Here is a 56,838-nt window from a genome sequence, read left to right as displayed (position 1 = left end):
GCTGGCGCCCAGCTCGCGCACCACGTCAGCGGCTTCATTCATCAGCTTCATCGCCTCTGCACGCGCCACCGGATCGGGGTTGGTAAAAGCGCCGCGTGACCACTTACGCAGATAGATTTCTGGCGTGATGCCAATGGCCTGCAATCCCGCCTCCTTCAGCGCTTCTTTTACCTGGCTTAAGGTGACACCCGGCGAAAACGGATAGGGAATATCCACATAAGAGAGATCCCCTACCTTTTTCGCTTCCTGGATCTGTTCCAGCGTACTTAACGCCGGGCCGTAGCCATCAACCGCGTACCGGTCGATATAGTTGGCGAAATGCCACAATCCTGCGCCGAATTTGGGATAGTTATAAGCTGTCATCTGTTCTTCTCCATGCATATCGACATATAAAATGTGCACGCGGCTGCGTGAGTTAGAAAATTCTGGTTAACCGGCGGTCAGGCGCTGTGCCTCACTGCTGAGAGGCGCGATCGCCCTGCTCTTTACAGATCCTGAGCGCGTGGCGGACAATGCCTTCGGCGTCAATTTCATGACGGGCGCGCATCTCAATGCGATCGGCCGCAATGGCATAATCGCCATCTTTAATTCCAAGGCGCAGTAGCGGGATGGCACAACCGTTCTCCGCCAGAACTTCTGCAACCAGGCTGCCCACGCCGCCATTGATATTGTGCTCTTCGACGCTGATCACAGCCGGTGCACGCTGCAACAAACTGAGCAGCTGCTGCGTGTCGCATGGACGAATTGAGGGAACAGAAATCACGGCGGCGGAGATACCCTGTCCGGCCAGGGCGATTGCTGCGTCCACGATTTCATGGACGGTGGAACCCGTAGCGATCAGGGTGATATCGCTTCCCTCGCTCAGCAGATCGATAGCGCCCGGCACAAACTGATAGTGCTCGTCGTGTAGCTGCGGCAGCGCTTTGCCATCAAGACGGATATAAACCGGCCCCTGGTAATCAAGCGCATACTCAATGATCTGACGGCACTCCACCGGACAGGAAGGGGCGAAGATCTGAATGTTGCCAAAGCCGCGCATCACGGCCAGGTCGTCAATGCTGTGGTGCGTACTCGCCAGCGGGCCGTAGCTTGCCCCGGCATTCAGCCCAATAAGTTTGACGTTAGTGTTGTTGTAGCAGACATCGACTTTCACCTGCTCGTTGGCGCGCGAAACCAGAAACGGCGCGGCGTTACAGGTCACCGCTATCTTGCCGCCAATCGCCAGGCCAGCGGCGGTGCCGACCAGAACCTGCTCGGCAATCCCCACATTCACCAGCCGATTAGGAAACGCCTTAATAAACGGGGCGATTTTGGCGGTTGAAGTGGAGTCTGCTACCACAGGCACCACGTCGAGGCCACGCTCTACTGCGGCTATCAGCGTATCCACCATTACCGTGGCCAGATGTTGTGCATTACTCATCTTTCAACTCCTCCAGTGCCAGCATAATTTCTTCGCCTTTGGGCACGCGGTGGTGCCATTCAGCTTTGCTCTGAATAAATGAGACGCCATACCCTTTTTCGGTGTTGGCGATAACCACGTTCGGCCTGCCGTTAGCAGGCAGGTTTTCCAGCGTACTGACCACAGAAGCCATGTCGTTACCGGCACATTCAGTGACGTTAAGGCCAAAAGCCTGCCACTTCTCCGCCAGCGGTTCAGTATTCATGATTTCGCTGGTTGCCCCGGCAAGCTGGAGTTTGTTGCGGTCATTAATAATTATCAGGTTGTCGAGGCCGTAATGTGCGGCAACCAGCGCGGCTTCCCAGTTACTGCCCTCAGCCAGCTCACCATCCCCGGTGACCACAAATACTTTGCGTGAGCTGCCCTCTTTTTTAGCGGCAATCGCAATCCCTACGGCTACTGGCAGACCGTGGCCCAACGCGCCCGTATTCAGTTCAACGCCAGGGGTTTTATGTTTAACCGGATGCCCCGGCAGATGAGAGTCTGCATGCTGATAAGTGGGTAACCAGCTTTCAGGAAAATAACCGGCCTCAGCCAGCACGCAGTAATAACCGCCAACGGCATGGCCTTTGGACTGGATATAGATATCCCGCGTGCTGTCTTCAGTTCGGTCCGGCGCGCAGTTAAGCAGCCGGAAATAGAGGGCCGTAACGATCTCTACTTGCGAGAGATCGGCGCCGGTATGCCCACCAGCGGGGCTGCCTGCATTAAGATGAATAATGCGCCGACGCACGGCCCGCGCTTTGCTGTTCAGTTGTTCTACAGAGAGATTGAACGGGTTCATCGTGCCACCTTTGAATTTTAATTTACCAATGAATATATATTCATGGCGGTTAAAAAAATGAGGGGGATCACCCCTCTCAGCCAGGCCGGCTGGCTTCCCCTTCCTCTATCAGCGCCTTCTGCGCGACCACGGCAGCTTTCTGCTGCATGCGGTTCTGCATCTGGTCGATAATGACGGCAATGATGATCACGATACCTTTGATCACCATCTGCCAGAACTCACTGACGCCCATCATAATGAGTCCGTCAGCCAGAAATCCGATCACAAAGGCACCAATCAGCGTGCCCAGGATGGTGCCCCTTCCGCCTGCCAGTGAAGTGCCGCCAAGCACCACCGCTGCAATGGCATTCATCTCAAATGAGGTGCCGTTCGCCGGGTGGCTCGCCACCAGCTGTGAGGAAACCACAATCCCGGCGATCGCCGCACACAAACCGGAGATGGCATAGACCATGATTTTGACCCGCTTCACCCTTACGCCAGAGAGTTCCGCCGCACGCTCGTTGTCGCCAATAGAGTAAACATGACGGCCAAACGGCAGACGTCTGGCGATATAGGCAATTACCAGTGCCAGCACAATCATCATCCAGATGGCGTAAGGCAGGCCAAGAAAATAGCCCGCGCCGATATCATCAAACCCGGTATTGCCTAACTGCGGATTACCCTGTAGCCCCGGAAACGTTTCACCTCCCGAAGTCAGCATCGCTGCACCGCGCAGAATATACATGGTGCCCAGCGTGCAGATGAATGGTGCCACGTTATAGCGTGTGATAATCCAGCCGTTTCCGGCCCCTATCAGCGCCCCCACCAGCAGAACCAGCGGCACAATCACCCAAACGCTTGGGAAGATCGCAATACCAAACATGGGCAGCACAATACCTTTGGTAATCAGCCAGCCGGCAATCATGCCGCACAGCCCCAGCGTGGCACCGATAGAGAGATCGATCCCGGCGGTGATAATCACAAAAGTGATGCCCAGCGCCAGGAAGGCGTTTATGGCGATGTGTTTAATCATGATCACCATACTGCCCAGCGCGAGAAAATCGGGCACGGTGACAGCAAAGAAGCCCACAATCAGGATCAGCGCAATAAAGGTGCGCATTTTTAACAGCAGCAGAATGAGGCTTTCCCGCGAATTAAAGGCTTTTACCGGCGGGATGCTCAGCGCGGCCGTGTGGCTGTTTTTCATGTCAGAACCCCTGAGCACTTGCTTTTACCAGCGCCGACTCTTCTGCCGCCGCACGAGGAATATCGGCGGTGAGCTTCCCGCCGGACATCACCAGAATGCGATCCGAGACCGCCATAATTTCTTTCAAATCGGAGGTGGAAAAGAGAATGGCAATGCCCTGTTCCGACAGACTGACCATCATGCGGAACACATCCGCTTTTGCCCCCACGTCGATCCCCCTGCTCGGTTCATCCAGCAGCAGCAGACGGGGATTGGTCAGCAGCGAGCGTCCAATTACCACCTTCTGTTGATTCCCGCCGCTAAGGGCATTAATAGTGACTTCCGGAGAAGATATTTTGATCGACAAGTTGCTGACGGTATCCTTTACGACCGCCTGTTCCTGCCGCCGGGAAATAGCAAACCGGTATTCAAGGCGCTGCCACAAACTGCCAATGGTCAGATTGCTGGCCACCGAGGAGACCGGGAAGATGCCGGTACGTTTGCGATCTTCCGGCACCAGGCTCATTCCCATCCGGATGCGCTCCGCAGGCTCCAGCCGCTGCGGCACCGGTTTGCTGTCAAGCCACAGCTTGCCGAGATAGTTACGCTGCGTGCCGAGCAAACACTCAAACAGCTCGGTACGCCCCGCTCCCATCAGGCCATATATGCCGACAATTTCCCCTGCGTGCACGGTAAAGGAGACGTCATCCACCACCGCAATGCCCGCCGGGCCAACGCAGGTGATTTTTTCCGCCTCCAGAACCGGTACGCCAAATTCCCTTCCCGGCGAGAGAAAACTGGTGACGGGTTCACTCCCCAGCATTTCACGCACAATCCAGGGTACGTCAATGTCGCTGACCTCTGCCTGTGCCTGAAAACGTCCATCCCGCAGGATCGTTATCACATCCCCGATGGCCATCAACTCCTCCAGCCGGTGGGAAATATAGATAATCGTCACCCCCTGGCGCGTCAGCTCGCGGATCACCCGGAACAGGATCTCCACTTCCGTTTTACTTAATGCTGAGGTGGGTTCATCGAGGATCAGAATATCGGTGTTTTCTGCCAGCGCTTTGGCAATCTCCACCAGCTGCTGTTGTCCTACCTTGAGATTAGCGACCTGCTCACGGGGCGAAATAGCCTGATCCAGACGCCGCATCAGCTCGGCGGTACGCGCCTCCTGTGTTTTTTCGTCAATCGGCTTCAGACCATGCTGAAGCTCACGCCCCAGAAAAATATTTTCTGCGACCGAGAGGTTTTCAAACAAGTTCAGCTCCTGATGCACCATACCAATACCGTGCCGTGCCGCCTCCCGGGTACTGTTAAGGGTTATCAATTCGCCGTTAAGCCGGATCTCTCCGCTGGTAGGTTGCTGCACGCCAGCAAGAATTTTCATCAGCGTGGATTTACCGGCGCCATTTTCACCAATAATCACATTCACCTTACCGCGCCAGACATCGTAGTCGATGTTGTCCAGCGCCAGCGTGCCGGGAAACAGCATCGATACGCCTCGGGTCTGCATAATAATCGGGTCGGTCTGCGTCATTATGGCTGCTCCTGTTTCAGGGAAACGGCGACCACGTCCTGCACCTTGTTGGTCTGTAACGTGACGGCAAGCAGCAGCTGCACCTGCTTGCCAACCCAACTCTCATCAACCGGCGGCAGCTGTTTTACCGCATGGCGGTTCAGCGCTCTGGTAAGCTGAGCGTACTGAACCTGGTTAGTGAACTCTTCAAACCGGAAGCCCGCGGCATCGCGTATCGCGTTGCTACGAATAACCGGGCCGACAGCCACAGGTACCGCTTCCCCGTTCAGGGTCACGGTCACAATGCGCTCCCGCTCGCTGGCCGCACTCACTGCCGTGACCGTTCCTGTAGCGCGAACGAACAGGCTGTCACTGGTGCCCGCTTTAACGGTACTGCTACGCACTTTCATATCGGCCCAGCTCAGGGCGTGGCTGTCGGCTTCGGCCAGCACTCTGCTCTGCCAGGTGGCTTCCGCTATCTGCTGCGCCGTCTGATCCCGATAGCCCTGCTTCACCGAAGGATCTTTGGGAATTATCGGTTGCCCGCTGGCATCAAGATCGACCACGGTACAGGCGCTTAACAGCAGCGTGGCGGCGAACAGCAGCCCGCAACGGGCACGTTTAGTCAGCATTGTGGGTTCCCCGACTTACGGTGCGAGATTGAACAATTTCAGTTTGCTGGCGTTGGATTCATCTATCAGCGTGCAGTCCATCAGCTGCTTCTCTTCCTTTTGCGCCTTACCGTGGGTCAGGTAGTAGTCTGCCTGCTCAATAGCCATCTGCGCCTGTGCCCAGCCTGGTTGCAGAACGGTGGCTTTGATATTGCCTTTGTTGATGATGGAGTCCCGCACGTAATCGCTGCCGTCAAAGCCAACCACAATCACATTCTTCTTACCGGCCGCTTTAAGCGCCGCTTCAGCGCCCAGCGCCATGGTGTCGTTACCGGAGATCACGCCGACAATATTGGGATTTTTTTGCAGAATGGTTTCCATGCGGCTGAAGGCTTCGGTCTGGCTCCAGTTAGCGCTTTGCTGCGCCACCATTTTCATATCGGTATAATCATCCAGCACATCGTGATAGCCCTGAGAGCGAACCCCGGCGTTGGTATCGGACTCTTTACCCAGCAGCTCGACATATTCACCTTTTCCGTTCAGCAGTTTGGCAAATTTCTCTGCTCCTAACTGCGCGCCCTGATAGTTGTTAGAAACAATCTGGGCCACGGCAATCCCCGGTTTGTTAATTTCACGGTCGATCAGAAAAGTGGGAATACCGGCATCTTTCGCCTTCTGCACCGGGCCGACGGTGGCATCTGCGCCTGCGTTATCCAGCACAATAACCTTTGCCTTGCGGGCAATAGCCGTTTCGATCAGCTGATTCTGCTTGTTAACGTCATCATCATGGGAGGCTACCAGCGTGGCGTAGCCAAGCGCTTTCGCTTTTTGCTCCGCGCCATCGGCTTCCGCTTTAAAGAAAGGGTTATCGTGTGAAGGGGTGATAATGACGATCAACCCTTTTTCGGCAGCCAGGGCAGCGGCAGAAAGGGTCATGGTGGATAAGAGTAAACCGGTGAGCAGGGTACGTTTCATTTATTATCTCCGTTATGAATATATATTCAATCGTGATTTATTATTCATTCAATATGGTTTACACTGGGTTTCCCTGCCAGATAAAGTGTGCAGAAAAGCGAACAGGATCACAGCTCGCTAAGGGATTTGATCAGAAATGGGCGTGGGGCGTCATTTTTATGACTTTCAGGAAAATCGACAGAGCAAAACCAGGAAGAAACGATGTCTAAACAGGATGAGCAGCGCCTGATGGTAAAAATTGCCACTCTTTATTACACCGAGGGAATGAAGCAGTCTGATATCGCTAAAACCCTGGGGTTATCCCAGTCCTTTGTTTCACGCATGCTGGTGCGCTGCCTGAACGAAGGCGTGGTGAAGATTAGCGTTATTCCGCCCGGCAATATTTTTCCCGCCATCGAAAAAAGTCTTGAGAAAAAATATGGCCTGAAACAGGCAATAGTGGTGGATGCCGCTGAAGAGGCGACACCGGCTCAGATCCGCTATGCGATAGGCTCTGCGGCCGCGCATTACATGGAAACGCGCATCCGCGCTAACGATCTTGTAGGCATCTCTTCCTGGAGCGATACCATTCGCGCCATGGTGGACGCCCTGCATCCGCAAAGCGTTAAGGCTCGTGGCGTGATCCAGCTGTTAGGCGGCGTCGGGGCTAACGGCAATGTGCAGGCCACCATTCTCACACAAACGCTGGCTGCCTATATGAGCTGTAAAGCCTGGCTGCTCCCCTCGCAAAGTATTGAGCGCTCGGTTGAAGAACGTCTGCGTCTTTCAACCAATGCCGAAGTTGCAGAAGTGGTCAGTAAATTTGGCGAGGTTGATGTTGCCATTGTAGGTATTGGTGAACTGGAGCCTTCGCAGCAGTTGAAAAGCTCCGGTAACTATTACGATGAGGAGATGCTCAGGACGCTGGCTTCACGCGGGGCTGTGGGCGATATCTGTCTGCACTATTACGACGCCAGCGGCAAACCAGTGCTCAGCGCCGATGAAGATCCGGTGATCGGTATGGAGCTGGCACAGGCCCGCGCCTGCCCCCAGGTGGTGGCGCTGGCTGGCGGCATCAGCAAGGCCAGCGCCATACGTGGCGCGCTGGTGGGGCACTATATCAACGTGCTGATTGTGGATTATCCTACTGCACGAAAGCTGCTGGAGGAGTAATTCTCTGCTGGTCAAAGGCCCGGCCGCCGTCCGGGTCTGTTTTTCCGCCCTCTTATTCCCCCTGCCTGTCTTTTCCCCTGTACCTTCAGCCCCGATTTCTGCCGCTGCCGTGACAAATCTTCAGAAAGCTACCAGGCTTTAACCACGAAACTTTACAAAACATCCAGGGACAGGCTCGGTTGCAGGAGGCAATTTTCAGTGTCGTGGAAAAGAGAAAGCCATAATGACAGATTACTGCACCCTTCTTTTTGATGGTGAGGCCCTGACCGGCAAAGCAGATCAGCCCCTTATCGATTTTCTGACCGCCCAGGGTAAGACGCTTCCCCATGTTTGTTACCACCCTTCGCTCCCTCCTTTGCAATCCTGTGATGTCTGCTGGGTAAAGCACAACGGCGAGCTGGTTCGGGGCTGTACGCTCCGCTCTGCTGAAGGCATGGAGATAACCAGTACCGGTACCTCAGCTAAGGCGGCCCAGCAGGAGGGAATGGACAGGATCCTTAACCGGCATGAGCTTTACTGTACGGTATGCGAACATAACACCGGTGACTGTACGCTGCACAACACCGTCGCCGATATGCATATTCCCATTCAATATTATCCTTACGAACGCAAGCCGTCGGATAAAGATCACAGCAACCCTTTTTATACTTACGATCCCGACCAGTGCATTTTGTGCGGGCGCTGCGTGGAGGCGTGCCAGAGCGTGCAGGTTAACGAGACGCTCTCTATTGATTACAACAGCGACCATCCGCGAGTGCTGTGGGACGGCGGAGAACAAATTGCCGGTTCAAGCTGCGTCAGCTGTGGGCATTGCGTCACCGTCTGTCCCTGTAACGCCCTGCTGGAGAAAACCATGCAGCCGGACGCAGGGCCGTTAACCGACATGCCGACAGATCTCAAAAGACCGATGATCGATTTCGTTAAATCCCTGGAAAACAGCATCGGGATGGAACCCATTACCGGCATTTCGGTGATGGATATGGCGATGCGCCAGCATGAGATCAAAAAAACCAAGACCGTTTGTACCTACTGCGGCGTGGGATGCAGCTTCGAAATGTGGACCAGAGACCGGCACATTCTTAAGGTGCAGCCGGTGGCAGACGCGCCCGCCAACGGCATTTCTACCTGTATTAAGGGAAAATTCGCCTGGGATTTTGTCAACAGCAAAGAGCGTCTGACCACCCCGTTAATCCGCGAAAATGGCCGCTTCCGTCCGGCCAGCTGGGAAGAGGCGCTGGCAACCGTCGCGCAAAAGCTCAGAGGTGTGGCTGCAAAGCATGGAGGTGACAGCATCGGCTTTATCGGATCCAGCAAAGCCAGTAATGAAGAAGCCTACCTGACGCAAAAAATAGCCCGCCTGATCTTTGGTACCAATAATGTCGATAACTCTTCCCGCTACTGCCAGAACCCGGCAACAGAAGGCCTGTTCCGTACGGTAGGTTACGGCGGCGATGCGGGCAGTATTGAGGATTTGCAGAAAGCCTCGCTGATCGTGATTGTGGGCAGCAATCTCTCAGAAAACCATCCGGTGATCGCCGCACGTATCAAGCATGCGCATAAGTATCAGGGGCAAAAATTACTGGTAGTGGATCCCCGTCGGCATGAGATGGCTGACCGGGCGGACTGCTATCTGCGCATCAAACCAGGCAGCGATCTCGCCTGGGCTTCCGCCATGTCACGCTACATGTTTGAGCACGGCTATGCTGATGAAGCGTTTCTGGCGGAGAAAGTTAACGACAGAGATAACTATCTTGCCTCGCTCAGCCCTTTCAGCCTCGAGTATGCCAGTGAGCTGACCGGACTGGGCGTGGAACAACTGGCGGCGGCAGGCGAGATGATTGGCCAGGCGGAGAGCGTCTGCATCCTGTGGGCAATGGGGATAACCCAGCACAGCCACGGTGCCGATACCAGTACCGCCCTCTCTAACCTGTTGCTGGTGACCGGGAATTATGGTCGTCCGGGCACGGGGGGTTACCCGATGCGTGGACACAACAACGTCCAGGGTGCCAGTGACTTCGGCTGCCTGAGCAACATTTATCCCGGTTATGAAAAAGTGACTGACCCGGCCATGCGTGAAAAATGGGCCAAAGCCTGGGGTGTGGACCCGGAGAAACTCTCCGCAGAGGCTGGAGCAGATAACTTCAAGATGGTGCAGGAGGCTCATGCCGGTAAACTGAAAGCGATGTATGTTATCGGGGAAGAGACCGCCTTCTCCGATGCTGACTCCTCCAACGTTCATCAGGCCTTCAGCGGGCTGGAATTTATGGTGGTGCAGGATATCTTTATGAGCCGTACGGCAGAGTTCGCTGACGTAGTGCTCCCCGGCTGCCCGAGCGTGGAAAAAGAGGGCACTTTTGTGAATACGGAACGGCGCATCCAGCGTTTTTATGAAGTGATGCCGCCGCTGGGGCAAAGCCTACCAGACTGGCAGATCCTGACCGATCTCGCTTCCCATCTGGGCCATCCCTGGTATTACACCCATCCTTCACAAATCATGGCTGAGGTGGCAGGCATTGCCGAGATGTTTGCCGGCGTGAGTTATGACCGTCTTAGCGGATGGCAGTCGCAGCAGTGGCCGGTCAACGCCGACGGCAGCGATACGCCGCAGCTCTATACGGATAAGTTTAAATTCCCTGACGGTAAAGCAAAACTTTACCCCCTTCAGTGGCAACCACCGGCAGAAAGCCCCGATGAGCAGTACGATCTGTTACTGAACAATGGCCGGATGCTGGAGCATTTCCAGTCCACCAATCAGAGTGGTCGTGGCGGCAGACTGCTCTCCCTCTCCCCTGAATGGTATGTGGAAGTCAGCCCGGAACTGGCAAAAGAGCGGGGATTGAGTGAAGGCGACTGGGTTTCCCTCACCTCCCGCAGAGGCTCGTTAGAGGTTCCGGTGCTGATCACCGATCGTGTACAGGGAAACGTGCTGTTTATCCCTATCCATCATGGTAAACCCGGTGTTAACGGCCTGACTGGCGAACATCACGATCCGGATGTGAATACCCCCGCCTATAAAGAGATAGCCATTTCACTGCGCAAGCTCGACCATTCGATGAACCGAAGCCCGCTTCCGCGTGAAAACTTCCGTTATGGCGATCGGACACCCCTTGTCCATCTCCCCATTGAAGAGAAATGGCAGCAGGAGGGTTACACCCTTCCCCCTGAACACACCGAACACCCGGAGAAGTTTTAATGGCTGAACGTATGAAGTATGAGGTTCCTCCAACCCGCACAGAACCTAATGCGAGAGAGTCACTCGATAAGCTGATTGAGAATCTGCATCAGCACGGTTTTTTACGCCTGGCCAACGATATTGTCTGCGCCAATACCGATATAGCAAAAGTGTTGGTAGAGGGGGTAAACAGACCCGGTTCTCTGACGGCGATTCAGAATATCTCGCTGCTGCTGATGGCTCTCTCACGCGTGCCGCCCGAACGCTTTAATCAGTTACTGATGGCCATCACCGATGCCGCCAATGCCCTGAGCCAGGAGTCCGGAAATGTTGAAAAACAGGGCGCGCCGGGGATAAAAGGGGTGATCAGGCTGTTGCGGGATGATGAGGTCTGGCAGGGTATTTCGCCGTTACTGAAAGGATTCCGTGCTTTTGCGGCCTCAATGGAAAAGCCGCCGGAGAAACCGATCACCCGTTACTCCGGTAAAAAAAGCCATGTCTGATGTCGCACTCTCGCTACTGCTCTCACGGTGGCAATTTGCCGTGACCATTGGCCTGCATATCATCCTGGCCTCTTTTGCACTCGGGCTGGCCTCTTTTCTGGCCTTTCTGGAGGCAGTCTGGCTTATTCGCAAGGAGAAACGCTATTTCGAGGCCTATACCTTCTGGTTAAAAGTCTTTGCTCTTACGATTGTGGTAGGCGCCGTGACCGGCGTGCTGATGGAGTTTCAGTTTGGTGCCAACTGGGGGCCGCTCTCCGCCAAAGCGGGGGCTGTTGTTGGCCCGCTGATGTTTTATGAAGTTCTGGTGGCCTTTTTTATGGAATCCGCACTGGCCGGGGTGATGATCTTCGGCCTGAACAAAATTGGCCCGAAGCTGCACTTCTGCGTCACGCTGCTGGTTGCGATCGGTGCGTTTATCAGTGCGTTCTGGATCCTGGCGGCCAACTCCTGGATGCAGACGCCCACCGGGTTCAGCATAGATGCGGCGGGCCATTTCCGGCCTGATAACTGGTGGAGCATTATCCGTTCCCCCTCGTTGCCCTGGCGTCTGACGCATATGGTTATCGCCGCCCTGCTGGCAACGGCTTTTATGGTGGGTGGCGTGGGGGCCTGGCGTCTGCTGAGAGGGTTAAACATCCCAGCGGCGAAACTCATGGTCTCCTCCTCCATGTGGCTGGCTGTTGTGTTGATGCCGGTACAGATTGTGGTGGGCGACCTGCACGGCGAAAACACCCTTAAATATCAGCCGCAAAAAGTGGCCGCGATGGAGGGAGGCTGGCAAAGCCCCCCGCCTGGCGTGGGCGAACCCCTGCGTCTGTTTGCCCTGCCGGATCAGCAGGAACAGCGTAACCACGCCGAGGTGGCGATACCTCAGATAGCCTCGCTCTATCTTAAGCACGACCTTTCCAGCCATATCAAAAGCCTTAGTGAATTTCCGCCCAGTGACATCCCGCCGGTCATACCGGTATTTTTCGGTTTCCGGTTGATGGTGGGGATGGGAATAATGATGCTGACTCTTAGCGGGACGGCGTTATATCTCCGGCTTCGTCGGCGTCTGTATGAGTCGAAAGCGCTGCTGAAATGGATGACCCTGATGGCGCCGGCCGGTTTTATAGCCATGCTGGCAGGCTGGGTGGTGACGGAAACCGGGCGTCAGCCCTGGACCGTCTGGGGACATCTGCGAACGGAAGAGAGTGTTTCTGCCCATCCCGCGAACTGGATTATTGCTTCAGGCGTGGCAATCCTGGTGGTTTATGCCATCGCCTTTTTCGCCGGGCTTTACTATTTTCTGCGCTATGTCTCCACCCATGGCAGTGAACAGCAGGTGAAAACCCATGTTTGATTCAGTGATGTTGGCCGCAGGCGTCCTCGCCTTTACGCTACTGATGTATGTGCTGCTGGACGGAACCGATTTAGGCGTAGGCATGCTGCTGGCCTTTTTTCCTGAAACGCAGGAGAGGCATAAGCTGATTGCCACTATTCTTCCGGTCTGGGATGCGAACGAAACCTGGCTGGTCTTGCTGGGAGGCGGCATGCTTGCCCTGTTCCCGGCCGCTTATGGTACGCTGCTGACCGGTTTCTATCCCTGGATAATTATCATGCTGCTGGCGCTGATTTTCCGGGCGGTGGGTATTGAGTACCGGCGGGATGCTTCTGTGAAGGTTAAGTTTCTGCTGGACAGGGTATGTATTACCGCCTCAGCCATCGTAGCTTTTATTCAGGGCTTGCTGGCTGGCAGCATAGTGGCCGGTAAACCGCTGGACTCCGTGCTGGCCGTTTTCTCTCCCTTCAGCGTGCTTTTTGGCGCAGCCACCATAGCGGGCTATCTTTTGCTGGGCTGTTGCTGGGTCCACTGGCGTACAGAGGGCCAGCCAGCCCGGCAAGCCTGCCGTTTAGCCGTTCCTTTTTTAGCGCTGACCGTTCTGCTGGTGATAGCGCTGTTGCTGCTGCAACAGCAACGGTTACCCACAATCATGGCGCTGCCTGGCGCCAGGCTGATGTTAGCTGCCGGTACGCTGTTTGCGCTTCTGGTCCCCCTGGCTCTGCGTAGTCAGGTGCGACTGCTGCCGCTGGTCGCAGCACTGCTGATGGTCACCAGTCTGATCGCGCTGACGCTGCGCACCGTCTATCCCTGGCTGATCCCCGACGTGCTCAGCCTACAGGATGCGGCTGCCCCGGAAGCCACCCGCGCCTTTGTGCTGGGCGGCACAGCCCTGGCGATCCCCATTACGTTAATCTATAACAGTTGGGCATTTTGGGTCTTGCGCGGAAAAGTCAGCTAGGTGCCCTTTCCGGCAGGCCGTTAAACCTGCCGGGAGTTCAGAACGTTAGCCGTTAATTACGCCACAGATGGCCCCAATATAGCGATCTGCCCTGCTCTAATAAACAATCCCAGGCGGATTCACAACTGAGCGGGTGACGGCTTCATCCTGCTCACCCCAGCGTTGAAGCACTTTTGCATACTCACCGCCGGTGATAACGCCATTCAGCGCCGTCTGTAACGCCTCTGCCAGCCCGTTGCCTTTTTTCGTGGTCACCGCAACCCAGGCGCGGAAAGGCCCCTGGCCCACCAGCCTTGTCTGCCCACGGGAAGCCACTTTCCAGGCGGCTATGGAGTGAGGGCCAAACAGGGCATCCGCCCGCCCGGAAAGCAGATACAAGGTAGCGGAAGCATCATCCATCAGATAAACCGGCTGCACAGGCGGCAATCCTTTTGCCCTGTTCTGCTGATCCCAGCTCAGCAGGATGCGCTCCTGATTGGTGCCGGAGGCGACAATAATGCGCTTTCCGGCAATCTCTGCCGGAGAGTTAATGGAGGTTACCGGGCTCTCTTTTTTTACAGAAAAGGCGTGGTTGTCGGCGCGGTAAGTCGCAAAATCGAACTTTTTTTTACGCTCTTCGGTGACGGCAATATTAAACATAGCGACATCGTAGCGGCCCGCGCTGATCCCTAAAGGCCACTCCTCCCAGGAGGCGGGCACCAGTTTGAGTTTCAGCCCCAGGCTATCGGCCAGCAGACGGGCAATATCGGGATCGCTGCCTGTCCGCGTCACGTTATCCGAACCCAGTAAAGCCAGCGGCGGTGAGTTAGTGGCAGAGGTGGCCACCGTCAGCGTCCCCGGTTCGATAAAATGAAAACCAGCGGGAATTTTCCTGACAGCTTCCGCATTGGCGGGAGCATGAATGGGCGTTTCATTGTCAGCAGCATTGAGCCTGGCAGCAGCCTGAACGCTCAGGCTGCCCGATAAAAGAAGAAGAGCCAGCGTGACGGATAAATTCCCCATCCCTTTGCTGACAGGCATTGTAACCAGAGTTAGCATGGCAGCCATATCAGAGCACCCTCGCCAGAAAGCGTCGTGTACGTTCATGGCGCGGTTGCGAAAGAACCTGATGTACACTCCCTTTTTCCACTATTTTCCCCTCATCCATAAACACAATATTGTCTGCCACCTCCCTGGCAAAACCAATTTCGTGAGTCACAATCACCAGCGTTGTACCGGAACGGGCAAGCTTTTTGATCACATCCAGCACTTCACTGACCAGTTCAGGATCAAGCGCCGAAGTGGGTTCATCAAACAGCATCACTCGCGGGTTAAGCATCAGCGCTCTGGCAATAGCGATGCGCTGCTGCTGGCCGCCGGAAAGATGGCGCGGCCAGGCATCTGCCTTGTGCCGCAGGCCAATGATCTCCAGAAGCTCGCCCGCTTTTGTGACGGCGTCACTTTTTGAGAGCTGACGATGCGCAACGGGCGCGGTTATCAGGTTATCCAGCACCGTCATATGGGGAAAGAGGTTGAAGTTCTGAAACACATAACCCACGTTGATGCGCTGGCGAAGAATAGCTTTCTCTTTCAGCTCATAAAGTTTGTCACCGCGCCGCTGATACCCAATGTAATCTCCGTCTATCTGGATCAACCCCTGATCCACCCGCTCCAGATGATTCAGCGTACGCAGCAGCGTCGATTTCCCCGAGCCAGAAGGCCCCAGGATCACTGTCACCGAACCGGGAGCCAGCTCCAGCGAAACGTTATCAAGCGCCTTATGTTTGCCAAAACTTTTGCTGACGCCGGTAATGCTGATAGCGCCGGTAGCGTGGGCATGGCGGTAATCAATGGCCTCTGACATGCGCGGTCTCCTCTGTTGAGATAAGTGGCGTGGCCGCTTTGCGCCACTGACGCCAGCGTGACGGCAATGGTTCACGGCTGACGCTGCGGGCCAGCCAGCGTTCAACGCTGTGCTGGATAGCTGAGAGTACGGTAGTAATAATCAGATACCAGGCCGCACCGACCATCAGCAGTGGGATCACTTCCTGATTGCGGTTGTATATCATCTGGATGGTGTAGAAGAGTTCAGGCATCGCCAGCACGTAAACCACCGAGGTGCCTTTGGCAAGACTGATAATTTCATTGAAGGCTGTCGGGACAATGGCCCGCAACGCCTGCGGAAGAATAATGCTGAACGTCCGGCGGCTGGCGGATAAGCCCAGCGCTGAAGCGGCCTCAAACTGTCCGTGGTCGACGCCCAGAATGCCGCCACGGATGATCTCCGCGCTGTAGGCCGCCTGGACCAGCGTCAGCCCAATGACCGCAGCCTGAAACTGACCCAGTACATTAATAGTCTGGAAATGGCCCCACGAAAGCGTGGTGAACGGCACGCCAACTGACAGGGTTTCATACAGATAGGAGAAGTTATAGAGGATGATCAGCACCACAATCAGCGGCAGCGACCTGAACAGCCAGATGTAGCCCCAGGCCAGGCTGCTGAGCAGCCAGGAGGAGGAGAGCCTGGCCAGCGCCAGCACGCCGCCCAGTAACAGGCTGAAAACAGCGCCCAGCAGGGTCAGCAGCAGCGTCTGCCCCAGTCCATGCAGGATGACCGGATCAAAAAACCAGCGTGCAAACACCCCCCATTCCCATCGCGGATTAAATGCAACGGACTGCACTACGCCTGCGAGGATAAACAGGGCGATCAGCGCGCCTGTCAGCCGCGCAGGATAACGTGCCGGAACAACCTCCAGCTGACCCGGCTCTTTCATACCCTCTCCTCCGCTGATTTTTCATTACTGAAAACGTTAATCACTTTGGTGAAGCGCAAGCGGCCATCGTGTGGCGGCTGGCCGTAACGCTCGAGATCGCCGCTGAGATCAAACAGCGGCAGATAACCGTGTCCCGCATAGAGCCGCACCGCTTCCGGCTGGCGAAAGCCGGTGGTCAGAAAAGCTTTGCGATAACCGGCCCGTCTGGCCCGCCTTTCCAGCTCGTTTAACACCACCAGTGCCAGCCCCTGACGGCGCAGATCGCTCCGTGTCCAGATGCGTTTCATCTCAGCAGTTTCACTGTCAAAAGGCTTATAAGCGCCCATGGCGATAATTTCATTGTCCTGTTCCAGCACCAGAAACAGCCCCTGAGGCGGCAGATACCACTCGGTCTGCTCCACTTCCTGCTTAGAGGAAAAATAGTCACCGTAGCGCTGGGCATACTCGCCAAACAATCCGCTCAGAATGGGTTGCAGTTCTGGCGCTTCTGGCGACACTTCACGAAACAGTTGTTGGCTCATAATGCCTCCTTAATCACCCAAACCTGGCGGATTGATCTCAGAGCGCTCAATACGTTCTACGCCCTCACCCCAGCGGTTCAGCACCTTCAGATAGTCACCATTGGCTATCACGCCATTCAGCGCGATGCTCACCGGCTCGGCCAGCCCGCTGCCTTTTTTCAGGGTAACCGCAATGTGCGCCGCTTTTGGCCAGCCACCATCCACGCTGCCCACCAGCCGCGTTTGCCCCTTCAAGGCGGCTTTCCATGCGCCAATAACGTTAGGCCCGAAATAAGCGTCGGCCCGGCCAGACTGCAACGCCAGCGTTTGCGCAGCATCATCTTTGGAATAGACAGGCGTGAACGGCTTCAGCCCTTTGCTCTGGTTTTCCTTATCCCACGCCAGAAGGATCGCTTCCTGATTAGTCCCGGAACCGACGATAATGCGTAATCCGGCAATATCCTCCGCTTTGCTCAGCGACTTAATGGGACTGCTGTTTTTCACATAGAAGCCGAGGGAATCTTTGCGGTAGGTGGCAAAATCAAATTTCTCTTTGCGATCTTTGGTCACCGTAATATTGGTGATCGCGGCATCATATTTGCCGGAGGCGACGCCCAGCGGCCAATCCTCCCAGGAGGTAGGCACCACGTTGAGCCTGAGTCCCAGACTCTCTGCCACCAGACGGGCGATATCCACCTCGCTGCCCAGCAGGGTTTTATTGTCATCCGCAAAGACCGTTAAGGGCGGGGAATTCTGCGCGGCCACGGCCACGGTGAATGAACCCGGCACGGCAAAGTGAAACCCCTGCGGCAGGCTGGCAACCGCCTGAGGATTTCTTGCGGTATTCACCGGCGTTTTGTTTGCTTCCAGGCTGACATGCTGACCGTTGTAGGCAACATCCGTCTCTGCGGCTGCCGTGCTTCCGCTCAGGGCGATCAGTAACAGGGCGACAACTGTTTTCTTATTCTGCATAGCGCGCTCTTACTCTTGAGTGAACTGGTTTACGGGCAGGTTAAGCCCAAGGTTTTCACGCAGTGTGCTGCCGGGGTAATCCCGCCGTGACAGACCACGCGCCTGCAAAACGGGAATAACAGTGTCAACAAAGCGTTCAAAAGTATCCGGAGTCCCGCCATTGATGATGAAGCCATCGGCAGCGTGAGTTTCAAACCAGAGTTGCAGCCCATCCGCGACCTCCTCTGCCGTGCCGTGGAACAGCGGGCGCGGCGTTGCGGCCTCCAGCGCCGCCTGGCGCAGAGTGTGCCCTTTCTCGCGGGCTTTCTGTTTGATCTCATCGGTGGTGCTGCGGAAGCTGTTTTGTCCGATAGCACCAAGTTCAGGGAAAGGATCGTCCAGCGGATACCGGGAAAAGTCGTGGTGATCGAAATAGCGCCCCAGATAGTTCAGCGCATCCTCAATGGAAACCAGCGCAGCAGTCGTCTGATACTGCTGCTCTACGTGGTCCGCATCATCACCCACTATCACGCTCACGCCCTGGAAGATGTGCAGATCTTCAGGCTTCCGGCCTGCCGCCGTCAGCTGCTGCTTAACGTCACGGTAAAAAGCCTGGGCTTCTTCGCGGGTTGGCTGATGGGTAAAAATGGCATCCGCATGCTGTGCAGCCAGTTTTTTACCGGGTTCAGATGCCCCGGCCTGAAAGATAATTGGCCTTCCCTGAGGCGTACGGGAGATGTTCAACGGCCCCTGAACCTGGAAGAAATCGCCGTGGTGATTTAACGTATGCAGCTTTTCGGGATCATAAAACTGGCCGCTTTGTTTATTGCGGATAAAGGCACCCTCTTCCCAGGAATCCCAAAGCCCTTTCACTACCTGCAAATATTCATCGGCAATGCGATAGCGTAATGCATGTTCGGGATGCTGCTGACGCGAGAAGTTCTTCGCCGATCCTTCCAGCGGTGAGGTCACCACGTTCCATCCGGCACGGCCACCGCTAAGGTGATCAAGGCTGGCAAATTGCCTGGCAACCGTGAAAGGTTCGCTGTAGGAGGTGGATACCGTGCCAACCAGCCCCAGATGCTCGGTAACGCCAGCCAGTGCCGATAACAACGTGAGCGGTTCAAAACGGTTTAAAAAATGGGGAATCGACTTTTCGTTGATATAAAGCCCGTCAGCGATAAACAGGAAGTCGAGCTTTCCCTGCTCGGCTTTGCGGGCAATGCGTTTGGCAAATTCAATGTTGATGCTGGCATCCGCCTGGGCAGCCGGATGGCGCCAGGCAGACATATTCCCCGAAGCCCCATGTAAAATGGTGCCCAGTCGAAGCTCTCTTTTGGTCATGATGTTCTCTCTTTGCAGGCGGTGAAAAGCCTGGCGGGATCGAATCGATCTGCGCCCGGATGGATCAGGAGGTAAGGGTTATGGAAGGTTCAACATCGCGCGTTGAGATGCTGAATAGCCTGAACGGCCAGCTCGGCAAAATAGCGGGCGGCTGGCGCAATGGACGCCTCGTCCGGATTAAAAGCAGCGTGGTGCAGACCGGCGGCGCTGCCGCTGCCGATGCTGACAAAGGCGCCCGGAACGGTCTGAAGATAAAAAGCAAAATCCTCACCGCCGAGATGCAGATCGGCTTTTTGCACCCGATAACCCGCCTGTTGCGCGACTTCACTACTGAAGTTTGCCCAGTGCTCATCATTGACCAGCACCGGCGGGCCAGCCTGCCAGATTAAGGAGGCGTGCGCCCCGTTGGCTTCGGCAAAAGTCTCAACCAGTTGACGGACGCGCTGTTCAAGTTCAGCCCGTACCCCTGCATCGTGCGTGCGGGCCGTGCCGCCAAATTCAACGCTCCCTGGCAACACGTTCCAGGTTTTGCCGCCATCTATGCGGGTGATGCTCAACACCAGGCTCTCCAGGGTGTTAAAATTCCGGCTGACCAGCCCCTGCAACCCCTGGATAATCTGACTGGCGACCAGGATCGTATCCACGCCCTGCTCCGGATGTGCAGCGTGAGCGCCTTTTCCCGTCACCTTTACTCTGAATTTATCTGCGTTGGCATAGAAGGCGCCGCCACGGGTGGCAAAAGTGCCGGTGGGAAGATTGGGTTCGTTGTGCATGCCAAAGATCGCCTGCACCTGATCCAGCACGCCAGCCGCAATAAACTCTCTGGCACCGCGTGCAATCTCTTCGGCAGGCTGAAACAGCAGCCGCACCCGTCCGTTCAGCTCTGATTCACGCGCTTTGAGCTTAAGCGCCGCACCCAGCATAACGGCACTGTGCAGATCATGACCGCAGGCATGCATTACCCCCGGCTGACGCGAATGAAAACTCACGCCGCTCGCTTCATTGATCGGCAGCGCGTCAATATCGGCGCGCAGCGCCACAAGCGTATCGCCAGAACCAATTTCAGCAACCAGGCCGGTTGCCAGCGGGTAATCAAGCAGACGGATGCCCGCGCTGTTTAACCATTCCCGCAGCCGGGAAGTGGTGGCAAACTCCTCACCAGAGAGTTCGGGCCAGGTGTGCAATTCCCGACGCCAGGCGATCAGCTGATCTTCTTCCGTCATGTTAGGTAACGCCGTTAACAGGCCCATCTCAGGCAGCGACCAGATGGTGAGCAGCCAGCAACTCCAGCGAGGCGAGCCGCGCCCTGGCGTCACTAATCGGGGTATCAATCACAAATTCATCAATGGCAAAATGTTGATGCAGCGCCTGAAGCTGTGCATGCACCTGTGCCGCCGTCCCTTTGATCAGCGAAGGCGTGCGTGGCTCTATCAGATAGTCGGTATAGCCACCCTGGCGAACATAGCGTTCCGCCTGCTCCAGCGTGGCGACATTCACCCCTGGCCCCCCTTTAATCTGAACGTGATACTGTTTAAGGCCCGCCGTCAGCAGGCTGGCTTCTGCCGGGGAGTCCGCTACCACGACCTGTACGGCCACCAGCGCACGCTGGCCATCGCTTAAACGGGAATAGGTTTGCAATGAGTGCTCCAGCAGCTGTCGATCACCGTTAAGATGCGCTGCAAATACAAATTGCCAGCCCTGCTCTGCGGCCAGTCGCGCGCTCTCTTCACTGGCTCCCAGCAGAAAACGACTCGCCACATGTGTTGGCTGAGGCGTGGCGCGTAATATCTCTTCATCGCCATCTTGATCAACAGGTTGCAGCCAGCTATTCAGTAAGCGTAACTGGTCGGCAAAGCTTCCCTTTTCCGCCGCATCAATACCCAGCTGTAAAGCGTTGGTAGAAAGCGGCATTCCCCCTGGCGCTTTCCCCACCCCCAAGTCAATTCTTCCGGGCGCCAGGGAAGCCAGCAAATTGAAGTTTTCCGCCACTTTATAGGGGCTGTAATGCTGAAGCATGACGCCGCCAGAACCCACGCGAATATAGCGCGTCTGTGCCACTATCCAGGCAATCAGCACTTCCGGTGAAGGGCTGGCTAACTGTTCTGAATTATGATGCTCCGCCAGCCAGAAACGATGATAGCCCCACTTTTCAGCCTGTTGCGCCAGATGCAGGGTTCGCTGAAGCGCGGCCGTTGCCGTCTCGCCAGGCATGACCGGCGATTTATCTAATAAACTCAGTCGATAGGCCATTCACCACTCCCTCATTAATCCCGTTTAAGGCAAGTGTGAGGCGGCGCTTATTTTTAGTAAAACAAGAAATATGAAAATATGAAGTCAAAAAAGAGCTAAGCGAATAAATAAAATAATCGGGCCGGAGAATAAAGCCCTGGGGAAAATATTGATTTTCAGAGTGCAGTTACTACGCTATGTACAATTCTACTGACAGGGAGAAAAGAGACAATGAAACGCGAAACGCTGTTTAACTATGCCCGCGAGCGCTACAAAGCAGAGCCAGAGTATTTATGGAGTAATCTTCCTGGCTATGCCGTGCTCCGGCATCATCAGGGAGAAAAATGGTTCGGCTTAGTTATGAACGTGACGGGTACAAAGCTTGGTCTGGCAACAGAAGAGAAAGTCGACGTACTGGAAGTGAAAGTCAGGCCGGAGCAGATCGGTTCTCTGAGAAAGAAAGAGGGAATTTTGCCTGCTTATCACATGAATAAAGAGCACTGGATCAGCATTCTCTTATCCGGCCCGTTAACGCCAGAGGAAATATACGATCTTTTATCTGAAAGCCATGAACTGACCGCAGGCTGAGCACGGCTTACCGGCAGTTTTAACCTGTTAACAGAATGCCCATGCCGCGAACGATGCGTATCAAAGGGCACCCACAGAACCGGTGCGCCCTGGTTGACAGCAAAACATGAAGTTTTCCTCCTGCTTTTCTCTTAGCTCCTCCCGGTTTCCGCTTTATCCCGGTTGTTATCTTGCTGCCAGCAAGCCTGATTATTTGGGTTTAGGACAAGTTATACAAAATGTAACAATCGGACGATAACCACACAGAAAGTGTGCTCAATGCAACTTTATGATTCCTAAAGAAAAAATGTAAGCATTTCTTAACAAAATTAAACATTGAGGTCAGGGCAGAAAAGTCCTATATTGGGCGCGCTTTTACAGCGAGTTGCTACTTTTTTAACCATTTTTCAACCAGGAACGACGACGTTTCGGGTTGTAGGAGAGATATGATGACGGATAAAGTCCGTATTGATACTTTAGGTGCGAATTCTGCTAATGCTAACAATGAGACCTATTTAGCCAGACAGGCTGAAATGGAGTCGAATGTCAGGAGTTATCCCCGTAAATTACCGTTCGCCATTGCGAAAGCGGAAGGCGTCTGGATCACCGATGTTGAGAATAACCAATATCTTGATTGCCTTGCCGGTGCGGGAACGCTGGCGCTTGGACACAATCATCCTGATGTCCTGCAAAGCATCCAAAATGTCATTACCAGCGGCTTGCCGTTACATACCCTGGATCTTACTACACCCTTAAAAGATCAGTTTTCTGAATACCTGCTCTCCTTATTACCGGGCCAGGGCAAAGAGTATTGCCTGCAATTTACCGGCCCTTCTGGCGCAGATGCGGTTGAAGCAGCCCTGAAACTGGCTAAAAAGCATACCGGCCGTACCGGCGTGATCAGTTTCTCTGGCGGTTATCACGGCATGACGCATGGCGCGCTGGCGGTGACAGGTAACCTGTCACCGAAAGAAGCCGTTAACGGCATGATGCCGGAAGTGCAGTTTATGCCTTATCCGCATCAGTACCGCTGCCCGCTTGGCATTGGCGGCGAAGCTGGCGTGAAAGCGCTGACTTACTACTTCGACAACCTGATCAATGACGTGGAAAGCGGCGTACGCAAACCCGCGGCGGTGATCCTGGAAGCGGTTCAGGGCGAAGGCGGCGTGAACCCGGCGCCGGCTGAATGGCTGCAACGCATTCGTAAAGTGACGCAGGAGCACGGCATTCTGCTGATCCTCGACGAAGTTCAGGCTGGCTTCTGCCGTACCGGCAAACAGTTCGCCTTTGAACACGCAGGCATTGAGCCAGACATTATCGTTATGTCTAAAGCTGTGGGCGGTGGCCTGCCGCTGGCCGTGCTGGGCATCAAAAAGCAGTTTGACGCCTGGGAACCGGGCCACCATACCGGTACCTTCCGTGGCAACCAGCTGGCGATGGCTACCGGCCTGACCACGCTGAAATTGCTGAAAGAAAATAATATTGCCGACAAAGTGGCGGCACAGGGTGAATGGCTGAAAGGCCAGCTGGCTGAACTACAGAAACGTTATCCGGTTATCGGTCACGTTCGCGGTCTGGGTCTGATGATCGGTATTGAGATCGTTAAACCAGACCAGGCGCAGGATCACATGGGTTGCTACCCAGCCGACGGCCAGCTCTCTGCCCTGCTGCAAAAAAAATGCTTTGAGGCTGGTCTGATCCTCGAACGTGGCGGTCGTAACGGTTGCGTACTGCGCCTGTTGCCTTCGCTGTTGATCACTAAGGAAGAACTGGCTGTTTTCATCGATAAGTTTGAAAGCGCCCTGTTATCAGCTGGCGTCAAACCTGTCTGAATGGAGTGAAGTGGATGTCCGGGTCAAACCCAATTCTGGCTGCTTCAGCGCAAAGCACTGAAGCCTACCAGCAAGCAATTGAACAGAGTAGCCGTGCCGTGGTGCAGTGGCTGCAACAGCCTGAGATGTATCAGGGTAAAAGCGTTGCTGAGCTTCGCGAACGTATCAAGCTCGATTTCAATCCTCAGGGCCTGGGCAACCAGGCCGCTATTGAGCGTGCGGTTGAATACTTTTTAAAAGACAGCCTGTCGGTTCATCACCCGCAGTGCGTGGCGCACTTACATTGCCCAAGCCTGGTGGTCAGCCAGGCGGCTGAAGTTTTGATCAACGCCACCAACCAGAGCATGGACTCCTGGGATCAAAGCCCGTCAGCCACCATCATCGAGATGAAGCTGATTGAATGGCTGCGTACCCAGGTTGGCTATCAGCCTGGCGATGCGGGCGTGTTCACCAGCGGCGGTACGCAGAGTAATCTGATGGGCCTGATGCTGGCACGTGATGCCTTCTTTGCCCGTCAGGGTCACTCTGTTCAGCAGGATGGCCTGATCGGTGACCTGAAGAAGATCAAAGTCTTCTGTTCCGAGCATGCACACTTCTCTGTGCAGAAGAATATGGCGCTGCTGGGACTTGGTTATCAGTCCGTTACCCTGGTGAAAACCGATCGCTTCTCACGGATGGATCTGAACGATCTGGCAGAGAAAGTGGCGCAGGCGAAAGCCAACGGCGAGCAGATTCTGGCTATCGTTGCCACCGCAGGCACCACGGATGCGGGCGCGATTGATCCGCTGCGAGCCATTGCCACTCTGGCTGCTGAACAGCAGATCTGGGTGCACGTTGATGCCGCCTGGGGCGGTGCACTGCTGCTCTCTGAGAAGTACCGTGATTATCTGGACGGCATCGAGCTGGTGGATTCCATTACCCTGGACTTCCACAAGCAGTTCTTCCAGACCATCAGCTGTGGCGCCTTCCTGTTGAAAGAAGCCCGTCATTATGAACTGATGCGTTACCAGGCTGCTTATCTGAACTCCGAGTTTGATGAAGCGCAGGGCGTGCCGAACCTGGTGTCGAAATCACTGCAAACCACCCGCCGTTTTGATGCGTTGAAACTGTGGATGGGCCTGGAAGCGCTGGGTCAGAAACAGTATGCCGAAATCATCGATCACGGCGTGACGCTGGCCCAGGAAGTGGCAAGCTATGTCACTGAGCAGGCCTCGCTGGAGCTGGTGATGCAGCCGCAGCTGGCCAGCGTGCTGTTCCGCTATCGTCCGGAGCACGCCTCGCTGAAGAGTGATGCAGCGGTGGCCTTGCTGAACCAGAAGATTGGGGATGCCCTGCTCGACTCCGGCCGTGCCAACGTGGGCGTTACTGAGTCAGGCGGCGTGACCTGCCTGAAACTGACCCTGCTGAACCCAACGGTGACCCTGGAGGATATCAAAGTCCTGCTGGCGCTGGTTGAGAGCACAGCGGAAAGCCTGCTGGCGGGCTGATTGCTCTTCAGCCCTCCGCTGCCTGAAAGCCGATAACATCTGTTATCGGCTTTTTTATTGCAGTCGATCTGTCCTGCGTGTATTTAAGCTGAAGAGAAACAGTGAATTAACGCTATATCAAACCGGACACAGGATAAGGAGTGCAAAACATGAGCGTCAATCAGTATGGTCAGCAGACAGGATTTGACTTACCCGACTGGCAACCGGTGCCCAGGCTGGTTCGCGGCACCTTACATGGCCGGTTCTGTGATCTGGTTCCTCTTACGCTGGATCATTCAGAAGCGCTATTTGCAGCTTACTCGCTGACCGGTGACGATCGTGACTGGACCTGGCTGGGCACGATGATGCCGCGCTCTCTGCCGGAGATGAGCGCATGGATAACGGATAAAATTCAGGATGAGAGCCTGGTTCCCTGGGCTGTAATTGATGCCAGAACGGAGATGCCCGTGGGGGTGGTTTGCTTCGCCGAGACCGACACGGAACATGGGCTTACCGAGATAGGCCATGTTACCTGGTCTCCGCTTATGCAACGCACGGCCATCGGTACGGAAGCCGTGTTTCTGATGTTGAATCACGCATTTTCAACGGGCTATCGCCGCGTTGCCTGGCGTTGTGATTCGCTGAACCAGGCATCGCGCCGGGCCGCAGAGAGGATTGGCTTCACTTACGAAGGGCGTTTTCGCCAGGCTATGGTTCGTAAACAGCGTAATCGCGATACGGACTGGCTGTCGATTATTGATGCAGAGTGGCCAACAATTAATATAGCGCTGAGAACCTGGCTGGCAGAAGACAATTTTACGGCTGAAGGAGAGCAGAAAGTTAAGCTCGATGCCCTGTTAAAGAGTGCAAGGGAGTCCGCATCTCATTCAGAGAGAGTAACAATGGTCTTACAGGATGAAATCCGCAGGCCGGTTTAACGCATGACGGAAACAGTTACCGGTAATTTTGAGACGAACCTTAACGCTATCCTGCTGTATTCCTTTTGCAGTCACGGTAAAATGGTCGATTGAAAGCAACACAGGATAGCGAGGTATAATGTCTTATCGTTTCACTCTGGCCGCAGTAACGGCCGCTTTGACCCTCACCGGTTGCGCTAAACATCAGAAGGCTGCTACGCCAGATGATTTCTTTAATGGCCCCTCGCAGATCACTGTCTCTCATGTGATGACTCGTGCTGACGATGGTTCCTCCATCTTCCTGACGGTGGATGGCAATGATGCCGGCCCGCTGCTGCCCGGTAAGAGTACCGAGGTGCAGATCCCAGCCGGTAAGCATCAGGTGGGCGGTTATGCTCAGACGCTGCTTGGCCTTGGCCGCGTAACTATCCAGTCGCTGGAAATCACCACTAACCCTGGTGAAGTCACCCAGCTTGCCTATTCTGTTACCCGCGATAAACCGGTCTTTGTCAAAGAGGGCGTCACCAGGCTGCCTGCTAAACCTGCCCCGGCCCCTGAACCGGCTAAACAGGAAGCGGCTCCGGCACAGGATAATCAGAACGCGGCACCAGCAGCCTCTGCGACCGTAACAGAAAACAGCGTTACCGCTCAGGCTCCTGCGGCAACAACGCAGGCTGCCACGCCAGCAGCGCCAGCCTCTACGGCCGCTGAAAGCGCTCCGGCTGTTAACGCTGCAACCACCACTGCTGAAGCAGCACAGACTCCGGTGCCTGCTCAGCCTGCTGCGCCAGCAGAGAGCACGCAGAGCGCGGCATCATCACAGCCAGCAACCCCAGCAGAGAGTGCGCCGGGCACTGCTGCCACCCAGCCGGATACGACCACAACAGAAACAACGCAGAGTGCAGCCGCTTCTCAACCTGCGGCCTCTTCGCAGAGCGCCCCGGCCTCTCAGCCTGCGACCACGTCGGAAACCACTCAGAGCACCGCTACAGAGGAGCCTTCGGCAACGTCAGCGGAAACCACTCAGAGCACCACCACTGAGCAGTCAGCAACTACCCCGCTTGCCACAGCCCAGACCTCGGGCAGCAACGAATAACCGTTCTGATACGACACTCCTGACAGGAGGCTCTCCCGCCTCCTCTCTTCTCATCTGGCAGAAATCAGTCGCGCCAGCCCAACGCCGGTGCAACATGTGTGAGAATCGATTCCATCACATGCGCACAGTATTCCACGCCCAGCTGGTTTGGAATGGTTAACAGCAGGGTGTCTGCTTCCGCAATCGCTTCATCTTTCGCTAACTGCGCAATCAGCGCTTCCGGCTCCGCTGCATAGCTGCGGCCAAAAATAGCGCGCGTCTTCTCATCCAGATAGCCAATCTGATCGCCCCCCTCACGGCTGGCCCCAAAGTAAGCCCGATCTGTAGCGTTCATCAGCGCAAAAATGCTGCGGCTGACCGACACCCGTGGCGTACGTGCATGCCCTGCTGCCTGCCAGGCTTCACGGTAGGCGCGGATCTGTCTGGCCTGCTGTATATGGAAGGGTTCGCCCGTTTCATCGTCCTTCAGCGTTGAGCTTTGCAGGTTCATGCCCAGCTTTGCTGCCCAGACGGCAGTAGCGTCAGAACCCGATCCCCACCAGATACGCTCACGCAATCCTGCCGAGAAGGGTTCAGGCCTCAGCAAACCGGGAGGATTCGGGAACATCGGCTGAGGATTAGGTTTGGCAAAACCTTCACCACGCAGCACCTCCAGCAGCTTTTCCGTGTGACGACGGCCCATATCCGCATCACTCTCTCCCTCCTCTGGCTGATAGCCAAAATAGCGCCACCCTTCCACCACCTGCTCCGGAGAGCCACGGCTGATGCCAAGCTGTAAACGCCCGCCGCTGATCAGATCCGCTACGCCCGCATCCTCAGCCATATAGAGAGGATTTTCATAGCGCATATCGATCACGCCGGTGCCAATTTCAATCCGGCTGGTTTTAGCCCCTACCGCAGCCAGCAGCGGGAAAGGCGCGCTTAGCTGACGTGCAAAGTGGTGAACGCGGAAATAGGCGCCGTCAGCGCCCAGTTCTTCAGCTGCGACAGCCAGGTCTATGGATTGCAACAGCGCATCGGCAGCCGACCGCGTGGCCGACTGCTGGGAGGGCGTCCAGTGGCCAAACGAGAGGAATCCAATTTTTTTCATGACTCAGGTCTCCTGTATAAAAGGAATATTTCAGCCTGTAGCATGAAGGCGAATTCTATCCGCTGGCAAGCGCATTAACACTCTTAAGAGCTATTTCCGGCAGCGGTGAAGCGCGTATAGACGCCTGGCGTCATCCCGGTTACCCTGGTGAAGGCTCTGCGCATCACATCAACCCCTGAAAATCCGCACTCGGATGAGACTACTTTAGCGGGGAGACCCTGCGCCAGCAGCAGCTTAGCTTTCGCCACCCGCTCTCGCTCCAGCCACTGAGCGGGCGCTACCGAAAGCTCTTGCCGGAACAGACGGCTCAGATGCCGCTCACTGAGGTTGATATGCGCCGCCATCATGGTGACAGTTTTCACGCTTTGCAGGTTACTGGTGCTCCAGCGCAGCAAATCCTGAAAAGCGGAACGGCCACTCAGCGTCACGGCGGTGCTCCTTGTAAAATGGGTCTGGTTAACTGGCCGACGAAAGAACATTACCAGGTTATTGGCTACGTCCAGAGCGACTTCACGTCCCAGATCCTCTTCAACCAGCCTGAGAGCCAGATCCAGACCCGAGGTCACGCCCGCGGCAGTCCGTAGACGCCCGTCAACAACATACAACGCATCTGCGTCCACCCTGACCTCCGGATAACGCGCCAGTTCGCTGGCGCAGGCCCAGTGAGTCGTCACCCTCTTTCCTTTAAGCAATCCTGTCTGCGCCAGAAGCAGAGCGCCGCTGCATATCGAACCATAGCGCTGGCTTTGCAGACAGTGGCGGCTGATGGCCGCCAGCACCCCCGCCTCAGGCAGGAATCCGGCCATCTCAGGCGCGCCCGCCACAAGAAAGGTGTTGGCAGAAATGACCTCCTTCTCGCTGAGTAGCCGGTCTGCCAGCACTCTTACTCCTGAAGAAGAGTGGATGGTAAGCGAATCTGTCGACATCACGCTGGTTCTGTAGACCTGACGTTTCAGGATGCGATTGGCCTCTGTAAAGACATCCAGCGGCCCTGAAACGTCCAGCAGCTGTACGCCCGGCACCGCCAGAATGACCATATCCTGTGGCATTGCTCTTCCCCTGTCCGTAACAATCGTTCTGTCTCATTTCGTCGTAAAGAGACGCTTTAAGACAGCAATGATCTTCTTCAGACTGGGGTAAATCACTCCTGAAGAGTAAAAAAATGATCAAGACAATAAATGGCATACAAATCCCACAGAGTAAGATGGCGCAGGAAGCGACCGAATTAGTGCGTGATACGGAATCTGACCTGCTTTTCCATCATTCCAGCCGCGTCTACTACTGGGGAGCACTGGCGGGTCAGCAGCGCGGATTGAAGGTTGATGCGGAGCTGCTCTATGTTGGCTGCATGTTTCATGATATGGGGCTGACGCACGATCGCTGTAGCTGCGATAAGCGGTTTGAAGTGGATGGGGCGAATGCAGCAAGAGATTTTCTGCAAGGTTACGGCATCGCACCGCAGGATATTGACAAGGTCTGGACTGCTATCGCCTTGCATACCACGCCCGGTATCCCGGAGTTTATGACTCCCGAGATCGCGCTGGTGACTGCCGGAGTGGAAATGGATGTGCTGGGTATCGGGTTCGACCAGTTTACTCCCCAGCAGATTGGAGCGGTAACAGGCTGGCATCCCCGTCCGGAGGCATTCAAGGAGGAGATCATTCAGGCGTTTTATGATGGCATCAAACAGAAACCGCAAACGACCTTCGGCAATGTAAAGGCTGATGTTATAGCGGACAAAGAAGCGGGCTTTAAAGCGGGTAACTTCTGTGAGGTCATACGGCAGTCGCGCTGGCCGGGCTGAATAAGTGACGTTGTCACAATAAAATGATTGCTGCATTACTCCACCACGCCCGGCTCCTTTATCTATACTTTTCAATCAGGAGCCGGGAACTCTTCCTTTCAGGCACCCGTTGCAGTTACGCCAACCCCCTCAAGGCGTATAACTTTCCCTGACAAGGATGAATGAACTATGAAGAATAAAAGCTATAACAAGCCAGAACGGGATAATGGTTATGCCGAATTGGGCGACTACGCCGCTATCGGCGAAGGCCGGTCCGTGGCGTTGATTGCACCCGATGGATCCATTGACTGGTGGTGCGCCCCCAACCTTGATTCACCGCCCCTGTTTGACCGCATCCTGGACAGCGGTACAGGCGGCTATTTTCAGCTGGAACCCAATCAGCCCTATAGCGTAGAGCGGCGCTACCGCAAAGACAGTAATATTCTTGAAACCTCTTTTAAGACTGAAACCGGTAGCGTGTTAATCACCGAATCGATCAACAGTACGCTGGCTGGCAGGCTGCCGTGGAGTGAACTGGCACGACGAATTGAAGGTGTTGAGGGCGAAGTGGTGCTGAATCTCAGGCTGCGCTTTGGCACCGCTGCGGAAACGCGCTCGCCGTGGATGGCCGAGACGGCACAGGGTACGGTTTTCCATATTGCCGATCTGCTGGCGATGCTGCGTACCAGTGAAGATATCCAGCTCACGCATTGCGACGATGAAAAGGTAGAGGGGAAAGTCACCACCTCCGCCGGTTCCAGTTCGCTGGTAGCTTTGCTGGCCACCGAGAAAGAGCCGCTGGCTGTCCCTACGCTAACGGCGATTGACGAAAGAATTGAAACCAGTCACCTTGCCTGGCGGGATTGGGTCAAAAGCCTCAGCTATGATGGCCTGTTCCCGCTTCATGTAAAACGTTCTGCGCTCTCATTAAAGTTCCTGTGGTACTCCCCAACCGGCGCGCTTGCTGCGGCGGCTACTACCTCCCTGCCGGAAGGCATTGACGGCGAAAAAAATTATGACTATCGCTACGCCTGGGTGCGCGATGCCTGTCTGATCATTAAATCCTTTATCTATCTCGGCGCGCTTGAAGACTCCAAAGCCGCCTTCTCCTGGCTGACCCGTACCATTATTCGCCATGGCGTGAAGCTTCGCGCCTGCTACACCCTTGAGGGTGATGTGGTGCCCGCAGAACGTTTCCTGCCGCTGGAGGGCTATAAAGGGTCGCAGCCTGTTCGGGTCGGCAACAATGCACGGGATCAGGTTCAGCTGAGCATGTATGGCGATATGCTGGCAACCGCTCAGCTGTTTGTGGAGGCGGGACACGTTTTAGATATTGCCACCTCGCGCATGCTGGGAGAGCTGGCAAACTGCTGCGCTGATCACTGGCGGCAGAAGGATTCCGGCATCTGGGAGCTGCCTGAAGAACAGCATTACACCCATTCCAAAATGGCCTGCTGGCTGGCGCTGGACCGGGCAACGGCGATGGCGAATGAGAAACATATCGAACCCACCTGGGTTGGGCGCTGGGAGCGTGAGCGCGACCGGATCAGTGACTGGATTGAAACCCACTGCTGGTCTGAAGAGCGCCAGACCTATCTGTTTTATGCCGGGAGTGAGGAGCGGCTGGATGCTTCCCTGGCGCTGGTTTATCACTATGGCAACAGTGTTAACCCCAAAAGAATGCTGGCCACCTATGAAGCGATATACAGCGAGCTGGGGCATAACAGCGCAATGATTTACCGCTACAGCGGCGTCGAACAGGAAGAGAGCACCTTTATCGCCTGCTCTTTCTGGCTGGCGGAAGCCTTTGCCTCAATGGGTGAAAAAGAGCGTGCACAACAGGCGATGGATGAGATCCTCTCCTGCCTGTGCGATAAGGGCAACGTGGAAACCTTCAATGAGATGTTTGACGTGCGTACCAACAGCTGGCGGGGCAATTTGCCTCAGGGACTGAGTCATCTGGCGCTGATTTGTGCAGCGCAGGCGCTTTCAGAAGCAGACCGCAAAAGTTAGCGAACAGCCTTTAAACTGAAGTCACTTCTGGAAAGGGGGCGCTCACCCTCTTCCAGAAGAGTCGCTTGATTTTCCCCGGCAGTAAAACTTTGAGACAATAATCTTTAATTTTTTTATTTTTATTAATCATTTAGTTAGACACTTTCACTCGGTTATTCCCCTCCTCTCGCCCCTTTCTGCCGCTTAGCACATAGGCTTTATTTACCCTTCACTACTTAAATTGACAAAGCATGACAAAAAAATCTCTCCTTTCCTGGTCTTCCATTACCGGGATTGTTGTCGGTCTGTTCGGGCTGGCCTTTCTGCTACTGGGAGGCTGGCTGGCTGCGCTTGGCGGCAGCCCCTGGTATCTTCTTTTTGGCGCAGGCTTCCTGCTCAGCGGTCTGTTTATTCTCCGCAGGCGCGCAGCGGGTATCTGGCTCTATCTGCTGACTTATCTGATCTGTCTGGGCTGGTCCCTGTGGGAAGTGGGTCTGGATGGCTGGCAACTGATGCCGCGTCTGTTTGCCCTGTCGCTGCTGGGGGTCTGGGTAAGCCTGCCCTGGGTAACACGCCAGGTGATGGCAACCCGAAACCAGGCTCGCAGCGGGACGTTCGCGGGCCTGTTCTATGTGCTGACTATTGGGCTGATCGTCTATACCGGCTGGCACGTGACCGACACGCGCTTTGTGCATCTGAACCCTGTTCCAGCCGCCTCAACAGGTGATATTCCGGCGGCGGCAGAGAAAAATTCCAACTGGAAGTATTATGGGCACAACCCGGCGGGCCAGCGTTTCTCGGCGCTGGAGCAGATCACGCCAGCTAACGTCAGCAAGCTGAAGCCCGCCTGGCAGTTCAATACCGGCGATGTCATGCGTAAAGGGGAAGACAAAGCTGGCAGAGAGTTCAATTTCGAAGTCACGCCGATCAAGGTCAACAATACCCTCTTTATCTGTACGCCCCATCGTCAGGTCATCGCTCTGGATGCGACTACCGGCAAACAGCGCTGGAGGTTTGATCCTCAGGCTGATACTTCAGCCAATGAATATCTCGCCTGCCGTGGAGTCGCCTGGAGCCAGGATCTCACTGACACTACTTGTCCTGACAAAATCATTACCACCACCAGCGACGCCAGGATGGTGGCGCTGAATGCGGAGACGGGCAAGCCCTGCGCCTCTTTTGGTCAGAACGGCTTTGTGAGCCTGACCGATCGTATGGGTGAAGTACCGCCTGGTTTTCACTTTATCACCTCTCAGCCAATGGTCATGGATGGCAAGATCGTGCTGGGCGGCTGGATTTATGACAATCAGTCAACGGGTGAACCTTCCGGGGTAGTCCGGGCTTACGACGTCAAAACCGGAAAGATCGCCTGGGCCTGGGATATGGGCAGAACGCCGCAAAATGCGCCTCTGAAACCAGGCGAAACTTACACCCGCGGCACACCTAACGGTTGGGGAACCTATACAGCAGATGAGAAGCTGGGGTTGATCTATATCCCGCTGGGTAACGCCACGCCCGACTATTTTGGCGGCAAACGTCGGCCATTCGATGAAAAATACTCTACTTCGCTGGTGGCACTGGATATCCATACCGGCAAGGAGCGCTGGCATTATCAGATGGTGCATCACGATGTCTGGGATTTCGATCTCCCCATTGGCCCCACCCTGGTAGATCTGCCTGATGGCAAAGGTGCCACCCTTCCTGCACTGGTACAGACCACCAAAATGGGCCAGCTGTTCCTGCTGAACCGTGAAACAGGCAAACCGCTGGCTCAGGTCATTGAGAAGCCGGTTCCTACCTCGCCATCCCTGCCAGGAGAAGCGCTGTCACCTACCCAGCCAGATTCCGTTGGCATGCCCAACCTCTCGCCACCCGATCTCAAAGAGAGCGATATGTGGGGAGCCACGCCCGTGGATCAACTACTCTGCCGCATTCAGTTTCACCGTTATCGCTATCAGGGGCAATATACGCCGCCAGCTGAAGGCACTTCTATTGCCTACCCGGCCTTTGACGGTGTGATGGACTGGTACGGCGCGTCGGTAGATCCGCAACGGCACCTGCTGATTGCTAATACCAGCTATATCCCTTTCACCATGGAGATGATGAAAGCCAGCGAGGCCAAAAAGCAGGGTCTGATGCAGGATTGGGCTGGCTGGGGCAGCAGGCAGGATTACCCTAAACCCAAAGAGTTCGCCGTTGGGCCACAATATGGCACTCCCTGGGCGGCGATCGTTAAGCCCTGGCTTTCCGCACTCGGCGCGCCATGCAGCGCACCGCCGTGGGGAAAATTGGTGGCAATTGATCTCACTACGCGCAAAATCGCCTGGGAAAGGCCAGCGGGCACCACCAGAGATATGAACATCTTTGGTACGCATACTAACGCTCCGCTACCTACGGGTATTTTTATGATGGGTGGAAACGTGATCACCGGTAGTGGCCTGATCTTTATGGGCGCCACGGCCGATGACTACCTGCGTGCTTTCGACGAGCGCAGCGGACAGGAACTCTGGCGGGCAAGATTGCCGGCAGGTGGGCAGGCGACGCCGATGACCTATAGCGGCAGCGATGGCAGGCAGTACGTGGTTATCGCCGCAGGTGGCCATGGCGGTCTGGGTACGCCTTCCGGAGATGCAGTAATGGCTTACGCCCTGCCCGCACATTAGAGCGGGTCAGAAACCAGAAAGCCCTGTGGTTTAACGCCACAGGGCTTTCAATATTGGGTAGAACAGGTCAGACAGCAGTCGGGTAAGGTTTAGGGTTTTTCAACTCTCTGTACCTGAAGATAACGCGCATCCCCTTTGCCTTTCACAAATCCGCTTACCCTGATCATATCCTTTGAGGTGTACTCTTTACCGTCCCAGGCTGGCGTCGGTACCTTAAGGGAAATTTTTCCGGAGTCGTCGCGCAGTATGTAGCTCTTGTCATCGGTTTTTTCGATCAAGTAGCCTTCAACGGTAACCCAGGCATTGTCACGCTGTGAGTACAGGGAGTGGATTGTGCTTTCTCCGGTATCTTCCGAGCCTTTGTAACCGGCATCTTTTTTATGAACCGGAGGCGGTGTTTCACCACTTTTGAATCCCCCTTCCGCAGCCATCGCATGGCCCGTGAAGGCAAGTATTGCGGCCAGTGCCAGCATCTTTTTCATTCTATCTCCTTAATGTCTCAGGCTATGCCCTGCTCGATGTGTCTCCTTTAAGCCTGGCACAACAGCGGAAATTTTCCTTATAAAATAACCCGCTCGGGTTAAAAGAGCCGCCAGCACGCCAGGCGACCAGCAAGGCTCTCTCTCATTCTGGTTTAATCAGACGGATAGCGTGCTCAAGAACTTTCTGCTCATCCCTGTCCGCGTCGGCACGGTCATGTCGGGTTTTTATCAAGAGATTAGTCAGCACTTCGCGGTGGGTATTATATCCGCTTTCCGCCAGCACAATGACCGCATCGCCAATAACCCGGCAAACTTCGTCATAATACTCTTCACTCAGCACATCACGTTTCATAGCTGTTCCTTTTTACCGTTTTTTCACACCGTTAAAGCCTGACCCTGGCAAATAATCAGAGAGTAAACACGTAACAACACCTTTTGTAAAACTTACTTAACCTTTATTACCACTTGGAAAAAATCAGGCCCGAAAAATATTATAGCCGCTGATCTCTTCTCTTCCACATCAGCCAGAATTGACCTGCTTAAAATAACCGCCAATGAAAGTCGTGCAGTGAAGGTTGAATTATTTACCTGAGGTCGACACGGAAAAAATTATTTGGCTCTGCGCGCTTTTTTTTCCGTTTATATGTGACAAACCTCACATCTGTGCCAGGCTTATTGCTACTCGAATGAATAAAGAAGGAACTCTATATGTCCAGCAACGATAAAAAATCACTCTTATCCGTGGATTATCCTGCACCGCCATTTGCGGAGCAACCACAGCCAGTGCCAGGTCTGGCCAGTAAAATGATCCCTGTCCCCGATCATGGCGAAACATCCTATCGTGGTTCGGGCCGCCTTGCAGGCCGTAAGGCTTTGATCACCGGAGGCGACTCTGGTATTGGCCGCGCGGTGGCTATTGCTTATGCCCGTGAAGGGGCGGATGTCGCTATTAATTATCTTCCTGAAGAAGAGTCTGATGCGGCTGAAGTTATTAAGCTGATTGAAGCTGAAGGACGTAAAGCCTTTGCCATTCCGGGCGATATTCGCACCGAAGCTTTCTGCCAGAAACTGGTAAAAGAAGCGGCAACCAGCTTGGGCGGTCTGGATATTCTGGTTAATAACGCCGGACGTCAGCAGTTTAATGAATCTATCCGTACCTTAAGCACTGAAGATTTTGATGCGACATTCAAAACCAATGTTTACGCTATGTTCTGGATCACTAAAGCGGCAGTAGATTATTTACCGCGCGGTGCCTCCATTATTAATACCTCTTCCGTTCAGGCTTATCAGCCCAGTGATATTCTGCTGGATTATGCGCAGACTAAAGCCTGTATTGTTGCCTTTACTAAATCTCTGGCGCAACAGCTGGGTGAAGAAGGCATTCGTGTTAATGCCGTCGCCCCTGGCCCATTCTGGACACCGTTGCAGTCAAGCGGCGGTCAGCCTCAGGAAAAGGTAAAACAGTTTGGTGCCTCAGCCCCGCTGGGCCGACCTGGACAGCCTGCTGAAATCGCACCGCTTTATGTGACGCTGGCCTCTACCGAGAGCAGCTACACCTCCGGGCAGGTTTGGTGCACCGATGGCGGCACAGGCACGCTGTAGCCCATGACCGACTGAAAAAGAGCCTCCCGCATGGGAGGCTTTTTTTATGTCTTTAAGCAGCCTGCGATCTCTGCCAGATGACTTCAGGTTTGTGAGGGTAACGCTTCAACAAAGCGGGCGGTAATTTGCTGTGGACGCGTTATCGCGCCGCCTACCACCACCGCATGCGCGCCAAGTTGCAGGCAGCGCGCCATCATCGCCGGGGTGCTGATATTGCCTTCCGCGATAACCGGCTTATCCACCACGCTCAGCACCGCGCGAAGAAAAGCAAAATCATCATCGGGCAGCAGTTTACCTGCCGTTTCGCGGGTATAGCCGTAAAGCGTGGTGCCAATGCAGTCAAAACCCAGTGAAGAAGCCGTTTCTGCCTCAGCCAGGGTAGCAATATCGGCCATCAGTAACAGCCGGGGATAACGCTGGCGGATCTGCATTACCAGCTGAGAGAGCGATACGCCATCCGGCCTGGCATGAGAAGTGGCATCCAGGGCAATCGCTTCCGGAGCGGCGATTATCAGTTCATCTACTTCCCGCATCGTGGCGGTGATATAGACATCACTGTCAGGATAATTTCGTTTCAGAATCCCAATCACTGGCAGATCAACAGTCTGTTTTATCGCCCTGATATCCACCGGACTGTTGGCGCGAATACCAGCCGCGCCGCCAGCCTGAGCGGCAAGCGCCATCCGGCTCATAATAAAGTCGCTGTGCAGAGGCTCCTCTTCCAGCGCCTGACAGGAGACAATTAATTTTCCTTTTACCGCATCAAGCATCGACAGATTCACAGGGCTGATCTCTTTTTAATTTCGTTCGTAGTAAGGGTCGCCAGCGGAGTCTGTATAAGGGTGATGATAAACATTATCTGGCCGCTGGTAACATTCAGGTCATAAGGTAAAACGAGGTGACTTAGAGTTTATGACACAAAGGTGAATTGCGCAGAACATGCGGATAGCGCCGACAGGTAAGGAACGCACTCTCCGTGAAGCGGCAGACGCAACGGGATAGGGTTCTTCGCAGATTGGCCGTAGCAAGGCACCGTTCCGTGTCAGATTCTGGCTGACTTCACCGCACGGCCTGGAGACCATGCCACAGAGTTCATTTTTTCCTGCGTGTCATATTGCGGTATTATTGCCAGAAATAACCCTTACGGAAGAGGTGGTTTTTATGTGGCGGGATGAGGTTGACGGTATTGGGCAGGGGCATCATGGGGACAAGACAACCACAGGAGCAACCTGTTACAGCAGTCTGCAACATACTTTTTGGATTGGTGCGCCTGCGCCGCTCCGCAAAGGTGACCGGACGGGGATTTGCCCGACCTGCGGTAAAACAGGCTCAATCAGCGAAGGGACACCGAGTTGTCAGTTTGGTGCAGTTCCGGTGGCATTGCACGGGGCACAAGTTTCATTCTAAGAAAGAGTCACCCTGAAAATCAGATTTAAAGAACTGGCTTTCAGGTGTGAACTGATCACGAGATAAAAACAGGGTACCGGAAACGCGATAAAACTGGGCCAGCCAGTCCCCTGTCGATTTGCATGCTTAATCAGCCCCTTCTCTGTTTTAAGGGGAAGTGAGATTGGTCGGGAGGGCAAGGAGCTGGCCTCCCTCCTGTGCCAGACGCGCCAGATAGTGCGATGCATCCAGTATCTGGTAGGGAAAATAGAGGCCCGCCTTGACCGGTGGCTTTCCATCCAGCCCGACCAGTCGTGCAAGGAGCAAGGCTATTCCCATTCCTGTCAGTTGTGCCGCTCCGCCCGGATGCACGACGGCATGTCGGGTATGAAGAGCTTCTCCCTTGAGGTCCAGCCCGGAAATATCAATGATGATTTCGGTCGAGAACTTTCCACCACGGCGTCGGCTCGAAGTGATGCCCATCCCCAGGTCAAACTGGACATTTTGCGCGCCCGTTGATGAAGCCAGTCCGACCACGTCAATTGATGAAAAGCCCGTGGCATCAACTTGGGTTCCGTCGAGTGCAGAGAACACCACTCTGGTATCACTGCCCTCACGCCACAGATAGACGCCATCCCGGCGCGTAAGCGCCGCAGGCATCAGGTGGTTAAGATGTTCGAAATCAGCAGCGACCGCAGGACCGCCAATATCTTCTTCATCGACCAGCGCACCAATACGGATTTCATCCACCTGACCGAATGACTTTGTCAGATGGAGCGCCGGAACAGTAGTGGCGCCCACCAGCCACTCATATCCCAGCACCAGAGCGGCAGCATCCGGAGCGTTCATAAAGCTGGCGATTTCGGGGGCGATCTCGAATACGCCCGATGAGATGCTGAGATGGGGTACACCCCGCGATTGTGCGAAGCGGAGAGCGGCAAGCGAAGGATCCTTGTAAAGCACGACGACAGCACTGATTTTCCGCTGCCCGAGGCCCAGGTCGGCAGAGGCCGCATCAATCAATACCCCCTCCGCGCCTCCATATTCTGCCGCTGCGTTCTGCGCCCTGGTCAGTTCGCGACCGCCAATAAGCAGGGGGAGATCAGGATAAGTGGCGTGTATTGCCCGGACGGTCTGGTGGCCAATAGCGCCGGAGCCGCCCAAGAGGAGTATGGGATCAAATGACATAGGTGTGTTTCCTTATGTACGTGGTAAGCTACCATTAGTAGGAAAGGTAGCACTCATTACGCCACAGAGCTACCTTTAGTAGGTTTCAGTGAGAGATATTATGAAAAAGAGCAATACCCCGCTTCCTGCCTCCCCTTCCCGCAGGTTAACAAAGGCGGAGCGGCGGAAGCAGCTTCTGGACACTGCCCTTCTCATCGTGCGAGAGGAAAACGCGGATAGACTGACTCTGGGGCACCTCGCTGTGCGCGCAGAGGTCTCCAAACCTGTGGTTTATGATCATTTCGCCACTCGTTCAGCCTTGCTGATCGAGCTGTACAGATGGATTGATATGGAGCGGGTCAGGACGTTTGCTGAGGCGATGACCACCACGCCCAGAAGTGCGCAGGAAACCGCTGAGGTGCTTGCCAGCGCCTACATCAACTGCGCATCAGACAAAACAGATGAGTTTCACTCAGTAGGGGCGGCGCTGGCGGGAAGTGAAGAGAAGTCGGCGGTTTTTCAGGAACTGCTGGATAACTGCGTCGCGATGTTCGTCTCAGTCCTGACGCCACATGTAGACATGCCGCCCCGCTCGCTGATGCAATGCTGCATCGGCCTGGTTGGCGCAGGAGAGGCTCTTTCCGCTGCGCTCGCCCGTGGACGACTGAGTCAGGATGAAGCAGTAACCTCCTTCGCTTTGCTGATCGGTGGTGCGATGGAGAAGAGTAAAAGCTGACAAGCTTGTACTGTACTGATCTCTCTGAATAAAAAAGCAAACTTAAAGATCTCAACAAGGCCCACTATTTATACTGCGGCCTTCTCTTAAGCAAATATCTTCAGCTTAACCAGACTCAAAGCCGGAACAGCATTGACCAACCGGGATAAAAGCAGCACCGCCCAGGTTTCAGCTAATTCTTCTGGGTTTACTTCAGACCAAGTTTGACCGCCAGCCTGTGGAGATTGCCAGGATCAACTTCAAGCTTCCGCGCAGCTTTGACCCATACCCGCCCGCTGCTCTCATATACCTGTTTGATGTAACCGTACTGAAACTGACGGGTCGCCTCATGCAAACTCATCTCCGGCATACGCTGCTGCGAGTTGACCGACGCTGGATAAACCGGTCTGGCGCCCTCTGAATTGAAATGGTGTGGAAGCAGAATGATTTCGCCGCTGTGCGACTCTGCCTGCGCGATGATCACCGCGCGATAGATTGTATGTTCCAGCTCGCGAATATTTCCCGGCCACTCTGCTGCTGCAAGCATAGCGCTGAAGGCAGGGCTAAGCGCGACGCTAATCAGACCAAATTTTACGCGACACTTTTCACAGAAGTAGCCAGCCAGTAACACAATATCGTCACGACGTTCATTAAGCGACGGTACAAACAGGGGGAAGACGCTCAGGCGGTGATAGAGATCCGCCCTGAATTTACCTTCCGTAACGGCCATGCGCATATTCAGGTTTGTGGCTGCGATAATCCGTACATCTACAGTAAGGGGCTTATCTTCACCCACCCGTTGTAGATCGCCGTACTGTAGCACGCGTAACAGTTTGGCCTGAAGAGCCAGCGGCAACTCCCCTATTTCGTCCAGAAACAGCGTCCCTTTATCTGCCAGCTCAAACTTGCCTGGCCGGTCATGTATAGCCCCAGTGAAAGCCCCCTTAACGTGGCCGAACAGCTCACTTTCCGCCACGCTTTCCGGCAGCGCTGCGCAGTTCAAGTAGATCATCGGCTGTGCAGCGCGGTGTGATTGTCGGTGAAGGGCCTGGGCGATAAGTTCTTTTCCGGTGCCGGTTTCACCCATTATCAGTACACTCAGATCGGAAGGGGCGACTACACTTATTTCTTTTTTCAGATGAGTTAATGCCGCTGACTTACCGATAATTTCAACCTCCTCATTTTCTTCCGGCCGGTGAGGCTGGGGAGTAAACGAAGAGGCCGGTTTTTCCAGCTGTTCAACAAGTAATGCGTTGTTCAGCGCGCCCGCTGTGAGGCTTGCCAGAACCCGTAATTCTTCATCGCTGTAATTATCAAACTGGGTGGCGTTCATACCGTCCAGGGTCAGAGCGCCAATCAGCGTTTGTCCGGCAAAAAGAGGCATGCCAACGCACGCATGTACATGCAAATCGCCCTGTTCAGGAATAAGTCCGTCATAGGGGTCGGGTAAATCACTCTCAGCGGGGAAGCGCACCACATCGCCGGCGCGCGCAATGGCTTCAAGCCGCGGATGGGCTTCCAGGCTGAACCGGCGGCCCAGCACATCTGGTGCCAGACCCGCTGTGGCCAGTGGCCGGAATTGTTGATTTTCATAACGTAAAAGCGCAGTCGCATCACAGCCTAACGCGCTGTGGATACTGTTAATCATCCGCATAAAACGATCGCGGCCGCGTACACCATTCTGAATATCGACAGCCAGTGAAGCCAGCGTCCCGACAGATAACGTCATATTGTCACCTTTACCTGAATTGTTTTTATAACAATAACGATATTGTATATATAACAATTTCCCGGTTGTGCGATTGACAGAAATCAATAACTTAATTAATGGCACGTAATATGCAACATCAGGTCAGATAATCCACTTCAGGAGCGTGACGATGTTCAATCACAAAACGGCCTTATCGCTTAATGCAGAACAAATTACCTGTGCCGCCAAAGCGCTGAAATGGGCAGCCTTTGGCGGTTATCGCCAGGGGCCAGCCCTGAAATACAAACAAAGCGCGCCGGATCGCCTCCGTTTCGAAACTGAATATCAGGGACGAAAAGCCTGGGTGGAACTGGATATCCCCTACACGCCTTTATCTCTGCTGGTCGCCGGCGCGCTTATTTTGCAACAGCTACATATTCAAGGATAAAAGATGACACACATAGATGAAATCGTTGAAGCGGTGGATGCCGCCATCCGCAAGAATGTGATCCACGATATGAATGTGCTTTTGTGTGAGCTGAGCGACGATCACAGACTCACGCGTGAGCAGCGATTTGAGCAGCAACAACGCCTGCGCCTGGCCGTTTTCAGACACACCAGCGAGAAAGAAGAGCTGGCCGAACAGCGCCGTAACTGGCTGACCCACGGCGGCATCATTCATTAACAGGAGAACTGTAATGACTTATCTCATCCCGGAAAATTTTATCCACACCCGTTCCACCCCTTTCTGGAATAAAGAGAGCGTACCAAAAGCGCTCCTGAAGCATCACAACACTAAAAAAGGCGTTTACGGCAGGCTGTCAGTGATGCGCGGCGCCGTAAAATATTATGGTTTCGCCAGTGAACAAGATCAGCAGCACGAAACAGAACTTACCATTATGGCAGGAGAATTTGGCATCAGTCCGCCGCAATACTGGCATCACATTGAGCTTCTGAGTGATGACACATATTTTAATATCGATTTTTTTGCTGCGCCGGATGAAATACTGGAGGGAGAGGGATTTGAACGTGAAGTCCATATCCCGACATCCTAATCACACCCGCATAAATGAAACCCGCTTCGGCGGGTTTTTTTATGCAAACGCATTGTCATTAAAACAAAGCTTTGTATTTACAACAAAGATGGCCATTGTTAAAAAGACAAATAACTCTGGTAAAGTGCATAGATATCAATTAGTTAAAAACTGGCACACTTAATGCAATCCCCTACGTGAAATCAATTTACGTTAACAGGGCTTCAGATGAATATTCACGTTAAAAACAACATTTATTGGGTAGGTAAAAGAGACTGGGAAGTTGAGCATTTTCACGGCAAAGAATACAAAATGCAGCGGGGAACCAGTTATAACAGCTACCTGATCCGCGAAGAAAAAAACGTCCTTATCGATACCGTTGATCTCAGATTCCGCACCGATTTCGTTAACAATCTGGCGGAAGAAATCGATCTTAAAACCATTGATGCCATTGTGATTAACCATGCGGAAGAAGATCATGCTGGCGCACTTGCTGAACTGCTGGCGCTGATCCCTGGAACACCGGTTTACTGCACCGCAAACGGCGTCGACTCCATCAACGGGCATCATCATCATCCTGAATGGAATTTCAACATCGTTAAAACCGGTGATTCACTCGATATCGGTAACGGTAAAAAGCTTATCTTCGTTGAAACGCCCATGCTGCACTGGCCTGACAGCATGATGACCTACATCACTGAAGATGCTGTGCTGTTCAGTAATGACGCCTTTGGCCAGCACTATTGCGATGAACATCTGTTCAACGATGAAGTTGACCAGAACGAATTGTTTGACCAGTGCCAGCGCTACTTTGCCAATATTCTTACCCCTTTTGCCCGCCTGGTGACGCCGAAAATTAACGAAATTCTTGGTTTCAACCTGCCGGTCAGCATGATTGCTACTTCCCACGGCGTTGTATGGCGCGATAATCCTGCACAGATTATTGAGCTTTACCTGAAATGGGCTGCCGATTATCAGGAAGACCGGATCACCCTTTTCTATGATGCCATGTCTGACAATACGCGCAGGATGGCAGAAGCGATCGCTCAGGGTATCCGGGAAATCGATCCGCGCGTCGCCGTGAAGGTTTACAACGTCTCCAGCCATGACAAGAACGAAATTATCACCTCCTGCTTCCGCTCTAAAGGCATCCTGGTGGGATCATCCACCATGAATAACGTGATGATGCCAAAAATTGCGGGGATGCTTGAAGAGATGACCGGCCTGAAATTCCGCAATAAACGCGCTTCTGCCTTTGGTTCTTATGGCTGGACGGGCGGTGCGGTAGATCGTGTGGCGACCCGTTTGCAGGATGCCGGTTTTGATATGACCATCGCCCTTAAAACCAAGTGGCGTCCCGATCTTTCCGCTCTGGAAACGTGCCGGGAGCATGGCCGGAAAATCGCCCGTGACTGGGCGCTATCGCCCCTTCCTGCGCCGGCCCCGGTAGCCGATAACAGCGCCGCCGCTATGGCAGCCGCAGCGCCCGCTAACGGGAATGGGGTATGCATGGTTGAAGCGGGCGAAGCGCCCGGTCAGAAAATGATCTGTACAGTCTGTGAGTGGATTTACGATCCGGCAGAGGGCGAGCCAGATCAGAACGTCGCGCCAGGAACCCCGTGGGAAGAAGTACCCGATGATTTCTTATGTCCCGGATGTGCGCTGGGTAAATCCGTATTCGATCCCTGCGAGGGCTAACGCTGTGTCAGCAGAAATTATTGTGATTGGCTCCGGCTTTGCTGCCCGGCAGCTGATTAAAAATTTACGCTCTCTGGATAAAAACGTGCCGGTTCGTCTCTTTGCTGCCGACAGCTGTGATGAATACAGCAAGCCCGAACTGAGTCATGTTTTCACCAGGGGTTGTGATGCTGATGCACTGACCCGGCAGACCGCGGCAGAGTGGGCTGAAAGCCAGCGCATCATAGTGCACCCTTATACCGTTGTAAGCGCAATTGATACCGCAGCGCATATCGTTACAACCTCCGCTGGCGATTTCCGCTATGACAAACTGGTGCTGGCTACCGGTGCGCAGGCTATCGTTCCGACGGTAAAGGGCAGCGATTTAATCTGCACGCTGAACAGTCAGCAGGAATACCGCAAATATCACTCCGGGCTGGCTGAGGCTAAGCGGGTACTGATGATCGGCGGTGGACTCATCGGCACAGAACTTGCGATGGACTTTAGCCGCGCGGGTAAGTCTGTGACGGTAGTGGAGCGCGGCAGTAGCCTGCTGTCGGCGCTGCTGCCGCCGGAGATTGCTGCCCGTTTGCAGAATCGTTTAATGAGCAACGGCGTTGAGTTCATCTTCAGAAATGAACTCAGTGAACTTTCCCGACATCAGGACGCCATACAGGCTTCATTCAGTAATGGCCTGAAGAGAACGTTTGATACCGTGGTGTGTGCCATCGGCTTACGCCCGGATCTTACGCTGGCGCGCGCTGCGGGCATTGAGGTGCGTCATGGCATTGTCGTCGATGAGAGGCTCGCAACATCCGCTGCCGATGTTTATGCATTGGGTGACTGTGCCGAAATTGGGGGAAAACTGATGCCCTATCTGCAACCGGCAACACTCGCCGCGATGACCCTTGCCAGGAACCTGACCGGTAGTGCAGCCAGGCTCACCCTGCCCACCCTGCTTATCAACGTTAAAACGCCCGATCTGCCTCTTCATCTTGCAGGCGACCCGGCTAATCCTGCTTACCGATGGGAGATAGCGTTATCTGCCGCTGGCCTTATCGCAAAAGGATATGACGGAAACGACATCTTCCGGGCCTTTGTGGTCAGTGAAGACCATTTGAAGCTGGCATTCAGTATGCTCAAAGAAATTAAGCTAAACGCTACACATTAGCCCGCAAAAGGAGTCCGGCGACAGCAGCAGGATGTCGGTGCTGATCCTGAAAAAGCGGATTGCGTCGTTAACAACAGGCCGGTGCATCATCGGCCTTAACTCCCCTTTAATTACCGGGATGACCTTACTATGAACACCACTACCACAGACATCACGCTTCACAACCCCTCCTCCTGCACCTGCGGCAGGATCATCTGGTTAACAGTGAACTGTGAGTTTTTTATTATGAATCTCGGCACCCATGAACGCGATGCGCGGATTGATGCAAAAATAGGTTCGGCATATAAAGGTATGGATTTCCGTCCTGAAGCTCTCAAAGAGGTCGTTGCAGAGGTATTCTGGGAAATGTGGGATCAGTGGCTGCCTGCTGAGGGGATAAAAGTCACGCCCGTCACAAACCCTTAGCCGAGAGATTAATGGCCAGTCCTGCACAGAAGGTGCCAGCGGCAGGAGAGGCATAGCATTACCAACTACGAGAAAATAATGGAAATCACGCAGGCGCACCCGTGTCATATAACAGGAATAGCAGAGATTTATGCCTGGCATGTTGAACACGGCCTGGCCACGTTTGAAACAGAGCCGCCAACGGCTGAAGAGATGCAGTCGAGGCTGAGCAACGTTTTGCAGAGCGGCGGCTACTGGCTGGTCGCGCTGGAAGCGGATCGGGTGCTGGGGTACTGCTACCTTGCACCCTACCGTCCCCGCTACGCTTACCGATTTACCCTTGAAGACTCCATCTATTTGCATCCTGAGGCAGCCGGTCGCGGTATTGGTCGTGCACTGCTGAGTAAAGCGCTTCACCTTGCGGAAGCTGACGGTTTTCGTCAGGTGGTGGCCATTATTGGCAACAGCGAAAATGCGGCATCCCTGGCGCTGCACCGCTCGCTGGGATTTCAGTTGACCGGCGTGCTGAAGTCGGTTGGTTTTAAGCATGGCCGCTGGCTGGATACCGTCATGATGCAGTGTACGCTGGGTGCGGGTGATACCACGCTTCCTGTTACCTCGACTACGCTTTCAGGTAGAGCATGAACCGTTTAAGCCCTGAGGAGGAGTCATGAAGCAGCAAGAAGTCACTGCCACCGTGGTCAGCGCAGCGCTGGAAGTCAGCAATCAGCCGCGAACGCTGGAATACTCAGACGATCAGGTGCTGGTAAAAGTGGAGCGCGGCGGGATCTGTGGGTCTGATATTCACTACTACCAGCACGGCCGCGCAGGTATGTCCGTGCTGAAAGAGCCGATGATCCTTGGCCATGAATTCGTTGGCCAGGTTGCGGAAGCGCCCGCGAACAGTGCGCTGAAAATTGGCCAGCGCGTAGCCATTAATCCCTCCAGCCCCTGTAATCACTGCGAATTTTGTCTGGCCGGTAAACAGAATCACTGCCGCACCATGAAGTTTATGGGGAGCGCGCAGTTCTTCCCGCATGTTCAGGGTGGCTTTGCCAGCTATGTCGCTGTCCGTCCTGAGCAGTGTGTTCCTTATGCTGAAGAGGCCGATGCCAGAGTTATCGCTTTTGCCGAACCTCTGGCCGTCGCTCTTCACGCCGTGCATCAGGCGGGAGATCTGGTGGGCAAGAGAGTGCTGGTGACCGGTTCCGGCCCTATCGGCTGCCTGGTGATCGCTTCCGCCTTTGCTGCTGGCGCCTCGGAAATCGTTGCCACCGATATGAGCGAACGCTGCCGCACGCTGGCGCTTGCCATGGGGGCTTCTAAGGCCGTTGATCCCACAGATCAGGAGACCACCAACAAATGGCAGGAGAACGGCGGCTATTTTGATCTCTGTTTTGAAGCCTCTGGCGCGCCTGCTGCCATCGCCTCCACTGTGGGTTTCACCCGTCCGAAAGGCCGCATTGTGCAGCTGGGGATGGGGGCGGCTTCTCTCGATTTTCCGCTCGGTCTGTTGCTGGTCAAGGAGATTGAGCTGGCTGGCTCCTTCCGTTTTATCAACGAATTCGCCATTGCGGTGCGCTGGCTGGAAAGTGGCCGCATCAACCCGCTGCCCCTGCTCTCTGCCGTCTTCCCGCAGCAGGAAGTGGTCAGCGCGCTGCAAATGGCCTGCGACAAAAGTCAGGCGGCCAAAGTCCAGATAACCTTTAGCTCTGTACCAAGTGGTACAAGCTAAGGATTTTATTTATGAAGAGGTATCCGGCAGTCCATGTTGGTATGGAGAAGCCAGGGTACCCTGTTGACGTATATCCATAGCCAGCGCTGCATTGACCGCTTGTTCGGCATAAATCAGTCTGCCCTGCTCCAGGAAGGCGGCTGCTGCAAATTTATTGTCAGCTCTTGAGGCGACAACGTCCATCTGACAACCATCATCCGCAAACGCGATGATGATTTCCTCACGGCCATAGCCATTCAGATGACACCACGCCTGTTCTGCATTCACTGAGCGACAGCATTGGCCGTCTACCGTGCGTCCGTGCAGATGCCACTGTGACTGACAGGCGAAAGAAGCCAGGAGTTCCGGGGGCAGTTTAAATGAATCTGCCGTCATAAACGGGCCTGCTCTTTCCACAGGGAGTAATAGCTACCGCCCTGTTGAACCAGCTCATTGTGAGTACCCTCTTCCTCTACAAGACCTTTATGCAGCACAATAATCCTGTCCATACCGATCACTGATGACAATCGGTGCGCGATCGCTATCACTGTTTTACCCGCCATCGCCTCGTTCAGTGAATCACGGATTTCAGCCTCCGTCAGTGAGTCGAGCGCAGAGGTGGCTTCGTCCAGAATCAGTACAGGGGCATTGCGCAAGATGGCCCGGCAGATGCTGAGCCGCTGCCGCTGCCCTCCGGACAATCTGACACCTCTGTCGCCGATCAGGGTCTCAAATCCTGTATGGGTGCCGTCAGTTGCCTGAAGGATAAAATCCAGTGCCTTAGCTTTTTGTGCCGCAGCCCGAACATCTTCTTCGCTGAAGTTGCGGCAACCAAAAGTAATATTTTCATAAATAGTACGATTAAACAGCACATTATCCTGAGTAACTATGCTGAACTGATGACGAAGGTCGCTCAGGGATACTTGCCGGATATCCGTACCATCCAGCATGATTTTTCCTTCGGTGGGATCGTAAAACCGCATCAGCAGGCTGATTAGCGTGGATTTTCCGGAACCCGACTCTCCCACGATAGCGACTTTTTCTCCTGGCCGGATATGTATATTCACTCCCCGGATCACCGGTTTTCCGGCTTCATACTGAAAGCGCAGATCACAAAGTTTGATGTCACCTGTGGCGCCATCCCTGGATATTGGGGTATTTCCTTCGGTCATCTGATTCTGGTGATGTACCGTTTCAATAGAGGCATTAAACAGCCCCAGCGCGCGCATCGCGCCAGTGAGTTGCTCCATCAGAGCGGTCAGTTGGCCCTCAAGGCGAAAAACAAGCCCGAAGACCACCGAAATTTCGCCCACCGAGAGCAAACCCGCGTGCCATGAGAAAATAGCAATATATCCGGTTGCCACCATCGCAGTGGAACTGGTCAGCAGCAGGAGAGTTTCGGCGGTAGTTATTGCCCGTAGGAAGCGTTCATTTTTTCCAATAAAATCGCTCAGTTTCTCACGGACAAATTCGCGATCGTCGCCGTGTGGTGACAGAGATTTCACATTAATAATATTGGAGAAAATGTCGACAAGATGACCATTAATCACGTTTGAAGCATCGGCTGATTTACGGGAACGCCTTTTGATCTCCGGGGCATATTTCACCGAAAGGCAGAGGTAAAGCACCAGCCAGAACATGATCACTACCGCAAACCAGATATTGATAGTACTCATAAATCCCAGAGTCAGAATGATGTAAGCCACATTCGCCCATATCATTTGCAGTGCGCTGAGTAAAAACTCGGTTACCGCCTGCCCGGCCTGCCAGACCGATGACGCGATTTTTCCGGCATGATTACGGTTAAAAAAATCCAGGTCATTATTGACAGCCTTAGTGTAAAACATCCACCGGACCATCGGGCTGAAACGGGCACGGAGACACTGATCGCAAAGTAATCCCAGACTTAATGATGTGAGCGGACGAACGACCAGAAACAGCAACGCGGCAATCATCAGTAACTGGTTCTGTGTGATCTGATAAACAAGGGCAGATGACAGCGTGCCGTTCAGGGAGTCAATAACCAGACCCACGGTATAGATCACACCGACATCTACAACTGCTTTAATCAATCCGGCCAGAGCAACCAGCAATACAATAACTTTAATTTTTTTGATGAAATACCACAGTCCCTGCTTGTGCTGCTGAAAAGCAGCATCCTTATCCTGAAAGGGATTAAGTAAATTTTCAAAAAAACGGAACAGGTTTTCGCACATATATTTTCCTTCAATGGAAATAATAATGGCAACCGGAGTTGCCATCATAACGAATCACTTCGATAACGCTATAATGACTGCATTGTGCGCAATGTTATGCTCGCAATGCTTCCTTGATGCTGAACTTCAGCAACTCCGTATCAGATGGCACAGTGGTCCGGCCTGGCTAAAAAGGTAATAGAAAATTCAATATTACAGAAGCGGTTTGAGCGGCGTTGAATATTGGTCAATATTTTGCAGGTAACCAATATTCCATATTTTTCCCCAAGCCCACAGGCTGCTATAAATGCATCAACGAAATCCTGCTGTATCGTTTTATTCATCTCAGTGTCATTGGCGCGGCCAATTTCCGCCATTGGTTCGAAGCGTATGGTTTTAACGCCGGTGTATTTATATTAGCGAGTGGAATGCAATATCCATCGCTCCCGGCATCGGACTGAATCTTATCACCAGATACGCGCCGAGGTCGCCAAAGTCAGAAGAAAGAAGCTAACCAGGAAAATAACAGGGACACGGAAATCTGGTTACGGAGTGCTACGGGGGACGGAAAAATCCGGGATTCCGAAGTAGAACGCTGGCCGATCGGTTACAGTGTTAACGACTCTTTTGATTCTTTCACCAAAGGAAAGCTTATGGAAACCCAAAAACAAGCACTGATTATTGGTGCCTCTCGCGGGCTGGGTCTGGGCCTGGCAAACACCCTGGCGCACCGTGGCTGGAAGGTCTTCGCGACCAGCCGTCACGCCTCACCTGTCTCCGATTCTGCTATCCATTGGTTGACGGTAGATATCAACGAGCCGACACAACGGCAAACCCTGAAAAATGAGATTGAAGAGACGCTTTTCGATCTGATCTTTATCAATGCCGGCGTTTTTGGCCCAGATCATCAGGATATTGAGCAGGCAAAGGATGAAGAGCTAAGCGCGTTGTTCCTTACAAATGCTATCTCCCCGGTTCGCTGTGCGGCAGAGCTGTTGCCACTGCTTTCCCCTGCCGATGGCGTGCTGGCTTTAATGACTTCACAGCTGGCGAGCCTGAATGAAAATCCTTCCGCCACTCACCCGCTCTATTCCGCCAGCAAGAGCGCGCTGAATATGCTTTCACGCGGACTGAGCGAGCGTTTAGCGCCAGACCAGACGCTGCTGAATCTCCATCCTGGCTGGGTGCAAACAGATATGGGCGGGGAAAACGCCACGCTGACCGTTGAACAGAGTACCCAGGGCATTGCCGATCAGCTGGAGCTGTGGTCCGGCAAAGGCGGCCACCATTATCTGGACTACGCTGGCCGCCAGCTTAGCTGGTAAAAAAGCGTTCTGAGGCAGCATAAAAAGGGGGCGGCATGGATAGCCGCCCTCTGTTGTCAGCTCCCTTGTGCAGTTAACGGCCTGCTGACTGATATCGCCTGAGCCAGTTGAGGCTCTCCACGCTGTGGTGTAAAGGGCGATATTCGCAGCCAATCCATCCCCTGTAGCCCTGCTGCTCCAGCTGCCGGAAAATAAACGGCCAGTGCAGCTCCCCGCTGCCCGGCTCGCTGCGTGTGGGGGCGTCGGCAATCTGCAAATGGGCAGCAAGGGGTAACAGGCGCATGAGGTTATGGCTGATATCGCCATGCAAAACCTGGCAATGGTAGAGATCCAGCATCAGGCGCAGCGAGGGATGGTTGATGCGCCGCACAATCTCTGCGGCCAGATGATAATCATGCAGAAAATAGCCGGGGATATCGCGTAAATTAATCGCTTCCAGCAGCAGGATAACGCCCTGCTTCTCCGCCTTTTCAATCGACCAGCAGATGTTCTCTTCAAACTGATGCAGCGCACGCCCGGCCGACACGCCGGCAGGCTCTATGCCTGCCTGCAAATGGATGAACGGACAGCTTAATGCGGCGGCATACTCCAGCGCCTGTGACATCGCGGCCTGAAAAGCGGGCTGGAAATCAGGATGGCAGGCCGCCCCGGCTCTTAAGGGCGAGTCCGGCGCGCCGGTTGGCGTATTGATCAGGATCTGTTGCAGGCCGTTTGCCTGTAGCAGATCCTGCAAAAAGGCGGGTGAAAAAGCATAGGGAGAGGCATATTCCACCGCCGTGAACCCCGCCTCTGCGGCCGCGGTAAAGCGTTCTGGAAAGGGCAGCTCTGTAAACAGCCACTTCAGATTGGCGCAAAAGCGTAATCCGCTCATCCTGGCACCCTCAGCCCTGTCACAGGGGGGAAATACCCTGAACTGTCCATATTCACTCCGTCAGCCGCTGAGGGTATTAACGGCGCGGGCGAAAAAGTCTTTGCCGCCGAAGTTGCCAGATTTCAGTGCCAGCGCGATGGGGTTTTCCCCCTGTGAAACTAGAGCAGGTACGCCCACATCAATCTCTTCGCCGATAGTTAAAGCCCCCAGATCCAGCGCACTGACTACCGCACCGGAGGTTTCTCCGCCGCCTACCACCAGTCGCCGCACGCCTGCCGCGACCAGTTTTTGTGCCGTAGTGCCAAACAGCGTATCCAGCGCTTCGGCGACTTTCTCGCGGCCATATTGCTGCTGAGTCTGTTTTACCGATTCCGGATCGCCCGATGAGTAGACCAGCGGCAATCGGCCCTGGTTAGCCTGAATAAAGGCCACCAGTTCCTCAGCGCCGGTTTTGCCGCTGAGCACATCCTGCACCTCAACCATCATTACCGGATAACGCTTCTGATGCTCGGCTATTTGCTGACGGGTAGCGCCAGAGCAGCTTCCCACCAGAATGGCCTCCGGCCCTGTAATCTGGGGAACGCTGGCCGCCTGGCCTTTTGCCCGTCCGGCGGCAATAAAATTGTGCGGCAATGCCATCGCAATGCCCGACCCACCGGTGACCAGCACTGCGCCCTGGCAGGCACGGCCAATCGCCACCAGATCGTGCTCGCTGACAGCATCAACAATGACCAGCGCGCGCCCCTCTTCAGCCTGCTGCTGAAGAGCTTCCCGCAGCGCCTGGCTGCCCCCTACCACACTATTCCAGCCAATATGCGTCACGCGGTTTCGGCTCTGGCGGGCTAAAACCCGTCGCAAATCGGCATCTTTCATCGGCGTCAGCGGATGCTGCTCCATTCCCGATTCGTTGAGCAGCCGGTCATGAACAAACAGATGCCCCTGATAAACCGTACGGCCCATAGCCGGAAAAGCCGGGCAGACCACCACGCTGCTGGCTTGCAGCATTTCAGCCAGCGCATCAGTGACCGGGCCTATATTGCCTTCATCCGTTGAATCAAAGGTTGAGCAGTACTTAAAGATAATCTGCTCGCATCCCTGCTCCAGTAACCAACGGCAGGCAGCAAGCGACTGAGCCACGGCCTGCTCTGCGGGAACAGAGCGGCTTTTCAGGGCGATCACGCCCGCTTCCACCTCCGCCGTGGCGGGCCGGGAGGGAATGCCAAGATATTGCGTAGTGCAGAGACCACCTTCCCCTTTCAGGCCTTTCGAGAGCGTTACAGCGATGTCGCTGGCCCCGGTAAAATCATCCGCTATCACTCCAATTAACATGGCTTACTCCTGATTTCCGGCCAGCACGCTGGCTTTAATGCGTTTTACCGCTGCGTGAGGCGCGGTCAGCACCGGGATGGAGACCTGTTGGCGCACGGCATCGGCGGCGCGGGAGGTAGAAAAATGCGCCAGCATAATGACATCGCAATGCGCCAGGTCTCTGGCCCTGGCGGCAACAAGCCGGTTATGGCTCTCCGCATCGCCTTTTTTCAGCAGATCGATCGCATCTGCCACCAGAATAGTGGTCAGCGTGGCCGGGGAATTATGCTGAGCAATATAGTCGTTGAACTCTTCGGTCATGGTTTCAACCGCCGGGCCAAAGGTGGCAAGCATGCCGATATTCTTTCCCTGCGCCACCGCCTCATGGAACATCGCTTCATTGGGCTTCAGCACCGGCACGGGCAGCTTTGCGGCAAGCTGGTCAATCGCTGGCCCAAAAGCGGAGCATGTCACCAAAATGCCGTCCGCCTGCATCTCATAAGCGTACTGGCCGAAGCGGACAAACCGTTCAATCATGGCCGGGCTAAGATCCGGCTCTCTTGCGCGATCAAGAGAAAGCCCATCATCCAGCAAATTCACCAGCTCAGCCTCGGGCCAGACTTCATTAAAAGCGGCATGGATGGGTGCCATCGCAACCGGTGTGGCATGCAGTAGGACTATTCGGGCAGTCATTATTAACTCCTGGCAATGGGTTTCGGGTTGCGCCCGCGCAGCGGATAAAAACGCTGGCGGAAGGCACCCCTTAAATGTAAGGGCTTACAATTGTCTCTGTAAAGTGAACCAGATCACATAAAATCGTATTGGTAATGCCTGGTTGTTATTGAAATGTTAGCGATGATTGACCAAAATTGAAAGCGCTTACAAAATTTAATCCGCCAGGACATCTTTTACCCTACGCCCTGACGCTAATAACTTATGGAGTGTGAGAACGCCTTATGACTTCCCCTGCCAACTCTTCTTTATCTCATCCCGTGGCTTCCAGCCCCGGACAGACCGTAACCAGCCCGGCGGTAAAAACATTACCCAGGCAGTTCCGTGACCTGCTGGCGCTGGACGATTTTGAACGCCACGCCCGCCGCAGATTACCCAACATGATCTATCAGTACGTCGCCGGAGGGGTGGAAACCGGACGCGGCATCGCCGGCAATTTCGAAGCCTACCAGCGATATACCTTTATTCCGCGCATGTTCCGCGATGTTTCCGGACGCGACCAGGGCACCACCCTGTTTGGCCATACCTGGCATCACCCCTTTGGCGTAGCTCCTTTGGGCGGCGCTTCGTTTGTGGCTTATCAGGCGGATGTGGCAATGGCGCGGGCCGCGCGGGAAATGAATGTTCCGATGATCCTCAGCGCCTCGTCGCTGGTGAAGCTGGAGGATGTGCATGCCGCTAACCCTGACGCCTGGTTCCAGGCATATCTGGCTGGCGATCAGCCGCGTATTGACCGTCTGGTTGACCGCGTTGCCGCTGCGGGTTACCAGACGCTGGTTGTCACAGGTGATACGCCAATGCTGGGCAACCGCGAACACAACACGCGTAGCGGCTTCAGCATGCCGATCAAAATCACGCCGAAGGTTGCATTTGAAAGCGCCATGAGTCCCCGCTGGCTGCTGGGCACCGTAGCGCAAACCTTCCTGCGGCACGGCGCGCCCCATTTTGAAAATACCGACGCGGAGCGCGGCCCTCCAATGATGTCCAGCAAAGTTCGTAACACACAGGCGCGTGACAAGCTGAACTGGAAACATGTGGAGGCGATCCGCAAAAAATGGAAAGGTAATCTGGTCATCAAAGGGCTGATGTCGCCGGAAGATGCCTTTATTGCCCGCGATTTGGGTGCAGACGCGGTGATCCTCTCCAACCACGGCGGCCGTCAGCTTGATCACACTATTCCTCCGCTTTACTCCCTGCCGGAGATTGCAGAGAAGAAAGGGTCAATGAAGGTGATTATCGACAGCGGCATTCGTCGCGGTACCGATGTGATGAAAGCGATGGCGCTGGGGGCAGATTTTGTCTTCCTTGGGCGCCCTTTCCTCTACGGCGCGGTGATTGGCGGTCAGGCGGGCGTTGAGCATGCCATGCATATTTTGCGCGATGAGATAGATCGCGATCTGGCGCTGATTGGTGTCAGAACCCCATCTGAGCTGGACAGCAGTTATCTTAAACGCATGTTCTGATCCCACAGGAGAGTGAAAATGAGTCATCAACACCCGATTCGCGTGTTCAGCGCTTTAGCCATTCGCGCCCCGTTCATTGAGCTGGAGGCAGAATGGGGCCGCCAGCACCCGGAGAAAGCGCTGGCGATAGAGTGGAATCCCACCACGGTCATTGAAAAGAAAATCGCCAGCGGTGAACAGGCAGACGCAGTGATCCTTACCGTGCCGGTAATGGACAGGCTGATTGCCGAAGGGCTGATCGACCCCGCCAGCCGCGTTGAGCTGGTGGACTCCCAGGTGGGGCTGGCGATGCTGCCCGACGCTGAAGCGCCCGATATCAGCAGCGTGGAGGCCTTAACCGCGGCCCTGCTGAATGCCCGCTCGGTAGCTATTACTCTGGGCGGGGCAAGTGGGATCTACTTCCTGACGCTGCTGGAGAAACTGGGCATTAAAGAGCAGATTATGGCGCGCGCCACCACGATCCCTGAAGGTTTTACGGCCAGCCAGTTGACAGCAGGTAAGGCGGATATTGCCGTACAGCAGATCAGCGAACTGCTGATGGTGGAAGGTATAAAAGTGATCGGGCCGCTGCCGGAAGCGGTGCAAAAAGTGACCTCTTTTTCCGGCGGGATTTTCAGGCAGGCTGTGAATGCTGAAGGGGCAGCGTTACTGCTGCAATCACTGCGCTCAGAGCAGGCCCGCAGCGCATTTGAAGCGTTCGGGCTACAGTGGCGCGTTTAACCACGCGATATACGGGGAGCCGATCCTGTGCTGCCCCGCACAATCAGCTGCGGTTTTAACACCGTCTGGCGGGCAGCCTCTTCGCCATTCAGTTCTGCAAGCAGGAATTCCGCAGCACACAGGCCTATCGAATCCAGTTCAACCCGCATGGTGGTCAGCGGATGCTCAAGGTGTTCCGAATACTCATAATCATTAAAGCCGGTGATTGAAATATCGGTGGGGATGCGCAGATAGCGTTCACTCGCCCCCCGCATCGCCCCAAATGCCAGCAAATCGTTACCGCAAATCACCGCAGTTGGCGGGTTGGGCCTCTCCAGCAGTTTAAACATCGCCTGGCGCGCATCGTTCATGGTAAAGGCGCTGTTAATTAACTGCTCCTCATCCAGCGTCAGCC

At 54.5% G+C, this 56,838-nt stretch carries 55 protein-coding genes (2 of these 55 only partly in view); 27 read left to right on the top strand and 28 right to left on the bottom strand.

All coding sequences use genetic code 11. The features are described from left to right. The 7 genes from AAH450_RS05015 to AAH450_RS04985 all read right to left on the bottom strand — a co-directional run. Nucleotides 1-363, bottom strand: partial view of a sugar phosphate isomerase/epimerase family protein gene (locus AAH450_RS05015; protein ID WP_318791705.1) — the 5' portion only. It extends 636 nt beyond the left edge of the window; only the first 363 of its 999 coding nucleotides appear in the window; it begins with the start codon at nt 361-363; the stop codon falls past the left edge of the window. Between the two features lie 91 nt (nt 364-454). Next, a complete protein-coding gene (locus AAH450_RS05010; protein ID WP_342909190.1) occupies nt 455-1,420 on the bottom strand; it encodes a transketolase family protein in 966 nt (321 codons plus the stop codon). After that, nucleotides 1,413-2,243 carry a transketolase gene (locus AAH450_RS05005; protein WP_342909189.1) on the bottom strand — a complete coding sequence of 277 codons (831 nt, stop codon included), beginning with the start codon at nt 2,241-2,243 and terminating at the stop codon, nt 1,413-1,415. Before AAH450_RS05005 ends, AAH450_RS05010 begins: the two co-directional genes overlap by 8 nt. A gap of 76 nt (nt 2,244-2,319) precedes the next feature. Next, nucleotides 2,320-3,429 carry an ABC transporter permease gene (locus AAH450_RS05000; protein WP_342909188.1) on the bottom strand — a complete coding sequence of 370 codons (1,110 nt, stop codon included), beginning with the start codon at nt 3,427-3,429 and terminating at the stop codon, nt 2,320-2,322. Nucleotide 3,430: 1 nt separating this feature from the next. Beyond that, nucleotides 3,431-4,951 carry a sugar ABC transporter ATP-binding protein gene (locus tag AAH450_RS04995; RefSeq protein WP_342909187.1) on the bottom strand — a complete coding sequence of 507 codons (1,521 nt, stop codon included), beginning with the start codon at nt 4,949-4,951 and terminating at the stop codon, nt 3,431-3,433. Beyond that, on the bottom strand, nt 4,951-5,562 hold the full coding sequence (locus AAH450_RS04990; RefSeq protein WP_342909186.1) for a DUF2291 family protein: 612 nt from the start codon (nt 5,560-5,562) through the stop codon (nt 4,951-4,953). Before AAH450_RS04990 ends, AAH450_RS04995 begins: the two co-directional genes overlap by 1 nt. 15 nt (nt 5,563-5,577) lie before the next feature. Then, nucleotides 5,578-6,516, bottom strand: coding sequence for a D-ribose ABC transporter substrate-binding protein (locus AAH450_RS04985; protein WP_342909185.1), 939 nt, complete (start codon nt 6,514-6,516; stop codon nt 5,578-5,580). A 201-nt stretch (nt 6,517-6,717) separates the two neighbouring features. Between AAH450_RS04985 and AAH450_RS04980 the strand changes: the two genes are divergently transcribed. The 5 genes from AAH450_RS04980 (at nt 6,718) to AAH450_RS04960 (ending at nt 13,625) form a co-directional block, all read left to right on the top strand. Further along, nucleotides 6,718-7,668 carry a sugar-binding transcriptional regulator gene (locus tag AAH450_RS04980; protein ID WP_342909184.1) on the top strand — a complete coding sequence of 317 codons (951 nt, stop codon included), beginning with the start codon at nt 6,718-6,720 and terminating at the stop codon, nt 7,666-7,668. A 223-nt stretch (nt 7,669-7,891) separates the two neighbouring features. Further along, on the top strand, nt 7,892-10,861 hold the full coding sequence (gene fdhF, locus AAH450_RS04975; protein WP_342909183.1) for a formate dehydrogenase subunit alpha: 2,970 nt from the start codon (nt 7,892-7,894) through the stop codon (nt 10,859-10,861). Beyond that, on the top strand, nt 10,861-11,343 hold the full coding sequence (locus AAH450_RS04970; protein WP_342909182.1) for a helical membrane plugin domain-containing protein: 483 nt from the start codon (nt 10,861-10,863) through the stop codon (nt 11,341-11,343). The genes fdhF and AAH450_RS04970 overlap by 1 nt, the downstream gene beginning before the upstream one ends. Continuing rightward, entirely contained in the window at nt 11,336-12,685 is a 1,350-nt protein-coding gene (locus AAH450_RS04965) for a cytochrome ubiquinol oxidase subunit I (protein ID WP_342909181.1), read from the top strand. The genes AAH450_RS04970 and AAH450_RS04965 overlap by 8 nt, the downstream gene beginning before the upstream one ends. Next, nucleotides 12,678-13,625 (top strand): cytochrome d ubiquinol oxidase subunit II, encoded by a 948-nt coding sequence (locus AAH450_RS04960; RefSeq protein ID WP_342909180.1) that lies wholly within the window; start codon nt 12,678-12,680, stop codon nt 13,623-13,625. Before AAH450_RS04965 ends, AAH450_RS04960 begins: the two co-directional genes overlap by 8 nt. Nucleotides 13,626-13,721: 96 nt before the next feature. Here AAH450_RS04960 and AAH450_RS04955 read toward each other — a convergent pair whose 3' ends face one another. The 8 genes from AAH450_RS04955 to AAH450_RS04920 all read right to left on the bottom strand — a co-directional run bounded on the left by AAH450_RS04955 (nt 13,722) and on the right by AAH450_RS04920 (nt 21,423). Continuing rightward, nucleotides 13,722-14,663, bottom strand: coding sequence for an ABC transporter substrate-binding protein (locus tag AAH450_RS04955; RefSeq protein ID WP_463322709.1), 942 nt, complete (start codon nt 14,661-14,663; stop codon nt 13,722-13,724). Between the two features lie 10 nt (nt 14,664-14,673). Further along, nucleotides 14,674-15,468 carry an amino acid ABC transporter ATP-binding protein gene (locus AAH450_RS04950; RefSeq protein WP_342909179.1) on the bottom strand — a complete coding sequence of 265 codons (795 nt, stop codon included), beginning with the start codon at nt 15,466-15,468 and terminating at the stop codon, nt 14,674-14,676. Then, nucleotides 15,452-16,378 carry an amino acid ABC transporter permease gene (locus AAH450_RS04945; RefSeq protein ID WP_342909178.1) on the bottom strand — a complete coding sequence of 309 codons (927 nt, stop codon included), beginning with the start codon at nt 16,376-16,378 and terminating at the stop codon, nt 15,452-15,454. Before AAH450_RS04945 ends, AAH450_RS04950 begins: the two co-directional genes overlap by 17 nt. Then, nucleotides 16,375-16,899 carry a GNAT family N-acetyltransferase gene (locus tag AAH450_RS04940; protein WP_342909177.1) on the bottom strand — a complete coding sequence of 175 codons (525 nt, stop codon included), beginning with the start codon at nt 16,897-16,899 and terminating at the stop codon, nt 16,375-16,377. Before AAH450_RS04940 ends, AAH450_RS04945 begins: the two co-directional genes overlap by 4 nt. Before the next feature lie 9 nt (nt 16,900-16,908). Beyond that, nucleotides 16,909-17,850 (bottom strand): ABC transporter substrate-binding protein, encoded by a 942-nt coding sequence (locus tag AAH450_RS04935; RefSeq protein ID WP_342909176.1) that lies wholly within the window; start codon nt 17,848-17,850, stop codon nt 16,909-16,911. Between the two features lie 9 nt (nt 17,851-17,859). Next, nucleotides 17,860-19,173, bottom strand: coding sequence for an LLM class flavin-dependent oxidoreductase (locus tag AAH450_RS04930; RefSeq protein WP_342909175.1), 1,314 nt, complete (start codon nt 19,171-19,173; stop codon nt 17,860-17,862). Nucleotides 19,174-19,262: 89 nt separating this feature from the next. Then, nucleotides 19,263-20,396 (bottom strand): amidohydrolase, encoded by a 1,134-nt coding sequence (locus AAH450_RS04925; RefSeq protein ID WP_342909574.1) that lies wholly within the window; start codon nt 20,394-20,396, stop codon nt 19,263-19,265. 28 nt (nt 20,397-20,424) lie between these two features. Then, nucleotides 20,425-21,423: an MsnO8 family LLM class oxidoreductase gene (locus tag AAH450_RS04920; protein ID WP_342909174.1), complete on the bottom strand. Its 999-nt coding sequence runs from the start codon at nt 21,421-21,423 to the stop codon at nt 20,425-20,427. A 210-nt stretch (nt 21,424-21,633) separates the two neighbouring features. Between AAH450_RS04920 and AAH450_RS04915 the strand changes: the two genes are divergently transcribed. The 5 genes from AAH450_RS04915 (at nt 21,634) to AAH450_RS04895 (ending at nt 27,280) form a co-directional block, all read left to right on the top strand. Further along, nucleotides 21,634-21,990 (top strand): MmcQ/YjbR family DNA-binding protein, encoded by a 357-nt coding sequence (locus AAH450_RS04915; protein ID WP_342909173.1) that lies wholly within the window; start codon nt 21,634-21,636, stop codon nt 21,988-21,990. A 428-nt stretch (nt 21,991-22,418) separates the two neighbouring features. After that, nucleotides 22,419-23,801: a diaminobutyrate--2-oxoglutarate transaminase gene (locus AAH450_RS04910; RefSeq protein WP_342909573.1), complete on the top strand. Its 1,383-nt coding sequence runs from the start codon at nt 22,419-22,421 to the stop codon at nt 23,799-23,801. A 14-nt stretch (nt 23,802-23,815) separates the two neighbouring features. Next, nucleotides 23,816-25,288, top strand: a complete 1,473-nt coding sequence (locus AAH450_RS04905) for a pyridoxal phosphate-dependent decarboxylase family protein (protein ID WP_318791683.1) — start codon at nt 23,816-23,818, stop codon at nt 25,286-25,288. 149 nt (nt 25,289-25,437) lie between these two features. Continuing rightward, nucleotides 25,438-26,205: a GNAT family N-acetyltransferase gene (locus AAH450_RS04900; RefSeq protein WP_342909172.1), complete on the top strand. Its 768-nt coding sequence runs from the start codon at nt 25,438-25,440 to the stop codon at nt 26,203-26,205. Nucleotides 26,206-26,323: 118 nt separating this feature from the next. Next, a complete protein-coding gene (locus AAH450_RS04895; RefSeq protein ID WP_342909171.1) occupies nt 26,324-27,280 on the top strand; it encodes a hypothetical protein in 957 nt (318 codons plus the stop codon). 64 nt (nt 27,281-27,344) lie between these two features. On the opposite strand, the gene AAH450_RS04890 is transcribed toward AAH450_RS04895, so the two are convergent. Then, nucleotides 27,345-28,370: an LLM class flavin-dependent oxidoreductase gene (locus AAH450_RS04890; protein WP_342909170.1), complete on the bottom strand. Its 1,026-nt coding sequence runs from the start codon at nt 28,368-28,370 to the stop codon at nt 27,345-27,347. Between the two features lie 83 nt (nt 28,371-28,453). Further along, complete coding sequence (locus AAH450_RS04885) at nt 28,454-29,419, bottom strand: GlxA family transcriptional regulator (protein ID WP_342909169.1); 966 nt, start codon at nt 29,417-29,419, stop codon at nt 28,454-28,456. Between the two features lie 113 nt (nt 29,420-29,532). On the opposite strand from AAH450_RS04885, the gene AAH450_RS04880 reads away from it, so the two are divergent. The 3 genes from AAH450_RS04880 to AAH450_RS04870 all read left to right on the top strand — a co-directional run bounded on the left by AAH450_RS04880 (nt 29,533) and on the right by AAH450_RS04870 (nt 34,808). Next, the gene (locus tag AAH450_RS04880; RefSeq protein ID WP_342909168.1) at nt 29,533-30,174 is read left to right on the top strand and encodes an HD domain-containing protein; all 642 of its coding nucleotides are present in this window, start codon (nt 29,533-29,535) and stop codon (nt 30,172-30,174) included. Between the two features lie 168 nt (nt 30,175-30,342). After that, nucleotides 30,343-32,166, top strand: coding sequence for a glycoside hydrolase family 15 protein (locus AAH450_RS04875; RefSeq protein WP_342909167.1), 1,824 nt, complete (start codon nt 30,343-30,345; stop codon nt 32,164-32,166). Nucleotides 32,167-32,396: 230 nt separating this feature from the next. Beyond that, the gene (locus AAH450_RS04870; RefSeq protein WP_342909166.1) at nt 32,397-34,808 is read left to right on the top strand and encodes a membrane-bound PQQ-dependent dehydrogenase, glucose/quinate/shikimate family; all 2,412 of its coding nucleotides are present in this window, start codon (nt 32,397-32,399) and stop codon (nt 34,806-34,808) included. A gap of 89 nt (nt 34,809-34,897) precedes the next feature. Here AAH450_RS04870 and AAH450_RS04865 read toward each other — a convergent pair whose 3' ends face one another. Both AAH450_RS04865 and AAH450_RS04860 read right to left on the bottom strand, forming a co-directional pair. Next, nucleotides 34,898-35,290 (bottom strand): YgiW/YdeI family stress tolerance OB fold protein, encoded by a 393-nt coding sequence (locus tag AAH450_RS04865; RefSeq protein ID WP_342909165.1) that lies wholly within the window; start codon nt 35,288-35,290, stop codon nt 34,898-34,900. A gap of 142 nt (nt 35,291-35,432) precedes the next feature. Beyond that, complete coding sequence (locus tag AAH450_RS04860; protein WP_342909164.1) at nt 35,433-35,642, bottom strand: DUF2767 family protein; 210 nt, start codon at nt 35,640-35,642, stop codon at nt 35,433-35,435. Between the two features lie 356 nt (nt 35,643-35,998). Between AAH450_RS04860 and AAH450_RS04855 the strand changes: the two genes are divergently transcribed. Then, nucleotides 35,999-36,892, top strand: coding sequence for an SDR family oxidoreductase (locus AAH450_RS04855; RefSeq protein ID WP_342909163.1), 894 nt, complete (start codon nt 35,999-36,001; stop codon nt 36,890-36,892). Nucleotides 36,893-36,975: 83 nt separating this feature from the next. Here AAH450_RS04855 and AAH450_RS04850 read toward each other — a convergent pair whose 3' ends face one another. After that, nucleotides 36,976-37,662, bottom strand: a complete 687-nt coding sequence (locus AAH450_RS04850; RefSeq protein ID WP_342909572.1) for an N-acetylmannosamine-6-phosphate 2-epimerase — start codon at nt 37,660-37,662, stop codon at nt 36,976-36,978. Between the two features lie 310 nt (nt 37,663-37,972). On the opposite strand from AAH450_RS04850, the gene AAH450_RS21085 reads away from it, so the two are divergent. After that, complete coding sequence (locus tag AAH450_RS21085; RefSeq protein ID WP_463322697.1) at nt 37,973-38,299, top strand: PAAR domain-containing protein; 327 nt, start codon at nt 37,973-37,975, stop codon at nt 38,297-38,299. A gap of 147 nt (nt 38,300-38,446) precedes the next feature. On the opposite strand, the gene AAH450_RS04845 is transcribed toward AAH450_RS21085, so the two are convergent. Then, a complete protein-coding gene (locus AAH450_RS04845; protein ID WP_342909162.1) occupies nt 38,447-39,442 on the bottom strand; it encodes an NAD(P)-dependent oxidoreductase in 996 nt (331 codons plus the stop codon). A 124-nt stretch (nt 39,443-39,566) separates the two neighbouring features. On the opposite strand from AAH450_RS04845, the gene AAH450_RS04840 reads away from it, so the two are divergent. Continuing rightward, complete coding sequence (locus AAH450_RS04840; protein WP_342909161.1) at nt 39,567-40,181, top strand: TetR/AcrR family transcriptional regulator; 615 nt, start codon at nt 39,567-39,569, stop codon at nt 40,179-40,181. Between the two features lie 187 nt (nt 40,182-40,368). On the opposite strand, the gene norR is transcribed toward AAH450_RS04840, so the two are convergent. After that, entirely contained in the window at nt 40,369-41,889 is a 1,521-nt protein-coding gene (norR, locus tag AAH450_RS04835) for a nitric oxide reductase transcriptional regulator NorR (RefSeq protein ID WP_342909160.1), read from the bottom strand. Nucleotides 41,890-42,040: 151 nt separating this feature from the next. Between norR and AAH450_RS04830 the strand changes: the two genes are divergently transcribed. The 8 genes from AAH450_RS04830 to idnD all read left to right on the top strand — a co-directional run bounded on the left by AAH450_RS04830 (nt 42,041) and on the right by idnD (nt 47,851). Continuing rightward, the gene (locus tag AAH450_RS04830) at nt 42,041-42,298 is read left to right on the top strand and encodes a hypothetical protein (RefSeq protein WP_342909159.1); all 258 of its coding nucleotides are present in this window, start codon (nt 42,041-42,043) and stop codon (nt 42,296-42,298) included. Between the two features lie 3 nt (nt 42,299-42,301). Further along, nucleotides 42,302-42,535 carry a DUF2526 family protein gene (locus AAH450_RS04825; protein ID WP_342909158.1) on the top strand — a complete coding sequence of 78 codons (234 nt, stop codon included), beginning with the start codon at nt 42,302-42,304 and terminating at the stop codon, nt 42,533-42,535. Between the two features lie 13 nt (nt 42,536-42,548). After that, nucleotides 42,549-42,905, top strand: a complete 357-nt coding sequence (locus AAH450_RS04820) for a TehB family protein (protein WP_342909157.1) — start codon at nt 42,549-42,551, stop codon at nt 42,903-42,905. 207 nt (nt 42,906-43,112) lie between these two features. Continuing rightward, entirely contained in the window at nt 43,113-44,582 is a 1,470-nt protein-coding gene (norV, locus tag AAH450_RS04815; protein ID WP_342909156.1) for an anaerobic nitric oxide reductase flavorubredoxin, read from the top strand. Nucleotides 44,583-44,586: 4 nt separating this feature from the next. After that, on the top strand, nt 44,587-45,732 hold the full coding sequence (norW, locus tag AAH450_RS04810) for an NADH:flavorubredoxin reductase NorW (protein WP_342909155.1): 1,146 nt from the start codon (nt 44,587-44,589) through the stop codon (nt 45,730-45,732). 129 nt (nt 45,733-45,861) lie between these two features. Further along, nucleotides 45,862-46,137, top strand: a complete 276-nt coding sequence (locus AAH450_RS04805; protein ID WP_342909154.1) for a hypothetical protein — start codon at nt 45,862-45,864, stop codon at nt 46,135-46,137. A gap of 78 nt (nt 46,138-46,215) precedes the next feature. Beyond that, nucleotides 46,216-46,761 (top strand): GNAT family N-acetyltransferase, encoded by a 546-nt coding sequence (locus AAH450_RS04800; RefSeq protein WP_342909153.1) that lies wholly within the window; start codon nt 46,216-46,218, stop codon nt 46,759-46,761. 25 nt (nt 46,762-46,786) lie between these two features. After that, nucleotides 46,787-47,851, top strand: a complete 1,065-nt coding sequence (idnD, locus tag AAH450_RS04795) for an L-idonate 5-dehydrogenase (RefSeq protein WP_342909152.1) — start codon at nt 46,787-46,789, stop codon at nt 47,849-47,851. A gap of 9 nt (nt 47,852-47,860) precedes the next feature. On the opposite strand, the gene AAH450_RS04790 is transcribed toward idnD, so the two are convergent. Then, entirely contained in the window at nt 47,861-48,226 is a 366-nt protein-coding gene (locus AAH450_RS04790; protein WP_342909151.1) for a hypothetical protein, read from the bottom strand. Continuing rightward, a complete protein-coding gene (locus tag AAH450_RS04785) occupies nt 48,223-50,094 on the bottom strand; it encodes an ABC transporter ATP-binding protein (protein ID WP_342909150.1) in 1,872 nt (623 codons plus the stop codon). Before AAH450_RS04785 ends, AAH450_RS04790 begins: the two co-directional genes overlap by 4 nt. Before the next feature lie 584 nt (nt 50,095-50,678). On the opposite strand from AAH450_RS04785, the gene AAH450_RS04780 reads away from it, so the two are divergent. Further along, nucleotides 50,679-51,350, top strand: coding sequence for an SDR family oxidoreductase (locus AAH450_RS04780; RefSeq protein ID WP_342909149.1), 672 nt, complete (start codon nt 50,679-50,681; stop codon nt 51,348-51,350). 73 nt (nt 51,351-51,423) lie between these two features. Here the strand turns inward: AAH450_RS04780 and AAH450_RS04775 are convergent, their stop codons facing one another. The 3 genes from AAH450_RS04775 to AAH450_RS04765 are packed head-to-tail and all read right to left on the bottom strand — an operon-like array spanning nt 51,424 to nt 54,222. Beyond that, complete coding sequence (locus tag AAH450_RS04775) at nt 51,424-52,221, bottom strand: hydroxypyruvate isomerase family protein (protein ID WP_342909148.1); 798 nt, start codon at nt 52,219-52,221, stop codon at nt 51,424-51,426. Between the two features lie 60 nt (nt 52,222-52,281). Next, the gene (otnK, locus tag AAH450_RS04770) at nt 52,282-53,550 is read right to left on the bottom strand and encodes a 3-oxo-tetronate kinase (RefSeq protein ID WP_342909147.1); all 1,269 of its coding nucleotides are present in this window, start codon (nt 53,548-53,550) and stop codon (nt 52,282-52,284) included. Nucleotides 53,551-53,553: 3 nt separating this feature from the next. Next, the gene (locus AAH450_RS04765; RefSeq protein ID WP_342909146.1) at nt 53,554-54,222 is read right to left on the bottom strand and encodes an aspartate/glutamate racemase family protein; all 669 of its coding nucleotides are present in this window, start codon (nt 54,220-54,222) and stop codon (nt 53,554-53,556) included. 263 nt (nt 54,223-54,485) lie between these two features. Between AAH450_RS04765 and AAH450_RS04760 the strand changes: the two genes are divergently transcribed. Next, the gene (locus AAH450_RS04760; RefSeq protein ID WP_342909145.1) at nt 54,486-55,724 is read left to right on the top strand and encodes an alpha-hydroxy acid oxidase; all 1,239 of its coding nucleotides are present in this window, start codon (nt 54,486-54,488) and stop codon (nt 55,722-55,724) included. An 18-nt stretch (nt 55,725-55,742) separates the two neighbouring features. Next, nucleotides 55,743-56,444, top strand: coding sequence for a molybdate ABC transporter substrate-binding protein (locus AAH450_RS04755; RefSeq protein WP_342909144.1), 702 nt, complete (start codon nt 55,743-55,745; stop codon nt 56,442-56,444). Here the strand turns inward: AAH450_RS04755 and AAH450_RS04750 are convergent. Continuing rightward, nucleotides 56,441-56,838: the final stretch of a LacI family DNA-binding transcriptional regulator gene (locus AAH450_RS04750; RefSeq protein ID WP_342909143.1), read on the bottom strand. It continues 640 nt past the right edge of the window; the window shows 398 of its 1,038 coding nt (coding positions 641-1,038); the start codon falls outside the window, past its right edge; it ends in the stop codon at nt 56,441-56,443. The two genes, AAH450_RS04755 and AAH450_RS04750, sit on opposite strands and share 4 nt — an antisense overlap.

Origin of the sequence: Erwinia magellanica (assembly GCF_039023495.1) — a bacterium.
GTDB lineage: Bacteria > Pseudomonadota > Gammaproteobacteria > Enterobacterales > Enterobacteriaceae > Erwinia.
The sequence above is the reverse complement of the archived record's forward strand: the minus strand, read 5'-3'. Positions and strand labels throughout refer to the sequence as shown.

Coding starts and splice junctions, on each gene's coding strand:
- AAH450_RS04980 (WP_342909184.1), top strand. CDS start 6,718: ATGTCTAAACAGGATGAGCAGCGCCTGATGGTAAAAATTGCCACTCTT.
- AAH450_RS04820 (WP_342909157.1), top strand. CDS start 42,549: ATGACTTATCTCATCCCGGAAAATTTTATCCACACCCGTTCCACCCCT.
- AAH450_RS04930 (WP_342909175.1), bottom strand. CDS start 19,173: ATGACCAAAAGAGAGCTTCGACTGGGCACCATTTTACATGGGGCTTCG.
- AAH450_RS04875 (WP_342909167.1), top strand. CDS start 30,343: ATGAAGAATAAAAGCTATAACAAGCCAGAACGGGATAATGGTTATGCC.
- AAH450_RS04805 (WP_342909154.1), top strand. CDS start 45,862: ATGAACACCACTACCACAGACATCACGCTTCACAACCCCTCCTCCTGC.
- AAH450_RS04880 (WP_342909168.1), top strand. CDS start 29,533: ATGATCAAGACAATAAATGGCATACAAATCCCACAGAGTAAGATGGCG.
- AAH450_RS04800 (WP_342909153.1), top strand. CDS start 46,216: ATGGAAATCACGCAGGCGCACCCGTGTCATATAACAGGAATAGCAGAG.
- AAH450_RS04860 (WP_342909164.1), bottom strand. CDS start 35,642: ATGAAACGTGATGTGCTGAGTGAAGAGTATTATGACGAAGTTTGCCGG.
- AAH450_RS04830 (WP_342909159.1), top strand. CDS start 42,041: ATGTTCAATCACAAAACGGCCTTATCGCTTAATGCAGAACAAATTACC.
- idnD (WP_342909152.1), top strand. CDS start 46,787: ATGAAGCAGCAAGAAGTCACTGCCACCGTGGTCAGCGCAGCGCTGGAA.
- AAH450_RS04780 (WP_342909149.1), top strand. CDS start 50,679: ATGGAAACCCAAAAACAAGCACTGATTATTGGTGCCTCTCGCGGGCTG.
- fdhF (WP_342909183.1), top strand. CDS start 7,892: ATGACAGATTACTGCACCCTTCTTTTTGATGGTGAGGCCCTGACCGGC.
- AAH450_RS04825 (WP_342909158.1), top strand. CDS start 42,302: ATGACACACATAGATGAAATCGTTGAAGCGGTGGATGCCGCCATCCGC.
- AAH450_RS04765 (WP_342909146.1), bottom strand. CDS start 54,222: ATGACTGCCCGAATAGTCCTACTGCATGCCACACCGGTTGCGATGGCA.
- AAH450_RS21085 (WP_463322697.1), top strand. CDS start 37,973: ATGCCACAGAGTTCATTTTTTCCTGCGTGTCATATTGCGGTATTATTG.
- AAH450_RS05005 (WP_342909189.1), bottom strand. CDS start 2,243: ATGAACCCGTTCAATCTCTCTGTAGAACAACTGAACAGCAAAGCGCGG.
- AAH450_RS04895 (WP_342909171.1), top strand. CDS start 26,324: ATGTCTTATCGTTTCACTCTGGCCGCAGTAACGGCCGCTTTGACCCTC.
- AAH450_RS04915 (WP_342909173.1), top strand. CDS start 21,634: ATGAAACGCGAAACGCTGTTTAACTATGCCCGCGAGCGCTACAAAGCA.
- AAH450_RS04955 (WP_463322709.1), bottom strand. CDS start 14,663: ATGCTAACTCTGGTTACAATGCCTGTCAGCAAAGGGATGGGGAATTTA.
- AAH450_RS04995 (WP_342909187.1), bottom strand. CDS start 4,951: ATGACGCAGACCGACCCGATTATTATGCAGACCCGAGGCGTATCGATG.
- norV (WP_342909156.1), top strand. CDS start 43,113: ATGAATATTCACGTTAAAAACAACATTTATTGGGTAGGTAAAAGAGAC.
- AAH450_RS04870 (WP_342909166.1), top strand. CDS start 32,397: ATGACAAAAAAATCTCTCCTTTCCTGGTCTTCCATTACCGGGATTGTT.
- AAH450_RS04885 (WP_342909169.1), bottom strand. CDS start 29,419: ATGCCACAGGATATGGTCATTCTGGCGGTGCCGGGCGTACAGCTGCTG.
- AAH450_RS04855 (WP_342909163.1), top strand. CDS start 35,999: ATGTCCAGCAACGATAAAAAATCACTCTTATCCGTGGATTATCCTGCA.
- AAH450_RS04850 (WP_342909572.1), bottom strand. CDS start 37,662: ATGCTTGATGCGGTAAAAGGAAAATTAATTGTCTCCTGTCAGGCGCTG.
- AAH450_RS04965 (WP_342909181.1), top strand. CDS start 11,336: ATGTCTGATGTCGCACTCTCGCTACTGCTCTCACGGTGGCAATTTGCC.
- AAH450_RS04790 (WP_342909151.1), bottom strand. CDS start 48,226: ATGACGGCAGATTCATTTAAACTGCCCCCGGAACTCCTGGCTTCTTTC.
- AAH450_RS04760 (WP_342909145.1), top strand. CDS start 54,486: ATGACTTCCCCTGCCAACTCTTCTTTATCTCATCCCGTGGCTTCCAGC.
- AAH450_RS05000 (WP_342909188.1), bottom strand. CDS start 3,429: ATGAAAAACAGCCACACGGCCGCGCTGAGCATCCCGCCGGTAAAAGCC.
- AAH450_RS04840 (WP_342909161.1), top strand. CDS start 39,567: ATGAAAAAGAGCAATACCCCGCTTCCTGCCTCCCCTTCCCGCAGGTTA.
- AAH450_RS04905 (WP_318791683.1), top strand. CDS start 23,816: ATGTCCGGGTCAAACCCAATTCTGGCTGCTTCAGCGCAAAGCACTGAA.
- AAH450_RS04755 (WP_342909144.1), top strand. CDS start 55,743: ATGAGTCATCAACACCCGATTCGCGTGTTCAGCGCTTTAGCCATTCGC.
- AAH450_RS04785 (WP_342909150.1), bottom strand. CDS start 50,094: ATGATGGCAACTCCGGTTGCCATTATTATTTCCATTGAAGGAAAATAT.
- otnK (WP_342909147.1), bottom strand. CDS start 53,550: ATGTTAATTGGAGTGATAGCGGATGATTTTACCGGGGCCAGCGACATC.
- AAH450_RS04960 (WP_342909180.1), top strand. CDS start 12,678: ATGTTTGATTCAGTGATGTTGGCCGCAGGCGTCCTCGCCTTTACGCTA.
- AAH450_RS04925 (WP_342909574.1), bottom strand. CDS start 20,396: ATGACGGAAGAAGATCAGCTGATCGCCTGGCGTCGGGAATTGCACACC.
- AAH450_RS04775 (WP_342909148.1), bottom strand. CDS start 52,221: ATGAGCGGATTACGCTTTTGCGCCAATCTGAAGTGGCTGTTTACAGAG.
- AAH450_RS04900 (WP_342909172.1), top strand. CDS start 25,438: ATGAGCGTCAATCAGTATGGTCAGCAGACAGGATTTGACTTACCCGAC.
- AAH450_RS04990 (WP_342909186.1), bottom strand. CDS start 5,562: ATGCTGACTAAACGTGCCCGTTGCGGGCTGCTGTTCGCCGCCACGCTG.
- AAH450_RS04935 (WP_342909176.1), bottom strand. CDS start 17,850: ATGCAGAATAAGAAAACAGTTGTCGCCCTGTTACTGATCGCCCTGAGC.
- norR (WP_342909160.1), bottom strand. CDS start 41,889: ATGACGTTATCTGTCGGGACGCTGGCTTCACTGGCTGTCGATATTCAG.
- AAH450_RS04865 (WP_342909165.1), bottom strand. CDS start 35,290: ATGAAAAAGATGCTGGCACTGGCCGCAATACTTGCCTTCACGGGCCAT.
- AAH450_RS04910 (WP_342909573.1), top strand. CDS start 22,419: ATGACGGATAAAGTCCGTATTGATACTTTAGGTGCGAATTCTGCTAAT.
- AAH450_RS05010 (WP_342909190.1), bottom strand. CDS start 1,420: ATGAGTAATGCACAACATCTGGCCACGGTAATGGTGGATACGCTGATA.
- AAH450_RS04890 (WP_342909170.1), bottom strand. CDS start 28,370: ATGAAAAAAATTGGATTCCTCTCGTTTGGCCACTGGACGCCCTCCCAG.
- AAH450_RS04950 (WP_342909179.1), bottom strand. CDS start 15,468: ATGTCAGAGGCCATTGATTACCGCCATGCCCACGCTACCGGCGCTATC.
- AAH450_RS04940 (WP_342909177.1), bottom strand. CDS start 16,899: ATGAGCCAACAACTGTTTCGTGAAGTGTCGCCAGAAGCGCCAGAACTG.
- AAH450_RS04970 (WP_342909182.1), top strand. CDS start 10,861: ATGGCTGAACGTATGAAGTATGAGGTTCCTCCAACCCGCACAGAACCT.
- AAH450_RS04985 (WP_342909185.1), bottom strand. CDS start 6,516: ATGAAACGTACCCTGCTCACCGGTTTACTCTTATCCACCATGACCCTT.
- AAH450_RS04945 (WP_342909178.1), bottom strand. CDS start 16,378: ATGAAAGAGCCGGGTCAGCTGGAGGTTGTTCCGGCACGTTATCCTGCG.
- AAH450_RS04920 (WP_342909174.1), bottom strand. CDS start 21,423: ATGGCCTATCGACTGAGTTTATTAGATAAATCGCCGGTCATGCCTGGC.